General features: G+C 61.5%; 45 protein-coding genes and 8 pseudogenes (1 of these 53 cut by a window edge). 14 read left to right on the top strand and 39 right to left on the bottom strand.

Annotation, left to right across the window (positions count from 1 at the left end):
• The 7 genes from LDZ23_RS32635 to LDZ23_RS32605 form a co-directional block, all read right to left on the bottom strand.
• Positions 1 to 891, bottom strand: partial view of a dicarboxylate/amino acid:cation symporter gene (locus LDZ23_RS32635; protein WP_244808522.1) — the 5' portion only. Its footprint begins 423 nt before the window's first position; the window shows 891 of its 1,314 coding nt (coding positions 1–891); its start codon is at positions 889 to 891; its stop codon lies beyond the left edge, outside the window.
• A 73-nt stretch (positions 892 to 964) separates the two neighbouring features.
• Positions 965 to 1,348 carry a VOC family protein gene (locus tag LDZ23_RS32630; protein WP_244808521.1) on the bottom strand — a complete coding sequence of 128 codons (384 nt, stop codon included), beginning with the start codon at positions 1,346 to 1,348 and terminating at the stop codon, positions 965 to 967.
• Between the two features lies 1 nt (position 1,349).
• Positions 1,350 to 2,672, bottom strand: coding sequence for an MFS transporter (locus LDZ23_RS32625; protein ID WP_244808520.1), 1,323 nt, complete (start codon positions 2,670 to 2,672; stop codon positions 1,350 to 1,352).
• Between the two features lie 57 nt (positions 2,673 to 2,729).
• Positions 2,730 to 3,740 (bottom strand): SMP-30/gluconolactonase/LRE family protein, encoded by a 1,011-nt coding sequence (locus LDZ23_RS32620; RefSeq protein WP_244808519.1) that lies wholly within the window; start codon positions 3,738 to 3,740, stop codon positions 2,730 to 2,732.
• A gap of 12 nt (positions 3,741 to 3,752) precedes the next feature.
• Entirely contained in the window at positions 3,753 to 4,718 is a 966-nt protein-coding gene (locus tag LDZ23_RS32615) for a hydroxymethylglutaryl-CoA lyase (protein WP_244808518.1), read from the bottom strand.
• Positions 4,719 to 4,730: 12 nt separating this feature from the next.
• A complete protein-coding gene (locus LDZ23_RS32610; protein WP_244808517.1) occupies positions 4,731 to 5,921 on the bottom strand; it encodes a CaiB/BaiF CoA transferase family protein in 1,191 nt (396 codons plus the stop codon).
• Between the two features lie 123 nt (positions 5,922 to 6,044).
• Positions 6,045 to 6,950 carry a LysR family transcriptional regulator gene (locus tag LDZ23_RS32605; RefSeq protein WP_244808516.1) on the bottom strand — a complete coding sequence of 302 codons (906 nt, stop codon included), beginning with the start codon at positions 6,948 to 6,950 and terminating at the stop codon, positions 6,045 to 6,047.
• Between the two features lie 624 nt (positions 6,951 to 7,574).
• Here LDZ23_RS32605 and LDZ23_RS32600 point away from each other — a divergent pair.
• From LDZ23_RS32600 to LDZ23_RS32590, 3 genes are all read left to right on the top strand, one after another.
• Positions 7,575 to 8,063, top strand: coding sequence for a hypothetical protein (locus tag LDZ23_RS32600; RefSeq protein WP_244808515.1), 489 nt, complete (start codon positions 7,575 to 7,577; stop codon positions 8,061 to 8,063).
• Positions 8,064 to 8,409: 346 nt separating this feature from the next.
• Entirely contained in the window at positions 8,410 to 8,817 is a 408-nt protein-coding gene (locus LDZ23_RS32595) for a hypothetical protein (RefSeq protein WP_244808514.1), read from the top strand.
• A gap of 293 nt (positions 8,818 to 9,110) precedes the next feature.
• Positions 9,111 to 10,346: a hypothetical protein gene (locus LDZ23_RS32590; protein ID WP_342346286.1), complete on the top strand. Its 1,236-nt coding sequence runs from the start codon at positions 9,111 to 9,113 to the stop codon at positions 10,344 to 10,346.
• Between the two features lie 144 nt (positions 10,347 to 10,490).
• Here LDZ23_RS32590 and LDZ23_RS32585 read toward each other — a convergent pair whose 3' ends face one another.
• The 3 genes from LDZ23_RS32585 to LDZ23_RS32575 all read right to left on the bottom strand — a co-directional run bounded on the left by LDZ23_RS32585 (position 10,491) and on the right by LDZ23_RS32575 (position 12,730).
• Positions 10,491 to 10,799, bottom strand: coding sequence for a hypothetical protein (locus LDZ23_RS32585; protein ID WP_244808512.1), 309 nt, complete (start codon positions 10,797 to 10,799; stop codon positions 10,491 to 10,493).
• A gap of 173 nt (positions 10,800 to 10,972) precedes the next feature.
• Positions 10,973 to 12,199: a hypothetical protein gene (locus LDZ23_RS32580; protein WP_244808876.1), complete on the bottom strand. Its 1,227-nt coding sequence runs from the start codon at positions 12,197 to 12,199 to the stop codon at positions 10,973 to 10,975.
• A gap of 90 nt (positions 12,200 to 12,289) precedes the next feature.
• A complete protein-coding gene (locus LDZ23_RS32575; protein WP_244808511.1) occupies positions 12,290 to 12,730 on the bottom strand; it encodes an SET domain-containing protein in 441 nt (146 codons plus the stop codon).
• Between the two features lie 101 nt (positions 12,731 to 12,831).
• Here LDZ23_RS32575 and LDZ23_RS32570 point away from each other — a divergent pair, with 101 nt between their 5' ends.
• Positions 12,832 to 13,035 (top strand): hypothetical protein, encoded by a 204-nt coding sequence (locus LDZ23_RS32570; protein ID WP_244808510.1) that lies wholly within the window; start codon positions 12,832 to 12,834, stop codon positions 13,033 to 13,035.
• A 189-nt stretch (positions 13,036 to 13,224) separates the two neighbouring features.
• On the opposite strand, the gene LDZ23_RS32565 is transcribed toward LDZ23_RS32570, so the two are convergent.
• From LDZ23_RS32565 to LDZ23_RS32535, 7 genes and pseudogenes are all read right to left on the bottom strand, one after another.
• Positions 13,225 to 13,494: a GNAT family N-acetyltransferase gene (locus LDZ23_RS32565; RefSeq protein ID WP_244808509.1), complete on the bottom strand. Its 270-nt coding sequence runs from the start codon at positions 13,492 to 13,494 to the stop codon at positions 13,225 to 13,227.
• A 229-nt stretch (positions 13,495 to 13,723) separates the two neighbouring features.
• Positions 13,724 to 14,605 carry a bestrophin family protein gene (locus LDZ23_RS32560; protein ID WP_244808508.1) on the bottom strand — a complete coding sequence of 294 codons (882 nt, stop codon included), beginning with the start codon at positions 14,603 to 14,605 and terminating at the stop codon, positions 13,724 to 13,726.
• 1 nt (position 14,606) lies between these two features.
• Positions 14,607 to 15,290 (bottom strand): carbonic anhydrase, encoded by a 684-nt coding sequence (locus tag LDZ23_RS32555; RefSeq protein WP_244808507.1) that lies wholly within the window; start codon positions 15,288 to 15,290, stop codon positions 14,607 to 14,609.
• Between the two features lie 690 nt (positions 15,291 to 15,980).
• Positions 15,981 to 16,199 carry a hypothetical protein gene (locus LDZ23_RS32550; RefSeq protein ID WP_244808506.1) on the bottom strand — a complete coding sequence of 73 codons (219 nt, stop codon included), beginning with the start codon at positions 16,197 to 16,199 and terminating at the stop codon, positions 15,981 to 15,983.
• Positions 16,200 to 16,288: 89 nt separating this feature from the next.
• Positions 16,289 to 16,585 carry an ArsR/SmtB family transcription factor gene (locus LDZ23_RS32545; RefSeq protein WP_061121040.1) on the bottom strand — a complete coding sequence of 99 codons (297 nt, stop codon included), beginning with the start codon at positions 16,583 to 16,585 and terminating at the stop codon, positions 16,289 to 16,291.
• A 3-nt stretch (positions 16,586 to 16,588) separates the two neighbouring features.
• A pseudogene (gene ilvB, locus LDZ23_RS32540) lies at positions 16,589 to 18,439 on the bottom strand (biosynthetic-type acetolactate synthase large subunit).
• A gap of 11 nt (positions 18,440 to 18,450) precedes the next feature.
• Positions 18,451 to 21,222 carry a 2-oxoglutarate dehydrogenase E1 component gene (locus tag LDZ23_RS32535; protein ID WP_244808505.1) on the bottom strand — a complete coding sequence of 924 codons (2,772 nt, stop codon included), beginning with the start codon at positions 21,220 to 21,222 and terminating at the stop codon, positions 18,451 to 18,453.
• Between the two features lie 301 nt (positions 21,223 to 21,523).
• Here LDZ23_RS32535 and LDZ23_RS32530 point away from each other — a divergent pair, with 301 nt between their 5' ends.
• The gene (locus tag LDZ23_RS32530) at positions 21,524 to 22,558 is read left to right on the top strand and encodes a GlxA family transcriptional regulator (protein ID WP_244808504.1); all 1,035 of its coding nucleotides are present in this window, start codon (positions 21,524 to 21,526) and stop codon (positions 22,556 to 22,558) included.
• A 12-nt stretch (positions 22,559 to 22,570) separates the two neighbouring features.
• Positions 22,571 to 23,092 (top strand): G/U mismatch-specific DNA glycosylase, encoded by a 522-nt coding sequence (mug, locus tag LDZ23_RS32525; RefSeq protein ID WP_244808503.1) that lies wholly within the window; start codon positions 22,571 to 22,573, stop codon positions 23,090 to 23,092.
• Between the two features lie 19 nt (positions 23,093 to 23,111).
• On the opposite strand, the gene LDZ23_RS32520 is transcribed toward mug, so the two are convergent.
• The gene (locus tag LDZ23_RS32520; protein ID WP_425306911.1) at positions 23,112 to 24,026 is read right to left on the bottom strand and encodes a LysR substrate-binding domain-containing protein; all 915 of its coding nucleotides are present in this window, start codon (positions 24,024 to 24,026) and stop codon (positions 23,112 to 23,114) included.
• Between the two features lie 275 nt (positions 24,027 to 24,301).
• On the opposite strand from LDZ23_RS32520, the gene LDZ23_RS32515 reads away from it, so the two are divergent.
• From LDZ23_RS32515 to LDZ23_RS32500, 4 genes and pseudogenes are all read left to right on the top strand, one after another.
• Entirely contained in the window at positions 24,302 to 24,976 is a 675-nt protein-coding gene (locus LDZ23_RS32515) for an antibiotic biosynthesis monooxygenase family protein (protein WP_244808501.1), read from the top strand.
• 130 nt (positions 24,977 to 25,106) lie between these two features.
• Complete coding sequence (locus tag LDZ23_RS32510) at positions 25,107 to 26,747, top strand: MFS transporter (RefSeq protein WP_425306910.1); 1,641 nt, start codon at positions 25,107 to 25,109, stop codon at positions 26,745 to 26,747.
• A gap of 67 nt (positions 26,748 to 26,814) precedes the next feature.
• Positions 26,815 to 27,837: an HlyD family secretion protein gene (locus LDZ23_RS32505; protein ID WP_425306909.1), complete on the top strand. Its 1,023-nt coding sequence runs from the start codon at positions 26,815 to 26,817 to the stop codon at positions 27,835 to 27,837.
• Positions 27,834 to 29,371, top strand: a pseudogene (locus LDZ23_RS32500) (efflux transporter outer membrane subunit). The gene LDZ23_RS32505 and the pseudogene LDZ23_RS32500 overlap by 4 nt, the downstream one beginning before the upstream one ends.
• Positions 29,372 to 29,509: 138 nt before the next feature.
• Here the strand turns inward: LDZ23_RS32500 and LDZ23_RS32495 are convergent.
• From LDZ23_RS32495 to LDZ23_RS32420, 16 genes and pseudogenes are all read right to left on the bottom strand, one after another.
• Entirely contained in the window at positions 29,510 to 29,680 is a 171-nt protein-coding gene (locus tag LDZ23_RS32495) for an immunoglobulin domain-containing protein (RefSeq protein WP_244808499.1), read from the bottom strand.
• 566 nt (positions 29,681 to 30,246) lie between these two features.
• Positions 30,247 to 30,645 (bottom strand): nuclear transport factor 2-like protein, encoded by a 399-nt coding sequence (locus LDZ23_RS32490; RefSeq protein ID WP_244808498.1) that lies wholly within the window; start codon positions 30,643 to 30,645, stop codon positions 30,247 to 30,249.
• A gap of 217 nt (positions 30,646 to 30,862) precedes the next feature.
• Positions 30,863 to 31,303 (bottom strand): ester cyclase, encoded by a 441-nt coding sequence (locus LDZ23_RS32485; protein ID WP_244808497.1) that lies wholly within the window; start codon positions 31,301 to 31,303, stop codon positions 30,863 to 30,865.
• A 584-nt stretch (positions 31,304 to 31,887) separates the two neighbouring features.
• Positions 31,888 to 33,120, bottom strand: coding sequence for an MFS transporter (locus tag LDZ23_RS32480; RefSeq protein ID WP_244808496.1), 1,233 nt, complete (start codon positions 33,118 to 33,120; stop codon positions 31,888 to 31,890).
• Positions 33,117 to 34,310 (bottom strand): YbfB/YjiJ family MFS transporter, encoded by a 1,194-nt coding sequence (locus LDZ23_RS32475; protein WP_244808495.1) that lies wholly within the window; start codon positions 34,308 to 34,310, stop codon positions 33,117 to 33,119. Before LDZ23_RS32475 ends, LDZ23_RS32480 begins: the two co-directional genes overlap by 4 nt.
• Before the next feature lie 107 nt (positions 34,311 to 34,417).
• Positions 34,418 to 35,341 carry a LysR family transcriptional regulator gene (locus LDZ23_RS32470; protein WP_244808494.1) on the bottom strand — a complete coding sequence of 308 codons (924 nt, stop codon included), beginning with the start codon at positions 35,339 to 35,341 and terminating at the stop codon, positions 34,418 to 34,420.
• Positions 35,342 to 35,442: 101 nt separating this feature from the next.
• Positions 35,443 to 36,345, bottom strand: coding sequence for a lipid A hydroxylase LpxO (gene lpxO, locus LDZ23_RS32465; RefSeq protein ID WP_244808493.1), 903 nt, complete (start codon positions 36,343 to 36,345; stop codon positions 35,443 to 35,445).
• 1,421 nt (positions 36,346 to 37,766) lie between these two features.
• Positions 37,767 to 37,974 (bottom strand): annotated as a pseudogene (locus tag LDZ23_RS32460) (alcohol dehydrogenase catalytic domain-containing protein); the annotation flags it as partial.
• A 618-nt stretch (positions 37,975 to 38,592) separates the two neighbouring features.
• Positions 38,593 to 38,850 carry a DUF4242 domain-containing protein gene (locus tag LDZ23_RS32455; RefSeq protein WP_244808492.1) on the bottom strand — a complete coding sequence of 86 codons (258 nt, stop codon included), beginning with the start codon at positions 38,848 to 38,850 and terminating at the stop codon, positions 38,593 to 38,595.
• 56 nt (positions 38,851 to 38,906) lie between these two features.
• The gene (locus LDZ23_RS32450) at positions 38,907 to 42,518 is read right to left on the bottom strand and encodes an AAA family ATPase (protein ID WP_244808491.1); all 3,612 of its coding nucleotides are present in this window, start codon (positions 42,516 to 42,518) and stop codon (positions 38,907 to 38,909) included.
• A gap of 551 nt (positions 42,519 to 43,069) precedes the next feature.
• Entirely contained in the window at positions 43,070 to 43,678 is a 609-nt protein-coding gene (locus tag LDZ23_RS32445; protein WP_244808490.1) for a lipopolysaccharide biosynthesis protein, read from the bottom strand.
• A gap of 164 nt (positions 43,679 to 43,842) precedes the next feature.
• Positions 43,843 to 44,232 (bottom strand): RidA family protein, encoded by a 390-nt coding sequence (locus tag LDZ23_RS32440; protein ID WP_244808489.1) that lies wholly within the window; start codon positions 44,230 to 44,232, stop codon positions 43,843 to 43,845.
• Between the two features lie 438 nt (positions 44,233 to 44,670).
• Entirely contained in the window at positions 44,671 to 45,090 is a 420-nt protein-coding gene (locus tag LDZ23_RS32435; protein WP_244808488.1) for a (2Fe-2S)-binding protein, read from the bottom strand.
• A 65-nt stretch (positions 45,091 to 45,155) separates the two neighbouring features.
• Positions 45,156 to 46,016 carry an FAD binding domain-containing protein gene (locus tag LDZ23_RS32430; protein ID WP_244808487.1) on the bottom strand — a complete coding sequence of 287 codons (861 nt, stop codon included), beginning with the start codon at positions 46,014 to 46,016 and terminating at the stop codon, positions 45,156 to 45,158.
• Positions 46,013 to 48,400, bottom strand: coding sequence for a xanthine dehydrogenase family protein molybdopterin-binding subunit (locus LDZ23_RS32425; protein WP_244808486.1), 2,388 nt, complete (start codon positions 48,398 to 48,400; stop codon positions 46,013 to 46,015). Before LDZ23_RS32425 ends, LDZ23_RS32430 begins: the two co-directional genes overlap by 4 nt.
• A gap of 50 nt (positions 48,401 to 48,450) precedes the next feature.
• The gene (locus LDZ23_RS32420; RefSeq protein ID WP_425306908.1) at positions 48,451 to 49,788 is read right to left on the bottom strand and encodes an MFS transporter; all 1,338 of its coding nucleotides are present in this window, start codon (positions 49,786 to 49,788) and stop codon (positions 48,451 to 48,453) included.
• Between the two features lie 351 nt (positions 49,789 to 50,139).
• Between LDZ23_RS32420 and LDZ23_RS32415 the strand changes: the two genes are divergently transcribed.
• The 3 genes from LDZ23_RS32415 (at position 50,140) to LDZ23_RS32405 (ending at position 52,780) form a co-directional block, all read left to right on the top strand.
• Entirely contained in the window at positions 50,140 to 50,904 is a 765-nt protein-coding gene (locus LDZ23_RS32415) for an enoyl-CoA hydratase/isomerase family protein (RefSeq protein WP_244808484.1), read from the top strand.
• 51 nt (positions 50,905 to 50,955) lie between these two features.
• Positions 50,956 to 51,867 (top strand): SMP-30/gluconolactonase/LRE family protein, encoded by a 912-nt coding sequence (locus LDZ23_RS32410; RefSeq protein WP_244808483.1) that lies wholly within the window; start codon positions 50,956 to 50,958, stop codon positions 51,865 to 51,867.
• Between the two features lie 127 nt (positions 51,868 to 51,994).
• Complete coding sequence (locus LDZ23_RS32405) at positions 51,995 to 52,780, top strand: TetR/AcrR family transcriptional regulator (protein WP_244808482.1); 786 nt, start codon at positions 51,995 to 51,997, stop codon at positions 52,778 to 52,780.
• A 334-nt stretch (positions 52,781 to 53,114) separates the two neighbouring features.
• Here the strand turns inward: LDZ23_RS32405 and LDZ23_RS32400 are convergent.
• The 3 genes and pseudogenes from LDZ23_RS32400 to LDZ23_RS32390 all read right to left on the bottom strand — a co-directional run.
• Positions 53,115 to 53,330 (bottom strand): annotated as a pseudogene (locus LDZ23_RS32400) (IS3 family transposase); the annotation flags it as partial.
• Positions 53,331 to 53,342: 12 nt separating this feature from the next.
• Positions 53,343 to 54,392 carry an IS110 family RNA-guided transposase gene (locus LDZ23_RS32395; RefSeq protein WP_244808481.1) on the bottom strand — a complete coding sequence of 350 codons (1,050 nt, stop codon included), beginning with the start codon at positions 54,390 to 54,392 and terminating at the stop codon, positions 53,343 to 53,345.
• A 213-nt stretch (positions 54,393 to 54,605) separates the two neighbouring features.
• Positions 54,606 to 55,570: pseudogene (locus LDZ23_RS32390) on the bottom strand (IS3 family transposase); the annotation flags it as partial.
• A 71-nt stretch (positions 55,571 to 55,641) separates the two neighbouring features.
• Here LDZ23_RS32390 and LDZ23_RS32385 point away from each other — a divergent pair.
• Positions 55,642 to 55,764 (top strand): annotated as a pseudogene (locus LDZ23_RS32385) (IS3 family transposase); the annotation flags it as partial.
• Positions 55,765 to 55,794: 30 nt separating this feature from the next.
• Here the strand turns inward: LDZ23_RS32385 and LDZ23_RS32380 are convergent.
• Both LDZ23_RS32380 and LDZ23_RS32375 read right to left on the bottom strand, forming a co-directional pair.
• Positions 55,795 to 55,998: pseudogene (locus tag LDZ23_RS32380) on the bottom strand (transposase); the annotation flags it as partial.
• 110 nt (positions 55,999 to 56,108) lie between these two features.
• A pseudogene (locus LDZ23_RS32375) lies at positions 56,109 to 56,576 on the bottom strand (transposase); the annotation flags it as partial.
• Positions 56,577 to 57,671: the final 1,095 nt, after the last annotated feature.

Raw genomic sequence — 57,671 nt, 5'->3', positions numbered from 1 at the left:
TTCGAGTTTCGCCATGAGCCGAGGCAGCGCCGACTCTGAAGAGGACGTGCCGAGCACGAGCAGCAGCTCCTCGCGGATGTAGCGCAGAAAGGCGATCAGACTGAATCCTGCGAGTCTGCAGACCGTGCCGAGAACGACGAACACGAACACGAGCCCGGTCAGATAGTAAGTCAGCAGAAGTTGTCCGTACGAGCTGAGCGAAACGACGCCGTACTTGCCGATGGTGAACGCGATCGCACCGAACGCGCCGATCGGTGACGCGTACATCACGATGCGCACCATGTTGAAAAAGGTGTTCGCGCCTGCATCAATCACGAAGAGCAGAGGCTTGCCGCGTTCGCCGAGCATCTGAAGCGCGAAGGCGAAGATGATCGAAATGAACAGTACTTGCAGAATGTCGCCCTCGGCCAACGCGCCAAACACCGTCGCTGGAATGATGTGCGACAGGAATCCAACGACGCTCTGGTCGTGCGCGGCCTTGGTGTACGCTGCGATGGACGAGACGTCGAGCGTACGCGGATCGATATGCATGCCGCCGCCGGGCTTCATCAGATTCACCGCAACGAGACCGATGGCGAGCGCGAGCGTGGTCATCGCTTCGAAGTAGATGAGCGACTTGATGCCGACACGTCCCACCGACTTGATGTCGTTCATGCTCGCAATGCCGTGCACCACCGTACAGAAGATCAGCGGCGCGATCATCAGCTTGATGAGCTTCAGAAAATTGTCTCCCAGCGGCTTCATCGCTTCGCCGACAGACGGATAGAAGTGCCCGAGAAGGATGCCGAGCACGACCGCCAGTAATACCTGGATATACAGGTGCTGGAACCACCGCTTGCGCGGCCGGGAAATGGGTTGCGCCTCGACGGGCGCTTCCGTTGCGATGTTCATGATGTGTCTCCTGCTATGTCGTTGAGGAGCGGGTCGGCCTATCTGCCGTTCACCGCTCGATGTTGACCGTCTGTTACACGAGTTCGGATATTTCGATGAGGTTTAAATCGGGATCCCGCACGTAGACAGAGCGAATTCTTTGAGTGGCGCCTGTGCGTTGCACCGGGCCTTCGATGATCGGCCAGTTGCATTGCTCCAGATGAGCGACGACATCGTCGAGCGGAACCGCCGCGATGAAACACAAGTCCAGCGCGCCCGCGACCGGAAGATGCGCTTTCGGCTCGAACTCGGCCCCGCGAACATGCACGTTGATCTTCTGATCGCCGAAGCGGAACGCGATGCGCCCCTCGCCGAAAGTCTCGAGCCGCATCTGCATGACTTCGGTGTAGAAGCGCTTGGTAGCGTCGATATCAACACAGGTAAGGACGAGGTGGTCGAGATGGTCGATGAGGTTCACGTTAGACTCCCTTGCCGGGTTCGAATGTCGAAACGTCGGAGCTTTCTTGTCGTCGTGTACCCCGCATCCCGCGCGTGACAAAGAGCAGAATGACGAGCGCCGCGACACCAAACGCCGAGATTAGTCGCAGGCCGCCGTCGAAACTGCCGGTGGCATCCTTGACGAGGCCGACGGCATAAGGATTGACGAAGCCAGAGAGATTGCCGAGTGAGTTGATGAGCGCGATGCCGGCCGCAGCGGCAGCCGGTCCTAGCAATCGGGGCGCGACTACCCAGAACACCGGCAACGCCGAGAACACGCCGAAACTTGCCAGGCACAGCAGCGCGAGTTTGAGCACGGGCGCGTTGGCGATCGTCGAGCCGGCCAGTCCGATTGCAGCGAGCGCCAGCGGAACGAGTAGATGGAAACGCCGCTCATCGGTGTGATCGGAGTGACGGCCCCATAGAATCATGCCCGCCGCGCCCGCGACAAACGGCAGCGCGCTGACAAAACCCACTTGCTGGAGGGTCAAATCGAATGCGCGTACGATCTGCGGCAGAAAGAAGCTCAATCCGTAATTGAAGCCGGTGACGCCGAAGTAGGCGAGCGCGGTCAGCAGGATAACCGGACTCTTCAGCAGATTGAGCATGCCGCGCTCGACGGCCGTCGCGCGGTTTGCGCGTTCGGCGGCCAGCGTCGATTCGAGCCATGCGCGTTCGTCGTCGTCGAGCCATTCGGCGTCCTTCGGCGAATCACGCAACACGCGCAGGACGACGAACGCGAGCACGAGCGATGGCACCGCCTCGAGCAGAAACATGATCTGCCAGCCAGCAAGGCCGAGCCATCCGTGCAGGCTCATCAGATAGCCGGAGAGCGGCGAGCCTATCACGCTCGCGAGCGGCATCGCGGCCATGAAGCCGCCTATCACGCGCGCGCGGTGCGTCGCCGGAACCCACAGTGTCAGGAAGAACACGACGCCGGGAAAGAAGCCGGCTTCGGCCGCCCCGAGCAGTACACGCACTGCGTAGAACGACGACTCGCCTTGAACGAATGCGGTCGCCGCTGAGCAGAGGCCCCAGGTTAGCATGATGCGGGCGATCCAGCGCCGCGCGCCGACACGTTCCAGCAGGATGTTCGACGGAACTTCGAAGATGAAGTAGCTGACGAAGAAGAGTCCCGCGGCGAGCCCGAAAGCCGATGCGGAAAGACCGAGGTCGCGGTTCATCGTGAGCGCGGCGAAGCCGACGTTCACGCGATCCAGAAAAGCGACCACGAAGCAGATGGTCAGAAGCGGCGCGAAGCGGCGCAGTATTTTGCGCATCGTTCGCGATTCGATGTCGTTCATGCTCGTCTCCTGCATAGGTCGATGATGGGATCGGTGTGGCTCTGCGGCCTCATCCGATCAGCTGATACGGCGGCTTCGATGCGGCAACGCCAACCCAGCGATCGGGCTTTGGAACGAACGGATGCAGTCGTCGAGCAGACAGCCGAGGTACGCCGTGCGCATGTCGCGCTCGCCGAACGCAATGCTCGACACATTGCCGAGCCGCGAGCGTCCCGGCGTCTGCATGTCGGCGTGTTGCAGCGTGCCCATGCGTATGCCGCGTGCGATGCGGTCGGCGTGGTCGGCGTCGGTATCGGCGAGGATCACCTGCACCTCGCCGTCGGGGCGCACGAGCAGCACGCGATTGCTCGCAATGCAGGTCAGCCACAGCCCGCCGTGCGCGTCGAAGGCAAGGCCGTCGGGGAGATCGGCGCCATCGAACTGCGCGACGGTTTCGCGCGGACCGAGCACGGGCGCTTCCTGCTTGCCGAGCAGCGGGAAGCGGCTCACGCGCTGCGCGTAGGTTTCGTTCACATACAGCCAGTGGCGGTCGGGCGAGATCGCGACCTCGTTGGTGTAGCCGAGCCCGTCGGCGAGAATGCGCGCGCCGTTCTGATCGACAACACCGATGAAACCGTCCGTCACCGAGTGGTTCCACGCCTCGCTGCGCGGAATCTTGCGCGTGCTGACGGTGAACCACAGCACGCCGTGCTCATCGACGAAGAGGAAGTTGCTGGGAGGAAGCGCGATGCCGTCTACGGCATCGAGCACGGTTTCGAGCTTGCCCTGCCTGTCGATGGAAAAGAGGCCGCCGTACGCGTGGCCGAGATCCGCGAAGAGCACGCGGCCATTCGGCGCGAGCGCGATGCCGTTCGGCACATAAGCGCGCTTCGAATCGCGCGGCTCGATCAGCCGGTGCGTGAGCGCGCCATCGGACGCGATGACCGAATAGCCGCCTTCGCCGTGCGCGGCGATCACCGTGCCGTCGTCGAGCGCAAGCACGCATTCGGGTCGTACTAGGCCGCGCGCGACGAGCTTCAGATCGCTGAACGACACGTGGAAATCGCGCGAAAGAGGATAGCTTTGCATGCCGTCGCTCCCTCAGTCCGCTTGCGCGAAGGCGCGTTGGGCCGGCCGACCGTCACGGGCGGCGCACGGCATCGCGTGCAGATCGAGACGACGCCCAGCCTTGAGCAATTGACTCGGCACGTCGTGCCCGATCAAACCCGGCAGCAGTGCCGACGCGGACAGCAGCGCGGACAGATCGACGCCCGTGTCGTAGCCGTCGAGTTCGAGCATGTGAACGAGTTCTTCGGTGCAGACGTTTCCGGTCGCGCCCGGCGCATACGGACAGCCGCCCAGCCCGCCGAGCGATGCATCGAAACGGTCGATGCCCGCATCGAGCGCGGCGAGCGTGTTCGCCAGGGCCATGCCGCGCGTGTTGTGGAAATGCAGGGTCAGTGCAAGCGCGGGAAAGCGCTCGCATGCGGCCGCGCACAACGCGCCGACCTGCGACGGAAACGCCATGCCGGTCGTGTCGCATAGCGTGACGCCATGCACGCCGAGATCGGCGAATCGCTGCATCCACCCGAGTACATCCTCCTGGGCGATGTCGCCTTCCATCGGGCAGCCCATCGCGGTCGAGAGCGACACGTTGATCGCCACGTTCGTCTGCTTCACGACGCCGATCACATCGCGCAATTGCGCGAACGACTGCTCGCGGCTCATGCGCAGATTCGTGCGATTGTGGCTTTCGCTTACCGACATCACCAGATTCACTTCATCGACGCCGCACGACAGCGCGCGTTCTGCGCCACGAATATTCGGCACGAGGACGGTGTAGACGATGCCTTCGCGCCGCGCGATGCCGTGCATCACCGCCTCGGCATCGCGCAGCGCGGGAATCGCTTTCGGCGAGGTGAACGAGGTGACTTCGATCTTCGCGTAGCCGCACGCGCTCAAGTCGTCGATGAGAGCGATTTTCGCGTCGGTATCGACGAATTGCGCTTCGTTTTGGAAGCCGTCGCGGGTCGCGACTTCCTGGATATGCACACGCTGGCCAGTCATGGAGCGCTCCCCTCAGATGATGCCGCGCGCACGCCATGCGTCGCGGGTCGTTTGGTCGATGCCGATGCGTTCGAGCACCGCGTCCGTGTGCTGGCCGAGCGTCGGCGCCTGGCTGTTGACCGTGCCGGGCGTCGCGCTCAGCTTCGGAACGATGCCCGGCACTTGCACCGGCGTGCCGTCGTGCAGATGTGCATCGAGGATCATGTTGCGCGCGCGATAGTGCGGGTCGCTCGCGATATCGGCGACGTCATAGATCCTGCCCGCCGGAATGCGCGCTTCGTTGAGCGCGGCGAGCACGTCGTCGAGCGGCTGGCGATTCGCCCATTCGGCGATGGCGGAGTCGATACGCTCGACCTGCTTCACGCGGCCGTCGTTCTGTGCGAGGGCGGGATCATCGGCGAGATCGCGGCGGCCGATCAGATCCATGAGGCGGCGGAAGATGCTGTCGCCATTGCCCGCGATCAGCGCGTATTTGCCGTCAGAGCAGCGATACGCGTTCGACGGCGCGATGCCCGGCAGGCTGCTGCCCGCCGGCTGACGCACCGTGCCGAACACGGAGAACTCGGGCAACAGGCTTTCCATCATGTTGAAGACCGATTCGTACAGCGCGACATCGATCATCTGTCCTTCACCGCCGTTCTGATCGCGATGACGTAGCGCGAGCAGAATGCCGATCACGCCATGCAGCGCGGAAAGCGAATCGCCGATGGACACGCCCACGCGCACCGGCGTGCGGCCGGGCTCGCCGCTTAAATGCCGCAAGCCGCCCATTGCTTCGGCGACGACACCGAAGCCGGGCCGGTCGCGATACGGCCCAGTCTGGCCGTAGCCCGAGACGCGCAACATAACGAGACCGGGATTGAGCGTGTGCAGTTCGTCCCAGCCGAGGCCCCACGCTTCGAGCGTGCCGGGGCGGAAGTTTTCGATCAGCACATCGCTCTGTGCGATGAGCTTTTGCGCGACGTCTTGTCCTTCGGGCGAGCGAAGATCGAGCGTCAGCGATTCCTTGTTGCGGGACTGCGCCGCCCACCAGACCGACGTGCCTTCATGAAGCAGGCGCCATTTGCGCAGTGGGTCGCCCGTGCCGGGCGGTTCAATCTTGATGACCTGCGCGCCGAATTCGGCGAGCATCTTTCCAGCGAAGGGACCGGCGATGAGCTGTCCCATTTCGAGCACGCGTATGCCTGCGAGCGGCTTCGTCACAGCTGTCTCCTATGAAGCGTCGTCATTTGATTGCGATGCTTCACTGTGAAACAAACCGGCCGCGTTGAAAATCAATGAATCTTCAACAACCCTTTCCATTTTGGAAAGGCACTCGGAGCATTGTCACGCGTGCGTCTGCGCGGACATGAAGTCGAACAGACGGGCGGCTTCGGGCGAAAGCGCATCGCGCGAGCGGGTGCCGATCCAGAGCGTGCGGTCCGCCCAGTCGTCGAGGAGACGAACGGGGCGAAGGCCGGCCGCGAGAATCTCGGTGCGCACCGCCGCTTCCGGCAACACGCCGATGCCGAGTCCTTGCTCGATCATTCGGCAGATGCCATCGAAACTGCTGACCTGAATTCGAACCTTGAGCGTGCGTTCGGCGCTGAACGCGGCATCCAGCAGCCGCGCGAGGAGCGAGCTGCCTTCGTTGAGACCGACGTACTCGTAATCGAGCGTGTCGACGAATGCAACGTGTTCGCGCGATCCGAGCGGATGTTCGTTCGGCACCAGCAGCACGAGCCGGTCTTGCCGATAGACGGCCTTGGCGATGTTCGGCGCGGGCACGTTGTCCGCGAAGATGCCGATGTCCGCATCGCCGGTCGTGACGGCTGCAACGATATCACCGCTCAGACGCTCTTCCAGCGATATCTTGACGCTCGGGTTATCGGCGAGAAAGATGCGCACATCACGCGGAAGGAACTGCACGATCGCCGATGTGTTCGCCCACATGCGCACATGACCGCGCACGCCGACGGCGTAGTCGCTCATCTCATTGGCCATGCGGTTCACGCGTTCGACCACCTGACGCGCATGCGCCAGAAGACCCTTGCCGGCCGCGGTCATTTCGACGCCGCGCGGCTGGCGCAGCAGCAACGTGCAGCCGGTGCTGCGCTCCAGATCGGCGATGCGCTTGCTCACCGCCGACAGCGTCATGCTGGTGCGGTCGGCGGCGCGCGTCAGACTGCCCGTTTCCGCGACGACGATGAAAAGGCGCAGCGAATGCAGATCGTAATGAAAGTAGCTGGTCATGTGTGGCTTCACGTGAATCGTGCCGTGTCGCCACTGTAACGGAAACGCCTTTAGCTATGGCGCGGTGCTGCTGAGCGCCGGCTCGACACGAGGAGCAGCTGACTTCCGACGATCGCGCACAGCGCGCTCTCAGGACGTCCTCAGCTACGTGCCATTAGACCGAACAGTAGCGGTGCAATCGCAGTGGCCGTTCTCGTTCGTATATCTGCCGTTGATCACTTGATGAGTTGAGAGTCTGCTCCGGGTCGCGAGTTCGCATTGGCGGACGGCGTGGCAGGTCATTCGCGACAGGCTAACGTGCGAACGGCCGGAAAGCGGCGTTCAGCCGCCTGCCAAATTTTGATGCTCGAATGACCGCAAAGGCCGAAAAGGGAGCAGTGCCGCGATCTACGATGGCATCCGTCGGTGCAAACGTCTTGATGCCCAATTGCATGATGCGAAAGTACCGCATTCATAGCGATTGCAGCGATGCGATGGGGCAACGCAGCTTCGCACGAGCGGCCGTATGCGCATGCGACGCTTGTAAGCGTCGCACGAGTTGCGAGACACTGGGGAACTTTCTGCCGCATCCCGTCAATCGCGTCCCTGAACTGGTACCGCTTGCCCGCTAAATAAAATTGACATATGGACATCCTGGACTCCCTTCGGCAAGCGCCCAGCGCCGAGTTGTATCGCCTCTATCTGACCATCGGAAAGATGCTCGATGACCCCCGACGGATCCTAGAAGTCCGACAACGACTGCACATTGGCATGACCGTCAAATACATCGGTGACAATCCGTTGGGCCCGCCTTCGAATGGCACTATCACCGAGCTGCGACATACACAAGCAGTTGTACAAGACAACGTTACGCGACGCCGATGGGCAGTTTTGTATGCGGCGATTCTCCTCGATGCCACCGCAGCGCCAATTCAGCAGGAACCGCCGCAAGCGCGACCGCGCCCCGAAGAGTTCTTTATCGGCGACACCGTGGGATTCACCGACAAGCATCTGAACGAGCGTATCGGTATCGTCGTCAGACTGAACTCGAAAACGGCGTCGATCGCCGTGGCAGACATCGAAGGACACTGGCGCGTTTCGTACGGTCTTCTACGGAAAATCGTCGATATCTGATGAAGTCCTGTCATACCGGCTGCACTGACGGATACCCTATTTTACGCAGGGTCCGTTCAAAGCGGTCTTCGACCCGGCCCGCCGTGCTGCTAAGAAACTTTGCGGCGACCAGGAGACTGTCACGAGAAAGTGACGCATTGTTCAGATTCCCTCAGGTTCGCCGACGCACAGATGGTCGGGCCGTCCCGCGCGTGAACGAGGCCAGAGGCACAAAAACGCGCCCCTTAGCCTGCTATCATTTCGCGGCATCCGTTTAGCAGACACCTCCAGTTCTTTTCCGATGTCATCTCGCCGCCCTTTCTCAGAAGCAGCGCGGTCACTACGGCGCAAACCGCTCAGCAAAGAAATGCTGCTGCCCCTGCCGTCGTCAGCGTCGCAGACTGTCGCCTTGTCGAATCACTTGACGTTTGCCGCTTGTCGGGACGGCGCTGGATCGGCGTATCTTTTCAACGAGCTTATTCAACTGGTCTACGTCACGTTCTTTGTGCAAGATGCAGGCTATGGGGACACGGACGTAGTTATTTATGCACGCGCTGAAGCTGCTTTGGAACGCGCCTTGCAACGCGCCGAAGTCGAGCGCCGATGGGCGTTCGAGGCGGCGGACCTGCCGTTGTTCGAAGCGGTGTTGCAGCAGGCAGACCGACAACTAGCGAGCGCGCCAAGATATGTTCACGTTGCTGCACGGGACAGGCTGAAACGATTCGCCACTAGCGGGCACGCCTCGCCGCTCCCGTACACGGCGGCACGCCACTAATCGCAATCGGCCATAGCGCGAAAGTGCCCACTAGCACCACACTGTCGTGTGCGTGGCGATAGTCGCTCAGTTCGAATGACGGCCGATATAATGGACCGCAGAAATTTTACGCATTGCACCGGAGTTCTCCTATGAGCCAAACCCGCGGACCGAATGCGGGATATCGGGGCAAGCCAAGCAGTCGGCGTCAACCTCAACACTTGACGAATCGGAAGCGCCCGCCGCGAGTTCAGCCTCCTTCCAGAGAGACTAATGGCGGGGCGACGCCGGCGTCGATTATTAAGACGCGTTCGTTGAAATTCCTGGTCGATGCGGTCGGCGCGGAAAACATCGCGCTGGGGCTCGATTCCAGCATGACCCGGATCGCCGAACTGATGCGCGGAGAGCGATTCACGCCCGAGACCGCCTTCCATATGGAAACGACGCTTGGGCTGCCTTCCGGCTTTTTTGACCAACTCTATCCGGTCCTTTCGCCGGAGACGATTGCGCGCCTGAAGGCGCCGCTCGAGTTCGTCCATGCCGACGAGACCGTCAATGCCGACGAGACCGTCAATGAAGGTGGCATCGAGCAAGCACCCCTTCTTCCGAGTGCGCAGGAGCCATCGCTGCTTGTGAGCAGTTTGTCCAAGGATACGACCATGCCGTCTAAAAGTTCAAAAGAAGCGTCGGGTGCGACCAAGACCCGCCCCCAAAAGGCGTCTGCGCAGGCAAGTGGTCAAGCTGCAAGAGCAGCAGAATCGTCGAAACCGCACCAATCGCATCAAGCGGCCGGGCGGAAACAGGCGCGTCCGAACGGCGGTGCGACCGTAGAGCGCATCAGGCAGGCCAACCTTCACGTTCTCACCACACGCAACGGTTCGAAGGTCAAGCTCGGTGCAGTCTTGGGTCTGAGCGGATCAAATATGGCGCACCGACTCCACGGTAAAAAGCGCATGGATGATGCTGAAGCCGAGCGCTTCACCGCGGGTCTGGGTCTGCCCGCGGGGTGGCTCGACACACCCCGCGGTGAAGCCGACATTCCCGAGTCAGTTGCGCAGCTGCTCGCGCCCACATCACGCGTGCGCGCGCCTGGCCAAGCACCGGCGCCCACCGCTGTGGCGGTATCTGAAGACACAGAAGTCGCGGCGGCGCCGACCAGCGAGATAGAACGAGCGCTGCCTCGCGCTTCGAGCAACGCGCACATTGAGCCATTGCCAGCCGATGCGGCAGGCGACGGCGACCACGTTGCGAGCCCTCACCACGAGAACGTCAGCAGTGCCGTCGCAACGCGCCTCGACGGTCCCGTGCAACGCATCGAAAGCCACACGCCAGCAGCTGTTTCTGCACCTGCGCTGTCGCAGCCTGCGGTGGCAATATCACCGCCTACAGACACGGCACCCTCCTCCACTTTAGGGACCACCTTGGACGGCCTGGACGGGATTGCACCTATCGCAGAGGCGCTCCTGAAGACGCTCGCCGGCAAGGCCCGCACCGGTCGCCTGGATGAACTGAAGGCATTGGAGTTATTGCGCCAGGCCGTTTTGCTCTAGCGGCGACGTCACGGCCTGTGAGCACAGGGCTCCAGGGCGATCGAATTCGCGCTGCGCGCGGGTGCCTTCGTGCGCGAATGCCGACTTGTCTGGGACGACGCGTAAGAATCGCGCCTGTCATAGTCCGCTTGCCGCGCTGAGTGTCTACGCCACGCGGCGCTCGTCGCTCGTGCCGACGTCCACCTGTCCTTGTGCGATTTTCTCGACGTCAAGCTCAAGCGCGGACAGTCGGGCAAGTTGGACAGGAAGCAACATGTAGCCAATGCGAAGCTCATGCAGGCGCACTTTCCAATACCGAACGCTTATCGGCAACGGCACGGATGTTGCCCGTACTGCGGTCACCACTTTCTGTATATGAGCGAGTTCACTGTCCGCTTCCAGGGAGGTCCGCTTCGGCACGGCGGGTGAAGCGGCGGGGACCTGATGATTTCGGCTTGCTACGATTGACTTCATACGCTGTGCATCTCCTGATCGTTGAGACCAGCGTATCGAGGCTCACGGGAAGTCAAGGAAGCATGCGGGGGTGTATGAGACCGCGGCTCTGGAGGGTCGCTCCTTGCCGCGCTTCCGCAAAGGCGCAAGCGGCGCCGACGCGCGACTTGAGCCCAACCCTTTTTCCTTCCGGTCTAGCGCCTGTCGGCTTCCAATCGCGTGCGCAACGCACGCCCAACAAGCGAGTCCGCATTGCCAATCAGGCGTCGCACGCAATCGTCCACCGCTGCCTTCGAAATATGACTCGCAGTTGCCGCTGCGACGAGGGCATCATAGGCATCAGTGACGTCAGCCATCGACACTTCATAGCCGTAGCCGGCCTCCATCCATTGCAATGCGCACAGCGCACAGTCCATCGCGAACCGGGACTGCTTCGTCTCGAAGTCTCGCGCGGCGCGTATGAGCGTCTTGGGATCGGTAGGGCTCTGTCTGGACAGCGCGATGGCCTGATCGAACAGGCCGGCGTCTTTGGCGGCGGCAAACCATTTGCCTTCCGACCCGGGCTCGCTTCGAACCAGGTCAGACAGGATCGTTTCCGCGGTTTTCTCGGGGTATTGCTTGATGAGGGCCCGGAACGTTGCGAGGTACGTGCCTGCACGATTAGCGGCGATCGCATAGCGCTCATAGGCCTCCTCAGTCATGCCGGAGTCGAGGAGGATCGTCTCGCAGGCGCGCGCGATCGCGCCTTCGGGCGCATTCAGGCCTCGGCTCGCTTCAGCAAGGCGGAGCGCGTCGCCCGGGCGCCCAAGGCAAACCAGCGCGTCGACGGCCCAACGTCGATACCACCAGGAACTCAGCCGATCGCGGTGCACAAGCTTAACGATTTCCTCGAAGCGGCCGGCCGCGTAGAGCGCGCTCAAGCACGGCACGACGCCAACGAAGTAGTTGAATCCTTTAGCCTCCAGCACGTGTGTGACGAGCGGCAACAACCGGTCGGCCCAGTCAGATGCCAACGCGGGCGTCACGCACAAGGTTCCCCAATGTTCGCCCAGGCTCTCGATGTAGGGCATCTGATCGTCCTGCAACGCGTCGAATAGTCGTTCCAGCCAACGCTGCCGTGCTGCAGCAGTCACGTCGGCGGAGGCGATCAGTGGGACAAGCGCCTCGATTGCACGATTGACCGCGCTGCCAAGGGCGCCCGAGGAACTATCGACGTGCTCGAGTGCGGGCGACAGTTTTTCAAGAAGAAGAACAGCCCCGTCGGCCGCGAGCGGGCGATCGGTGCGCGCGACCGAACGGATCTCGGAGACCGCCTCCTTCAGGCGTTGGATCGGCAGCGACGATCGCCACCCGAATGCGTTGCGTCGAAAGCGTGAAGCAAATGTCCATTTCGGTGAGGCATGACAAGCACGTTCCGTCAGCAGAGTGCAGCGTCAAAATCGTCGCGGCCGAGCCTGTGCGGAAGTTGACGTGCGAGAGCCAGAAGCAGGTGTGTCGTTTCGTGGGCGCTTTCAGGACGCGGCCAGCATCGTTCCTCGACAGGTGTCGGCACCGCACCGGCACGCATAGAGTTTTTTGAGCGCAGCCGTTTTTCGCCCTTCCACGATTAGTCCATAGTCGATGAACAACTCTTCGCCGGGCTTGATGTCGCGCAGCGCGAGGAAGAACACCCGGCTGCCGTCTTGTTCGGCCTCACAGTTGGGCGCGCAGCTGTGATTGACCCATCGCGCCGAGTTGCCGCCCTGCGCACCATCGATCACGCGCCCGTCGTCCAGATCGAAGTAAAACGTGTGGCCGTCTTCGGCCGCCGAACGCGCATACTGGCGCTGCGCTTGTGCCCACGACACCCGCTTGCCCTTGTATTCCAGAATTTGCTCGTTGGCACGGATCTGGGTCAGCGCGAATACGCCGCGTCCGTGGACCGGTGAAGAACGTACAACGATGCGGCGCATTATTTTGCCCTTCCCTATTGCTGTGAGCCGGTGAGCGACACGATGTGCCGCCGCCGCATCTTGGCATGATACGATCGCCGCACGCGCGCGTTGATATCCTTATGCCTTCTTCCACCGGTCGCAGCCGCATCAAACGCAAACCGCCCCGCGGCACCCTCGTGCGGTACGAGGATCGCATCGTTGAGGTGCTGGGCGAGGCGCGTGGCCGATGGATCATGATCCGCTCGATTCACGCGGAAGGCACGGAACGTCGCACGGCCGTCAAGCTCAACAGCCTACGGCCGCTCGGAGCACAACTCTTCTAAGTCGGCGGCATGAAAGGCGCCGCCCTCGCTCACGCCTGGTTGACGGCGTCCTTGGACGCCTCGCCCGCGGTGACAACAGAATCGCCGGCAGGCGCTACTCGAGACACAGTAGTCCCGAGGCAAGTGCTATTTGCGGGCCTCACCCGTGCAATGTTTTCTTCAACAACGCCATAGCGCGATGACCATCTGTCACCGAAGACGGCGCTGGTGGCGGAAGCCGTTTTTCTCGCAGAAGGCGATAGTCCGACGATTCGCCCTATCTGCTTCGATGACCACGATCGCATAGCCGAGGGTAACGGCATCTGATTCCAGTCTTGACAAGAGGACGCGTCCGATGCCGCCTTCTCGAACACGGCTGTAAAGGCAACTTATCTCGACGACGCTGTGATTCCTTCGGCGTAATGCACCACAACCGAGCGCGCCATTGGCCATCCGTTGTAAAAACGGAGGGATGGTCATTCGACACTATTCCGGCGCACATGCCAGCGTCACTCTCGCTCGCGCGTCGAGACCGGCAAGGCGAACGGCGGTAATTCATCATGCTATCGCCCGGCTCCATGCAAAGCTGAACCAATCCCTCACAATTCGTGAACCGCATTTTTTGCGACCATCTCGTCGCGGAAGCGAACGACGGGCGCTTTCTTGGCTCCCTGACTGATGTCTCCGCGATTGCCTTGGTGAGCGACACCTACCACACAACGTTATTCTCGATTGGAACAGGCTTGATCGAATGTCTTTCGTCCAGTCCATCGAGTAGATCAATTTCAATCGCCCTCGCAAGCGTGGTTATAGGAACGTCATTCTCAGTGTTGGCAAAGGGCTCTTGCATGTCGCTACCTATTTTGAGAAGCGCAAGGAATAAGAAGCCAGCCGCAGTTGACCCAAATACTGTGTACCAGCCAAGAGACTCAACTAGTCCCAACGGCAGAAGAATACAAAAAACATGCGTGAAGAAGATCGGATAGGTCGAGTATTGCTTTGGAAACGGCGTGTTCTTGATCCGCTCCATTCCTCCTTGAGCATTCGATATGTCTGCCATGGTCCGCTCGATAGCGACGAGTCTCACACTATCTGCGTTGCATTGTCGAGCCACGATTTCCGCGGTCCGCCGTAATATCGCATTTGGGACATTCGCTACGCGACGCAAGTTCACAATCTCTTCTTGCGGGAGACGTAGGGACAGCTCTTCCCATGGCGACTCACGACGGAGGTGCAACCGCAGCGAATGGACGTATGCGACATGACGAAGCACGAGTTCTCGCTGCAAGGAGATCGATTCGCTAGCGGCCAGCATAACGACTTCCCGCGCGAAGGTTCGCGAGGCGTTCACTAACGATCCCCAGAGTGTTCGTGCCTCCCACCATCGCGCATATGCAGCCGTGTTCCTAAAACTCAGATATATCGCGACAACGGTCGCCATTAGTGACATCGGCAGCGCTGGGAAGTTTACCTTCGCGTGTGAACACAGGTACGCGACAGTCACCGCTATGTCCCACGCGAACAACAAGGCTAGCGGTCGCCCAACGTAAAGAAGTATTTGTCCAGCACGTACGCGCCCCGGGATTGTCATTTTAAAGCCCCTCTGCGCTACGAGCTCTGGCTAGGCAAAGCGGTTCGAACGTTCTCTGCGCCTCGTTAAGCATTGAAACAGTGCCGTGCTCAATGTCATACAACCAGCCATGAACCGTCAGTGCCCCTTGCGCAAGTCGAGCAGCAACCGACGGATGGGAACGCAAGTGCATTAACTGCAGCCTGATGTTTTCCTCAACCAGTGCCTGGACAAGGGCTTTCCCCCTCCCAAGCTCGCGTGTAAGTACGACGCTGCGCGCGGCCTCGGCATTGCGCAGCCACGCTTGCACGGTCGGCATCGACTCAGCTACCGCTTGCTCAGCGGCTAGTCCCTTCATTGCGCCACACTCGGAGTGGCCGCAGATAATGATTTGCCTGACGCGTAGTGCAACAACCGCATATTCAATCACGGCAGACACACCGCCCATCATTTCGCCAAAGCCAGGGACGATATTGCCGATATTTCGACAGACGAACAGTTCCCCGGGCTCGGTCTGTGTAATCAGCTCCGGGACAACCCTGGAATCTGCGCACGCGATGAACAACGTATGTGGGGACTGCCCCTCGGCAAGCCTTCTGTATAGTTCTAGGTTGCGCGGAAAAACGTCGTGACCAAAGGTGGCCGCACCTCGCACCAACTTTTGCAGATCGGCAGACGCCGGGACAACAGAGAGTTCGTTAAGCATTTTATGGGATCCTTAGGGTTGACGTCGATGAACGACGAATGTCGCGAGCCCGGCCACATCTTTGCGGTTCTTAGACATAAGCGCTCGTAGTCTGTTAGAGACACCACTCGAGATGCCCAACCAGATGCTGAGGTCATCTACAGAGCCCATCGTATAGCCCAACAATTAGGTTTGAGTGAGTTGCAACGGCGTGCGTCGCTTCGGTAGCCTCGTCTGATCGAACCGTGGAATGAGCTTCTGCGCTACGTCCGGATGGCCACCGCAGCGAAGATTCCGGCTTGGGGGGTTAATTGACCGGACGATGGCAGTTAGCTGATAGAAACCTTCCGTGTGCGAGGACGGCCCAGGGTCGGGTCGCCCTGGTCCCCTCTTCAAATCCTCGATCGAAAGCGGGGTGCATGGCTGACTTTGCGCATCCCTGGAACATCGCAGCGTTACAGCAAATAGCAAGCGGTATGTTGACGAAAAAGATACTCCGCCAACCTTATCGCGCCGCGCAAGAGTGTCTTTCGAATGAACGGGCGGTTTCAGACCGGGTACTCGACGTCATCACTCAGGTTGTCAACATTGCTGCCCGTGGCGTCAGGATAGCCTGCGGCAATCAAGGTTAGAGAACAGGTCCAGGAGGGCGGTATGCAGCGCGCGACCGTCACCTCCTTAGCGACCCAAAAACAGTCGCCCGCACCGTGTTCACGATGGAACGCGGCACCACCGGCATGCAAGGCTGCCTTCGCCCAGCATGGCGATGAAGACCGTAATCGCGTCCATTCGGTTCATACCGCCGAGCGCGTCGATTGATAGAGGAAACGCCCAATTTCCCGATTGAATAGCACGGATGAAAACGCCGGAAGACGCGGTGGTCGCGTTGATGTTGCCGTCCGGCGTGAAGGGGTCGCGCAGATGGCGCATGAGGCATGCGTAGAAGGCGTTCAGCCGCGCGCAACAGATTGGCGTCGCCGTCAATGCCGCGGTCCACGTCTACAAACCCTCGGTACGAGTCAAAACCCCTCAGCAATGTGCTTAATGAAGGCGTCAATCACTGCTTCGTTGCGCGAAAACAGCGCAAAGGAACCGACTCTCGTCGAGACGAGGAGACCCGCCTCGACCATTAACGCGAGATGCGCCGAGACGGTAGATTGCGACCGCCCGCTGCGCGCCTGAATAGTATTCGACGGCACGCCGTGCGGGAAGCGCGCGGCATTCGGCGCGAAGCTATGCTCCGGTGTTTTCAGCCACGCCAGAATGTCTCGCCGCAACGGGTTCGCGAGCGCCTTGTGGATCAGATCCGCGTTCATGATTCAGAACATGTCTGTCATGCGTTTGCTGTCCGTGCCGTCAAATGGCACCTCTCGTGCAGCCCGCGGTTCGATGAACGGCCCTGTAACCATGTGCGCATAACTTTGCCCGGGACCGACCATCGGGAACACGTCGGCGTTCGGATCAATCATCACTTCAAGAAACGCGGGTCCATCAAACCGTACGAATGCGTTGAGCTTTTCTTCAAGTTCATCCAGTGTCTCCACTCGACTCGCGAACTCGAATCCATCGGCGCGCGCCGACAGCACAAAGTCCTTGCGATGAAGCGTCTTGTCGCTGACGAACATACGGCCGTCGTAAAAAAGACGCTGCCACTGCCGAATCATTCCATCGCCGCGATTGTTGAGCAGCAGCACCTTGACCGGCACGCCGTAGGTGCTTGCCGTTTCCAGTTCGCCTGCATTCATGCGAATGCTGCCGTCGCCATCGATGTCGATCACGAGCGCGTCAGGTTTCGCGAACTGTGCGCCAATCGCGGCAGGCAGGCCAAAGCCCATCGTTCCCATGCTGCCTGACGTCAGGAAGCTGCGCGGCTCGGCAAACTTGAAGAACTGCGCGGCTCACATCTGATGCTGGCCCACGCCCGTCGTGATGATCGCTCGTCCAAGCGTGATGTCGCTGAGCATCTCGATGACTCGTTGCGGCTGGATCGCCCGACTGCGCCGGTCGTAGTTCATCCCGTGGCTGCGCTTGAGCGCCATCACATGCGCGCTCCAGTCCGGTGACGGGCACGCCGCCGGCGCGCACGCTATCAATGCGCGCAACGCATCCTTTGCATCCCCGACGTGACTCCATTCCGCGCGCTTGACCTTGTCAATCTCCGCTTCGTCGATGTCGATATGCGCCACATGACGCGCTTTGGGCGCGAACGCGTCGGGCTGTCCGCCCGCCACCCGATCATCGAAACGTGCACCGACGGCGATGAGAAAATCGCAGTCTTCCACCGCATAGTTGGCGCATGCGGCCCCGTGCATGCCTAGCATGCCGAGCGCAAGTTCATGTTGGGGCGGCATCGCGCCGAGACCCATCAGAGTCGTCACAACGGGTATGCGAAAGCGCTCGCTGAACTGACGCAATTCTGCCGTCGCACCGGAGCCAATCACGCCGCCGCCTACGTACAACAACGGCCGCTTGCTTTGTGCGAGCATGGCGAAAAACGCCGAGCATTTCGCACCTTCGAGGCGCGCACCCCTAGCGACCTGACGCAGCCGATCCGAATAACCGCGAAAATGCAGCGTTCCGTGCCCGCGATAGGGTCCCTTCCAGTTCTGGATGTCCTTTGGCACGTCCACTACGACGGGACCCGGACGTCCCGTGCGCGCAATCTCGAATGCAGTGCGCAGCGTCTGCTCGAGTTTGTCCGGATCGGTGACGAGAAAGACTTGTTTCGCGCAGGCCGACATGATGTTGAAGACCGGCGCTTCCTGAAACGCATCAGTACCGATCGCGGCGCGAGGGACCTGTCCGCAGATAAGAACAACCGGGACCGAGTCGCCGTTGCAGTCCGCGATCGGTGTCACCGCGTTCGTCGCGCCCGGACCCGACGTGACCATGAACACGCCGACTTTCCCGCTTGCGCGGGCGTAGCCGGCAGCCATGAAGCCGGCGGACTGCTCGTTCGCGGGCACGACGAAGTTGATCTGCCGCGTCGGTTCGTGCTTATGCATTTCATTGAAGCGAAACACGGCGTCGTATGTCGGCAAGATCGCGCCGCCGCTGTAGCCGAACAGCGTATCGACGCCCTCTTCTGCGAGCACGCGCAGTATGACATCGGCGCCGGAGATGAGATGATCCGTCTGCGCTGGTTTGAAAAGCGTTGGGTTCTGAGTCATGTCGGGTTCTCTCACTTAGCGAACGCACGCGCGATGACGTCCGCATGCCGCGCCGCATGGATCGCGTGATATCCCGGCGCGGTTGACGCCGACGCGGACGGTCCCACATACGACAGCGTCGCACGCGTAGGCAAGAGCTCGCGTAACTGCGGCTCGACGAAACTCCACGCGCCCTGATTGCGCGCCTCTTCCTGACACCAGGCGACGCGCTTCAGATTCGGGTAGTGGGCCAACTCGGCGGCCAACTGTTGCGCTGGAAATGGATACAGCTGCTCGATACGAATGATCGGCGTAGCGTCGATAGCGTGTTTCCGGCAATAGTCCAGCAGATCGAAATAGACCTTTCCTGTAGCGACGATCAAGCTCTCCGAACGTTCCACGCGCTCGCCTTCGGCCAGGATCTCGTGGAACGCGCCGCCTGACAGCTCCGCCATCGTGCTGATTGCCTCCGGATGCCTAAGCAGCGACTTGGGCGTCATCACGATGAGCGGCCGCATGTCGGAAGACGCTGCCTGCGTATGCAGGAGATAAAACAGTTGTGCGGGCGTTGTTGGCTGGGTCACGCGCATGTTGTCCTGCGCGCTCAGTTGCAGATAGCGCTCCAGCCGCGCCGAGGCGTGCTCAGGACCTTGCCCCTCCTGGCCGTGCGGCAGGAACAAGGTCAACCCGCTTTGCTGTCCCCACTTTGCGCGGGCTGCAGCGATGAACTGATCGATGACCACCTGTGCGCCGTTCGCGAAATCACCGAACTGCGCCTCCCAGATCACGAGCGCATTGCGATTCACCGTCGAGTAGCCGTATTCAAACGCGAGCACGGCTGCTTCAGAGAGAATCGAATTCGTCACGGTAAAGCGCCCCTGCTTCTCCCCGACATGCTCCAGCGGAACGAATACACCGTCTGAACGTGTCGTGCGCGTCTGGTTGTGCAGCATGGCGTGGCGATGATTGAACGTGCCTCGTGCGCTGTCCTGCCCGCTCAGGCGTACATCGATGCCTTGCGCGAGCAGTGACGCGAACGCAAGGTGCTCCGCCATGCCCCAGTCGAGCGGCTTCTTTCCGCTCGCCATGTCGCGGCGCGCGGCGATCGTTTTGTTGACAAGAGGATGAAGTGCGTAGCCATCGGGCACGCTCGAGATCCGTCGCGCGAGCATGCCCAGTCGCTCCGGCGATGGGGCATCGAGATGAACTTGAGAGAGCGCCGGCGCAGACTTCGTATCGGCGGGGGCTCCACTGAACGATTTGCGACAAGCATCGACCAGCGCCTCGACCTGTTCCAACGTCATCAGGCCCTGTTTAACGAGCTTTTGCGCGTAGACCGTCCGCGCGCCCGGATGCGCCGCAATCGCGCGATACATCAGCGGCTGCGTGATAGCCGGGGTATCCTGCTCCTGATGTCCGTGTTTGCGAAAGCACACGAGATCGATGACCACGCTGCGCCCAAACGCGGTGCGATAATCGAGCGCGAGATGCACCGCCAGGGCTACGGCTTCCGGATCGTCGCCGTTGACGTGCAGTACGGGCGCCTCGATCATCTTGACAATATCGGTCGCATAAAACGATGAGCGCATGTCGCGAGGGTCCGACGTCGTGAAACCGATCTGATTGTTCACGACCACGTGAACGGTGCCACCCGTCCCATGTCCGCGTGTACGAGAGAGGCTCAGCGTTTCCATCACGATGCCTTGCCCCGACATCGCGGCATCGCCGTGAATCTCGACGGGCAGCACGGTCGCTCGGTCATCGGGCGCCAAGGCGTCCGCTTTCGCGCGCGCCATGCCCTGCACGACTGGATTGACCACTTCGAGATGGGACGGATTGAAGGCGAGCGTCACTTCCACAGGACCATCATCGGTCTGTGTGATCGAGCTATAGCCCTTGTGATATTTGACATCGCCCTCGGGCAGCGCCTCGGCATTCTTGCCTTCGAATTCATCGAAGAGCGCATGCAGTGGCTTACCCGCGACGTTGACGAGCACATTCAGACGCCCCCGGTGCGCCATGCCCATCACGATGGAACGCACGGCTTTGGAGGCGCCGTAGCGCACGAGTTCATCCAGCAGGACGATCAGCGATTCACCGCCTTCGAGCGAAAACCGCTTCTGTCCAACATAGCGGCTATGAAGATGCTTTTCGAGCCCTTCCGCCGCCGTGAGCCGTTCGAGAAAGCGGCGCTTGCGCTCAACCGAGAACGAACGCTTCGCTCGAGAGGATTCGAAGCGCAGCTCCCACCAGTGTCGTTCGTTGGCATCGGCGAGATGCATAAATTCAGCACCGAGGGTGCCGGTGTAAGTTTCTTCGAGCGCCGTCATGATCTCTTGTAGCGTCGCATCTCCATCGAAGAGATACGTGTCGGCGGTGCTAAAGCGCGTCGACAGGTCGCTTGATGTCAAACCGTAATACGCCGTCGTAAGTTCCGGCAGCAGGCGCCGCGTCGTCCATTGCAGCGGGTCGAGACTGGCGCTGCGCGTACCGATCGTACGAAACGCCGCAATCAGCGACTGAACCGCCACCTGCTTTCTCGCGAGCGCGAGACCGCCTTCCATCGAAGATGAAGCGCTGCGTGGACGTCGTGCGAGTTCGATGAAGTTGGACACGACCGGCAAATGCGGTTCGTCATCGCGATCGCTGCCGTCGATCGCGGGCGTTTCGCGCAATGCATTGAAATACGCGCGCCATTCTTCGGTAACCGACGCCGGATCGGCAAGATACGACTCATACTGCTCTTCCACATACGGAGCATTGGCTCCGAACAGGAACGTGCTTTGGAGTTTCTCGATCAACATGATGACCTTCCTTTGCCCTGCCCGTCCCTTTCCGGGATGGGCGATGTACTAGTGCGCGGAGTGCCGCGTGCCTGAACCCAAGTCTAGCCAGCCGCATTTGCGCCAGCGGGGGTATTTGACTCGTTCTCAGGCCAGTTGATGTCTGATTCGAGCCACCGTGGTCGGCCGCACTAGCACAGCCTGCTTGTTACATGGCGGTAAAAGTCATTTGCCGGCCGAGGTGTCATTCTCGTGATGCGCTGGCGATAGACTAGGGTCACCGTTGCGCAAGGCAACGCATCTACTTGATGAGGGTTTCGACATGAAGGTCGCCATTGTTCTGTTCGACGGTGTGCAGGCACTCGATGTCGCTGGCCCGCTCGATGTCTTCGCCGAAGCTAACACTCATTTGCCCGCTCATCGGCAATACGAGGTTTCGCTCGTCGGACGGGAAGCCGGCATCGTGACCTGCTCAAACGGCATGCAGATCATCGTGCCGAACGGCTATTGCGAATCCGATACGCAATACGATCTGCTGCTCGTGGCCGGCGGGCCGCAATTGCCCGACTGGGAACCGCCTGTCGAGTTTCTTGCGTGGCTTCGCAAGCAAGCGCGCGGCGCGGCGCGATTTGGCTCGGTCTGTAACGGTGCGTTCGTACTCGGACACGCCGGTCTGCTCGACGGTCAACTCGTGACGACGCATTGGTCGGATGCAGGACGGCTCGCAAAGAAATTCCCGCACGCGCGGGTGAAGCCGGACAAGATTTTCGTTCGTAACGGACGTCTGTTCACGTCTGCTGGCGTGTCGGCCGGCATCGATTTGAGTCTTTCGCTCGTCGCCGAAGACTGGGGCCACGAGCAGGCAGTGCGGGTTGCCAAGCGTCTGGTGGTCTATATTCAGCGCGAAGGCGGCCAGTCGCAATACAGCCCTTACGTGAGCGCGGACAAGGAAGAAGCGCCAATTATCGGCAAGGTGCATCGGTACGTGACGGAGCATCTGGCCGATGCGCTGTCGATCGAGCAACTGGCCAGCGCAGTTTCCGTGAGTCGCCGAACGTTCTCGCGCATGTTCGCCAAGCACGCGAAGGTGACACCATCCGCGTTCGTCGAACAGGTTCGCGTCGATACCGCGAGGCAGCTTCTGGAAGCCAGCGATGCTCCGCTCAAGACCATCGCATTCAAGTGCGGCTTTCATAGCGCGACGCACATGCGCATGACCTTCGTGCGGCGGCTTAACGTCACACCCAAACAGTACCGCGCGCGATTCCGTGGAACACCGGATGTCATCGCGATGCAGGCCGTGCGTGAGACCGTCGCAGAAGTCCCGATGCTCGAAGAATTCGCGGAAGCTGCGTGATCGGAGCCATTCGTGAAAGAGACCGTCTTGTCGCAATCACTCCCGGATATTCTCGCGCCCGGTCTCTCGGTCGTCTTCTGCGGAATCAACCCGGGCCTGGGCGCGGCGGCCGCCGGCCATCACTTCGAAGGCAGAAACAATCGATTCTGGCGCGCCGTTCATCTTGCTGGCTTCACGCCGACACAGCTTCGTCCCGAAGACGATCGCACGTTCCTCGATTTCGGTTATGGGCTGACCACGGCGGTTGCGCGTCCGACGGCACGCGCGGATGAGCTGAGCCCCGCGGAGATACGGGCGGCGACGTCGGGAATCGAGCAGAAGATGTCAGCAATCGCGCCGCGTTATATTGCCTTTCTTGGCAAGACGGCCTTGTCCGCGATGACAGGCGAGCGTGATATCTCATGGGGAAAGCAGGCGATGCGTTTCGGCGGCGCAGATACTTGGGTGTTGCCCAATCCCAGCGGGCTTAACCGGTCATTCACGCTGGAAGCCCTCGTGAACGCTTATCGCGAATTGCGCATTGCGGTGGCCTAAACGGAAATTCATCCCGGGTCTATTTTCTCCGGATCGATCGCACGTCGTGTCCGCACTGCAGTTCCGTGTGGCCGCGTAAGGTTTCGGTAACGAACTCAAGAAACGCACGGATCTTTCCGCTCGTACCGCGACGCTCCACATGCAGGAGATTGACTGGAACCGCGTCTGGCTCGAACGCCGAGAGAATGGGCCGCAAGGTGCCGCCCTTCACCTCGGGCGTCGCCTGGTAGGAAAGCAACTGCGTGATGCCAACGCCGTCCTTCGCCGCCGCGATAGCCGCGGGCGCAAGGTCGACGATCATGCGTGGCTGCAAGCGCACCGGCAAACGTACGCCACCCTCAACGAAGACCCACTCGAGTGCGTTCGTCACGCCCGTGAAGGACACGCAGTCGTGCCCGGTCAGTTCGCGTGGATGCCCCGGCTCGCCGCGCGCTTTGAGATAACACGGCGCGGCATATGTTCTGCGTCGAACAAAACCAAGCGGCACCGCGAATGTCGTCGAATCGCCCAAATGACCGATGCGAATCGCGATATCGACGCCTTCATCAAGCAATCGCGTGGTGCGGTCCACATAGACGGCATTGATGCTTACGTCCGGATAGCGCAACGCGAAGGCGTTGACGAGTGGTGCGACGAATCGCTGGCCGAACAGCGCCGGTGCGGATACAGTGAGCGTGCCCACCGGTTTTCGGTGATATGCGCCGATATTCGCCTCAGCATCGGCGAGGCAATCGAGAACCTTGCGACAGGCATCAAGAAAGGCTACGCCGGCATCGGTCGGGCGCACAGAACGCGTCGTACGAGCGAGCAGCTGCGCGCCCATGCGCGCTTCGAGCGCGTTGAGCGCGCGCGACACCGCGGCGGTCGACAACCCGAGCCTCTGCGAAGCGCTGGTCAAACCACCGCTGTCCACGATGGCGACGAATACTTCCATCTCCCGCAATCTGTCCATTCCCAATCCAACTCACGACTCGTCTGCGTTGCAATCTTATCGACCCCGGCCCAGAGAAGTTCATCTGCTCGGTGAACTGGCCTAAGTCGCACACACATTGGCCCATAAGTCACGCATGGCCAGCGCTTGCTATCCATTGGCCCGATTCGAGCCTCCATCGTTCTATGGTAAAGCGACGCCGTCTTCGACAATGACGCGACGCCCGCAAGTTATCGGGCGATGTCGCTTCGTATGGCCAACCCTTTAGAGAGTCCCGCATGTTCTCAGCAATGTTAGAAGTCAATCCGGTTCCCGATCAATTTGATGTCTATCTCGGCATGGCAAAGATGCTGCGCCCCGAGCTCGAACAGATCGAAGGATTTGTGGACAACACGCGTTATACGAGCCTGACCCGCAAAGGATGGCTGCTTTCACTGTCGAGCTGGCGCGACGAAAAGGCGCTCGTGCGGTGGCGCACGACAAGCAAGCATCACAAGATTCAGCAGGCCGCGCGTGACCGCGTGTTCGCAGACTATCGCCTGCGCATCGGACAGTTGGTATCCGACACGCATGTGCCCGAAGGCCAGGCGCTAACGGAACAACGCCTCGACGTCACCCAAGCCGGCGCAGGCAAAGCCGTAACCTTGCTCAATGCGATGCGCGCGCCCGATTGGATCGCGCAGGCGAGCGCGCAAAGCGTTGCGGAATCGCTAGGGCTCGATACGCAAGCGCAGGGCCTCGTCGCGTGGGATGCGTTCAATGCGCTGCTATCGCCCGGAGATGCGATCGTCGTCGCGACTTGGCGCGATCAGGCAGCCGCCGACGCATTCGAGCGCGATGCTGCCCAACTTAATGATGTACGCCTCCGCCATATTCGCGTGATCCGTGAGTACGGGATGTTCGATCGGCGTGAAGCGCCGCAGTATTTCCCTGATGTGGAACGCAAAAGCTAATGCCGTAGCGAGATATCCACACTGGCAGAAATCACGCACGAAATGGCCCAATAACCGACCTCTTTTCGCTTCAGCAAGCGAGGCTCTCTTTCTAGAATTCCCCTAAGCCGATACACGATCGAGAGCCTCTATGAATAGCGCCAATTCACCGACGGACATGACCCCAGACCCGGTCATCGAGGATGCGCCCGCGCTTCTCGCCGCGAGCAAGGCGCCTTCGTCGGCGCCGGTGCAGTCCGCGTTGTCGCTCCGTCTTGCCATCGGTCTGATCGGCATGCTCTTCGCCTCGCTGCTTGCGATACTCAACGAACAGGTCACCGCCTTCGCACTAGCCGATATTCAAGGCGCGCTTTCGATCGGTCACGATGACGGCACTTGGCTGACCACTTCGTTCGAAGCAGCCAATGTCACCACGATGGTGTTCGCGCCGCGGTTCGGCATCACATTCACGCTCAAGAGATTCACGATCGCCGCCGTTCTTGCCACGATGTTCTTCGGCTTCCTTTGTCCCTTCTCACCCAACCTTGCGTCGCTCTACACGTTGCGGGTGTTGCAGGGTATTGCGGGTGGCTGTCTTCCGCCGATGCTGATCATCGTGGCGCTGCGCTATCTTCCGCCAAAGATCAAGTTATACGGGCTCGCGGGCTACGCGATGACCGCGACTTTCGGACCCGCGCTCGGCACGCCGCTCGCCGCCTTATGGACCGAGTTCTTCAACTGGAAGATGGCGTTCTGGCAGATCGTGCCGCTCGGCCTCGCGACCTGCGTGGCGATCCAGTGGGGCCTGCCCTCTGATCCGCTCAAGCTCGAACGTCTTCGCTCTTTCAACTGGTGCGGCTTCATGACCGGCGGCCCGGCGGTCGCAATGCTCGTCATCGGCCTGTTGCAAGGCGAACGGCTTGACTGGCTAAACTCGGATTTCATCCGCGTGATGTTCGTCGGCGGTTCTGCATTGCTCGCCATATTTCTCGTCAATGAATGGTTTCATCCGGCGCCGTTTTTCAAGCTCCAATTGCTGTCGCGAAGAAACTTCTCTCATGGCCTCGCGACACTATCAGGCGCGGTTATCCTGTTAGTGGGCGTTGCCGCAATACCTGGCCAGTTCCTCGCGCGAATCCACGCATACAGGCCGCTGCAAACGACGCCCCTTTCACTGCTAGTCGCCGTTCCGCTTTTGCTCACGCTGCCGCTGACGGCCGCCCTCCTAAACGTGAAGCGCGTCGATTCACGCTGGATCATGGCGCTCGGCCTGTCGTTGATGATCGCGACCTGCGCGATGGGCAGCTTCATGACCTCCGAGTGGATCCGCGACAACTTCTATTGGCTCCAGTCTTTGCAGATCGTCGCGCAACCTATGGTGATTCTCGCGATTCTGATGGGCGTGACGACAGGCTTACCGCCGACCGAAGGCCCGTTTGCCTCGGCGATGTTTAACTCGCTCAAGACATTCAGCGCGGCTGTCGCGAGCGCGCTCATCGAAGGGCTTGGCACCGCGCGCGAGCGCTTCCATTCGAACATGCTCGTCGATCAACTCGGCAATCGCGCGCTCGTCACCGATCGGAGCGTCGAGACCGCGCATGGCGTGGCCCAGCTTGCGCATCGGGTTCATGAACAGGCGCTCGTGCTGATGTCCGCCGACCTTTACCGCGTGATGGCGTGCATTGCCTTCACGTTGCTTCTCCTCATTCCGGTGTTGGCCGTGCGCATATCTCCGCCATGGGCCGCGACGCCGCGCCCTTCATCCCAGTCTTCGCCGCAGTCCTCGCGTTAAGGGGAGTTATTCCATGTCATCCTTCAAGCTCTCCCGTTCAAAGCTAATCCGTGTCGTGGTGCCCGTGATGGCAGTCGCCATTGGCGCCTGGGCATGCGTCAGGCTTCTTTCCGATTCCCATACCGAATCGACGAACGACGCGTATGTTCAGGCCGATTTCACGCTCGTCGCACCGCGGGTCGCCGGACAGATCTCCGACGTGCTCGTCGACGACAACCAGTCGGTCAAATCCGGCCAACTGCTTGTGCGCATTGATGACCGCGACTATCGGGCCGCGTTGATGAGCGCCGATGCTGACGTCGCTGCAGCGCGTGCGGCCGTCGCCAATTTCGATGCCGAGATTGCGCGGCATCCTTCGCTCGTCGATCAGGCACGGGCGACGCTGAGATCCGACGATGCCGCGATCGACTTCGCGCGCGCGAGTGCCGCGCGGTATCAGAACCTGTCGGATGCGGGCGCGGGCACGGCGCAGGAACAGCAGCACGCGTGGAGCACGCTTGCACAGCAGCTCGCGCAGCAGGCTCACGACCGTGCCGCCTTGGCGACCACTCAGCAGAATCTCGATGTGCTGCGCACGCAGCGCGACAAGGCCGCCGGCGCGCTGGCCCGCGCCGAAGCAGTGCGCGAGCAGGCGAAGCTGAACCTGTCGTACACAGAGATTAGAGCCCCCGTCGATGGCAAGGTTGGGCGCCGCTCAGCGCGTGTCGGCGCGTTCGTGGCGCCAGGCGCGCCGGTGCTCGCCATCGTCCCGCTTTTGGATGCGTACGTGGTCGCCAACTTCCAGGAGAATCAGATCACGCGGATGCGCCCCGGTGAAAGCGTGCGCATTAAGGTGGACAGCATCCCGGGCGTAGCCATCAAAGGTCACGTCGATAGCCTTGCCCCCGCGACCGGTGTGAGCTTCGCGCCTATCGCGCCGGACAACGCGACCGGCAATTTCACCAAGATCGTGCAGCGCGTTCCCGTGAAGATCACGATCGATCGCGGACAGGAAGCCGCAGCCGCGTTGAGCGTCGGGCTTTCGGTCGAGGCGGAAGTCGCGCTCGGACAAGGCGGCCAGGCGCTTGGGCAGAGAGGCGATGCAAAATGAACACGAACGGACCAACGGTGCGCGGAATCGCACTCGCCATCCTCTCGGCTCTCGCGATGGTCGGCTGCACGGTCGGACCGGACTTCGTGCCGCCGAAGTCCGTCACGCCCGATGTCTTCGAGCGGACGCAAACGGCGCAAGCGCCGAGCAAGCCGGTCGAAGCGGACTTCAACCCCGACTGGTGGACGCTTTTCGACGATCCTGTGTTGAATACCTTGGAACAGCGTCTCGCCGGTGCTAACCTCGACGTCGCCGCCGCGTCGGCGCGCTTGCGACAGAGCCGCGCCGAACAGCGCGTAGCCGGCGCGGCCGCGCTGCCGACGCTCGGCGGCGCGGCGTCGTACAACCGCGAGCGCGGCAGCGAGAACGGCATTCTTTCGCTGCTCGGCGTGACGCCATCGCAGAGCCAGCCACAATCCGCATCCGGCAGCGCGCCGCTCGGTGTATCGGCGATGCCGGGGTCCAAGGGCTCTCCCGCGTACGACCTGTATCAGGCGGGCTTCGATGCATCGTGGGAACTCGATATCTGGGGCCGCGTGCGCCGCAGTGTCGAAGCGACGGGCGCCTTGTCCGACGCTTCTTTTGAGGACCGCAATGCGATACTGCTGTCGGCACGCGCCGAACTCGCGCGCGATTATATCGCGTTGCGCGACACGCAGTCATTGCTGGAAATCGCAAAGCAGAATCTTGACATCGCGCGCGACTCCGTGAAACTCACTCGCATACGCGTGCGAGAAGGCGTCACGACCGACCTCGACGTCGCCAATGCGTCCGCGCAGATGGAAACCATCGAGAGTCTGATTCCGACGCTTGAATCCCAGCGCGATACGACCGTCAACGCGATCGGCGTGTTGCTTGGCGAGGAGCCGGGCGCGCTGCGCGAGATGCTTGCGGCGTCGCGTGAGGTGCCCACGCTGTGGAACGGATCCCGATCGGCTTTCCGTCGGAGCTTGCCGAGCGCCGGCCGGACATCAAGCGCGCGGAGGCTCAACTGCATGCGGCGACGGCGTCGATTGGCATGGCGAAGGCTGATTTTTATCCGCGGATATCGCTCAACGGCAGCGCTGGCTTTCAAAGTCTGCAACTTTCGAGTCTCGCCAGTTGGGCTTCCGGGCAGTTCGTGGTCGGTCCGTCGATAACCATTCCGATCTTCGAAGGAGGCCGGCTCAAGGGGACCATGCAATTGCGGGAAGCGCAACAGCAGGAAGCGGCGATCATGTACAAACGCACCGTGCTCGAAGCATGGCGCGAGGTGGACGATGCGCTTCTCGTCTACGACGCGGAGCAACGCCGGCACGAACGGCTCGCGTCGGTCGTCACGCTTAATCAGCGCGCGCTTGGCATCGCGCAGCAGCGCTACAAGGCCGGCGCACTCGACTATCTCGATGTGCTCAACGTGCAGAAGCAGTTGCTCGACGCCCAGAGCAAGCTCGAGCAGAGCAAGGCGACGGCGGCGGAAAATCTCATCACGCTGTGCAAGGCGCTTGGCGGCGGATGGGAATCCACCTACGCTCGCGGAGTTGCTGCGCGCTGATCGTCCCGTTCTTTGCGGAATGAAGCCGGGGGCTGACGCTCTTCGCAACGTTGTCGAAGCGAAGCGCGGTCCCGATGGCTTCCTTCTCGGAGACGTTGTAGAGCGGCGCACGGCAACGATATTGTGAGTGTCGCGGAGTTAGAACAACCCAATCCCGAGCGGAAGGGCATCGAAAATGCGCAATTTGTCGCCGCCGAGATTTTTTGCTCGCTGGTGCGAGATTGACCGCAATTGACGAACAACCGTCGCCAACCAAGTGTCGAACGCAAGCGCATCGTTGGCGTCCGGCACCATGTCTCCCCAGCGCACGCGCCTTCCCTGCCTTTCAGCCGTGAACTAACGGCGTGTTGCCGAGATAGTAGCCAGAATACATAACGCACAGTCATCAAAGGTGTGACCCTGCGCCAGGTGCACCGCTTACCGCGCCAGCCCTGTCTTGCGCGAGCCTGCCGACGTTATATGCGGTCTCACTATTTAAAGTGCGGGTGACGCCCTCAACATTCGTCGCAACGGCCCAATCATAGTGATACCAGACGGCTACTGCGAAAGCTGCTAGAGCCGCCTGCCGACGTGTACCGGCTGGTGTCTGAATCGCAGGAACGCGTTTGACTGCAAGTGTCTGATCGAGGGGAGCAGTTCGACCTAACTTCGAATCACCAGTACGAACGTGCTCCGCGTCGCGTTTCCGCAGTGGTGCGAGACAGCAACCTCTTGGGGCGTTCGATCTCCGAATGATCGACTCGAATATCTCACATAGACGACGCGCCATTGAAGCGGTCCAGCAGGAGCAAAATTTAGCACTTCGGCTTCTCAAGCCCGGAGATTCTCCTCGAGTAAGTCTTCTTCATATCGAATTGACGCATCACGCATCTCTCTCAAAAAATGCGTCGTTGCTCGGTCCGCTGAACCCATTGACTCCGCCAAGCCGGCGCTTCAAAGGGATCAGAAAAATATTGTGTTTCGTGGAGAACCTTGCCGTTGCAGAACTCCATAATGCTTACCGTGTAAGCCGCTTGCCCGTTATAAGTGATGGAGTATTCCGTGATCCATAGACTGCCCTCGCCTAGGATTCGCCTGACATCGAAACCTGCGGGCTTCCCTGGATGATGACTGCGCAGTGCCTGCAAATTCTTTCGCCCGAGGATTCGTTCACCTGACTGGGGATAGTCACAGATGGCATCGTCGTCGTAGATGTCATGTTCTGTATCGAGATCGCCGGCCGCCGACGCTTGCCAGTGCAGATTCAGGGCTTCACGAGTTTTCTCTTCGTCCATGCAGTGCCTCCGGTATCAGTTAGGTTCATCGAGCCCTGATTCGCGGATAAATCCAGTGTCGCCCGACCCTTGACAGCTTTGCGATTCAAGGCAATTGCTCAATGCCCGCTCGCCGATTCATTCGAAAGCAATGGCCACCGCTTTGCGCGGCGCGAACTCGAACGGCTCGATGCTCGGCTAGTCGGCCGAGGCCTCGAAGACGTCCGGCGTTCGGGGCTCAGCGCCTGGCACTGCGCGGCATCTGGCCGAGCTGGTGAAATACACTCAGCCAGTCCTCGAGATGCCATGTCTTCGCGATGCGGCCGTCGCGCACCTGATGAAACGAATGGATCGCGAAGCGCACCGGCTTGCTGGTCGCGGCGATGCCCATAAGCGGGCCGGACTGCGTCCCGCTCACTTCGGCGCGCACGCCCACCCGGTCGTCCTGCACCAGCATGTCCAGGATCTCAATGCGCAGGTCCGGCAGCGCGGTAGCCATGTCGGCGAAGATAGCGATCATCTGATCGGGGCCCGGCTTCCGGCCGGGCGGCTCGGGAACGTATTCCCAGTCGGGGGTGACGGCCTCGCGCAGCAACGCGATGTCGTGCGCGGCGAACGCGCGGTAAATGCGCTCTACCGCCTCGCGTTCGGTGTTCCCTGCATTCAGTGTCGCCGGCATGGTGCCTCCCGGGGGGACCAGTAGGAGTACTTTAGCGCAATGTGCTCGTGCTGTCCTTTAGCGTTCTCTGCGCGATGTCGTGCCACGCGACATAGCGTGCGAGGCCGTCTTGAAGGGCGAGGGGCTTCGCGATGTCCACGTGAGCTGCCGTAAGCGTCGGACCGCTGCGTGAAAGCCGCATTGGGGTTCGATATGAGCCTTGCGCCGTTTCTCGTCGAACTCACCAACCACCCACACAGTGACCAAAATCGCCGCCGGTTTTGAACGCACCGTACGCCGATAGCGGGGCTGAGCGCCAGCCTTCCGAGCAAGTGCCGATGCGACCCGTTCCGAGCCGTCCACAAAGTTTTAGTGCATATTTATCAAGTCGCTTGGGTCGATAGGAGGCGATAAGGGACGTCGGGCGAACCCATCGCATAACGTCGGACCGATTCGCTCCGCCGCGGCCCTCAAAGAAGCAGCAACTGTATGAAGCGCTAACCTACCCGCCATCGAGAGAACTGGCGGGACGGGGCGGAAGCGGGGAAAGAGCCCGCTGCTTGAGTTGGAATTCTTGGAGTCCGAACTCAACCGCGCTGCACGATTCAGCGGGTGCGCGCCCAATACGCGAGGCCCGCGCAAATGATCAGCAGGCTTCCCGTCGCGAAGAACACCGAATGCAACCCGAACCACACGCCAATCTGGCCGCCAATCAGTGGCCCTGTGACCTGCCCGCTAAATTGTGCCGATTGCAGATATCCGAGCAATTGTCCGCTTCGGTTCTCATCGACGGCGCTGCGCGCGAGTTTCGAGATAGACGGCAGCAGACCTGCGAGCGTCATGCCCATCAACACCCTCAGCGCGGCGAGCTGCCACAACTGATGCACGAACGCTTGCGGGATCATCGCGATGCCAGTCAGCACGAGACATCCGACGATCACGTTCCAGCTTCCGATGCGATCCGCGAGCGCGCCGAGCCGCGCCGCCGTCAGCATGCTGCCAAGCGCGGAACACGCCATCACGACGCCCGCGATGCGCGCCACATGGTCTGCCGTCACGCCCAGACCGCCGATATACACGGTGATGATCGGCTCAATCGACATGTTCGCGAGCAGCACCATCATCGCGGTGGCGAGCAGCGCGGCCACAACGACGTAATTCGTGCGATGCGCCGACTTTGAAGCAGGATCCGCCGCCTGTTTCTTCGCATCGGCGGGACGGAAGTCTTCCTTCACGAGGACGATCGTGAGTAGCGCGGCCCCCGCGATCATTCCCGCGCCCGCGAAAAACGTCCCGCGTATGCCGATCAATCCCGGCAGCATGCCGCCGATGAGCGGCCCGGCGAGATTGCCCGCGAGCGCGCCCGTCGACAGGATGCCGAGCGCCCACCCTGCCCGCTCGCGCGGCGCCTGCGTGCCGATCATCACCGTCGACGCCGACGCGTAGCCGCCGATCAGACCGGCAAGCAGACGCAGCGCGACGAGTTGATGCACCGAATGCGCGACTCCTATCAACGACATCACGATGGCCATGCCGACCGCCGCGCGCACAAGCATCGGCTTGCGGCCGTAGCGATCGGCGAGACGTCCCCAGAGCGGCGCTGTGACGGCGGTGCCAAGAAACGTCGCGCTGAACGCGACGCCCGACCATTCGATCACCGCCGACTGCGAACTCACGCCGAGTTGCCGCACGTAGAGCGGCAGAAACGGCAGCAACATGCTGAGGCTCACGAGCGTCGTGAACGAACCGAACACGCAGACTGCGAGATTGCGTCGCCAGTACTGGCCATTGCGTTCTGCATAGCCGAGGGCGCCCGAGGGTTGAACGACCTGGCTCATTTTGACCTCAACGCAGCGAAAAGATCCACGGCTAGGGCAATCGCGAGCGCCGCCGCGCCGATCACGAAAAGCAGGCGATAATCGCCGCCACTGCTCGAAAACAGAAAGGAAAGACCGTATGCCGCGAGCGCCTGAAGGACGGCAAAGCCCGTCGTCGCGGTGCGCCACGCGCCCCTCTGCGCGGCCGCATGATGCGCGAGCAGCTCATTCACGCGCCCTAGCACGAGCGGCACGATGCCCGGCGTGAATGCACCGACCAGCACGCTCGACACCATCAGCAGGCTCGAACTCGACGACACCGCGGGCAACACGACCGCAACCAACTGGAGCAGATACGCGACCCGAAGCGCCGGCCCGAACCCCGCGCGATCCGCGAGATGACCGGCAAGCAGCGGCCCGGCGATCGCACCGAGCCCGTACAGGACCCAGAACTCCGCGCCTGCATCGACACCTTTGCCGAGACCGCGCGCGACGAAATCGACGAGAAAGATCATGTGCGGCACGAGACCGACTGCATTCAGCGCGTACTCGACGAACAGCGCGCGCAATGCGGGCGGCGGCGCCTTGACGCTCGCTTCGTGCGCGGCGGGCGCCGGTGCATCCTGCGAGGGCCATCCATTCCACGCGACGATGGTCAGCAGCAACGAAACCACCGCGAGGCCCAGCCACGTCTGCGTCAGACCTTGTCGCAGCAATAACGGCACGATCGTCCCCGACGCCGCGATGCCCAGCCCGATGCCCGTGAAAATCGCCCCGCTCGCAACGCCGCGACGCGAGGGCGCGACGTGCGCGATGATCGTCGGCGCGGCGAGCACCATCAGCGCGCCACCAGAGACGCCCGACAGAAACCGCCACACGAAGAACCACAGAAACGACACCGGAAACCCGCACGCGACAAACGCAATGGTCGCGATGACCATCATCGCGCGCAGGACCCTAGCGGCACGCGCATGCCGCGCGAAGAAGCCCGCGGCCAGCGCGCCCGCAAGATAACCGCCGAGATTAGCCGCGCCGAGATAAGCGGCCGTCGACGCGGGAAACCAGTGCGCGCCGATGATCGCTGGCAAGAGCGGCGTATAGGCAAAACGCGCAAGCCCGATGCCGACGAGACTCGCGCTCGCCCCCGCGAGCATGCCGCGCCAGACTTGGAACGGCTCGCGTTCCGATGGGTTCAACACTGCGTAACGCATACCGCCTCCATCTTTGCGGGAGACGCGGCGTGCGCGCCTCGATGAAGGCAAGTCTATATTCGATCGCATTGAGAGAGAATCGATGCTGATCGGAAGACAATCTTCCGCTATTCGATTGAGTCGAGTTGCAGTTCCCTGAACCGACGCCGCAGGCGCGGCATAGCGAAATCGACGAACGCGCGTACTTTGGGCACCGATAGCCGTCCGTGCGGCGTCAGCAGATGCGCCGGCAACGGCCCATGCTCGCTGTCGGACAGCACGATTTGCAACGTCCTGTCCTTCACTTCCTTGGCGACGTGATAGGAAAAGAGCCGTGTGAGGCCGTTACCATCGACAGCGGACGCAACCGCCGCGCGCACGGTGTTGACGATGAAACGCGGCGCGAACTGCACGACTTGCGGAATCGTCGAGCCGCCTGCGGTGGGGAAGCTCCATGAATCGAGACCGAAGTGCGTCATCGAAATGATCTGATGCTGCCCGAGCTCCGCGGGCTTTTCGATGCGCGGATGCTTCGCGAGATAGCCCGGTGACGCAACCACGACGCGCCGCACTTCACCGACGGGAATCGCGACGAGCGTCGAGTCCGACAGATGCGCGATGCGCAAGGCGACATCGATTCCTTCATCGATCAGGCTCACGGGCCGGTCGAGCAGTTGCAAACGCACCGACACGGCGGGAAAGCGCGCGATGAAGTCGTCGAGCAGCGGACGCAGCATATCTTCGCCCGCGGCGACGGGCGCAGTAATCGTAAGCAGCCCGCGCGGCGCGGCGCGTTCGTGCGCGATCAGCAAATCGGCTTCTTCGAGATCGGTGAGGATGCGGCGGCACGCAACGGCATAACGTTCGCCGGCTTCAGACAGCTTGATAGTTCGAGTTGTACGATGAAGCAGCGCCGTGCCCGTATGCGCCTCGAGAAAGGCGATCGCCCGGCTCACGGCTGCAGGCGAGCGGCCAAGACGCCGCCCCGCGCCTGCCAGGCTGCCTTCGTCGAGCGTGGCGATGAACACTTTCATCGCGTCTATTCGGTCCATGTCGGCTCGGTGCTTCAATTGATCGTGAAAGTCCCGTTCATCTAGGGGTGTTCGCCGCGTACGGCACCGCCAGGTCTGGGCTGGCTTGACTTTGGCTGGCCTCAGTAGCGCCAGAAAATCGCAACCGCTATTCCGCCGAACAGCAGCCACTTCACGATGTAGTAGACGATCCGGTTCCACGCCTTCAGACGCTTGCCGACGAGCCGGATCGAATACAAATATTTGAACGCGCGATTCAGGCCGCCGGTACGGTCACCCATCTCGTTCGGCGAGGTCGCCGCGCGCATCAGGAAGCCGCCTACCGCGTGGTTGAACGCCTGCGCCCATCGGTATTTCATCGGCCGCTCGATGTCACAGAATAGGATGATGCGGTCCTTGTCCGTTTTGTTTTCGGCCCAGTGCAGATAGGTTTCGTCGAAAACGACTTCCTCGCCGTCGCGCCATGAATAGCGCTGGCCGTCGACGATGATCGCGCAGTTGTCGTCGTTCGGCGTCACGAGTCCCAGGTGATAGCGCAGCGATCCCGCGTATGGATCGCGGTGCAGCGTGAGCACGCCGCCGGGCGGCAGCATGGCGAACATCGCCGCCTTTACCGTCGGAACCTTTTGCAGGATTGAGACAGTGTTCGGACACTGTGCGACGGCGGACGGATGAGGGCGGTCATACCATTTCACGTAAAAGCGCCGCCAGCCGCGCCGAAAGAATGAGTTGAAGCCGATGTCGTTGTACACGCCTGCCGCCTGAATCTTGCTGGCTTCGTGAAGTGCGATGGCCTCGGCGCGGATGGTTTCCCAGTGCGCCTTGATCTGCGCGAGTTCGGGAAAGAAGGAAGGCTCGAGAAAAGGTGTCGACGGCACGCGCGAGAACATGTACACGAAACCGTTTAGCGGCGACATGAAAGTCGAATGGTCGGAAAGCTGGCGGAAGAACCCGTGCCGAACCTTGCCGCGCCAGTGGGTGTACGCAGCGCAAGCGATAAAAATCGACAACATCACCCAGCGCATGGTTTCTCCCTTCGCAGCTAGTCTCTCGCTTAGCACAGCGTTTCAAAATTATACAAACCACTAACTGAAGTCTGCTTGGATGGCGGCAGCGGCAACAACCAATGGGACGCGATCCGCGATCCCAGAGGCCGATCTCGCACTCTTAGGAATGGTGGCGCGGCCGGCCACGGCAACAATTGACGCTGGTGAGATTCAGCCGTCGCGGAATGACGCCGTTTTTATAACTAGATCATCTTGATACACCGATTCCTAACCACAACCCGCTTTTTACGAATCGCGAAGCGCCCCTTCTCGCTCATTGAGTCGCCGCATCCCCTAGCTCCTGCCTGGAACGCGCAAGCGATCTGCCTCTCTGAGCGACGAAAAGAAGTCAGCAGGCAGCGCGTCGTCGACTGTTCCGCGAATCGGCCTTTGCGGACGTTCGGCGTTCCGCGGCTGTCCGGCCGCTGCATGTCGCTTTGCCGTCGTTGCACTTGAAAGTCGGCCTCCGCGAACTCCGAATGAGTCTTCACGACCCCTGGCCGACGGTCGGGCGGCGGTCAGGCTAACGGCCGCTAATAGACCATGATCGACCATTAGCTTGGCGCTAGCCTCGCGAACCAGACGATGGCAGCCGGGGCTGATTCAACGACGCCTGATTTTCTTGGTCAGCGCCGCAGTCCGCCGCACCAACCGCTCGCCCGCCGAGCTCGCGTACGGGCGGTGTTTGCCGTGAATGCGCTCGACGGTCACTCGTGCCTTTGGGTAGCTAGCGGGGGCAGGCTCAACCGCATCTGCGCCTGCCGATAAGCTGAGACGAACTCCGGATCGCCATCTCGCACCCGAGCTAGCCAGTAACCAAGATCCTGCTGGCATTCCTCGCTATCGATGTCCATGAAGCACCGCGACTGCGGAGGCATCCGCGTCGCCGCCCAGTAGAATGCGAAGATGGTTGCCTGGTCAGCAGGCGCGAGCCTCAATCTCGCCTTGTCCCCCTGCGACAACCAATCCTTTATGGCGGAGGACAGTGTCCCCTCACTCTCGTCCGGAGCATAAGCAAACACATGTTCGCCTCCTCCCCTAGCACTGCGCAAATCACTCGTTGCGACCGCAACAACAAAAGCAATCGTCCGTGAGTTCGGCTGTTTGCTCAGCGGCGCGGCCGATGCTCCGACCAGCCAGATGGAGAGAACGAGAATGAATGACGCAGCGGCATATCTGATCAAGGCCTTGCTCGCGTGTGGGTGGATATGAGGCAACGGCCGAATCAAGACTGGAACTCGGCGTCTCACAGGTTCGGCTCACAGGGCTTATCTCGGAAACGTCATCGGCACAGACAAGCCCCTGCCGTCCAAGCCGTGAGAGAAGGTTAGCGCCGCCTTCAAAAAACAGGCAATACGGGCTAATATCGACAGGCCCAGGCCGGTGCCGCTCGCCAGGTCGATGCACCCGACTCCGACAAGATGCCCGCCTTGAACCCCGAGACATGGGCGGTGACCGCCGACACGCGCCCGACGATTTCCGGGCCGGCACGCGGGGAAACAGCGTACCGGCCCATTCGCGGCGTACCCTATGGATGTCGGAATGGGAGACGCCACAGAAGGCGATGTCGATTTCTAGCTCGTGCGCGCCGGGTGCGCGGCCCAGCAATTTTCCTTGCGACTCATGCTGGAAACCACATGATGCCGCTCCAGCAAGGCCTAGTACTCGTTACTTGCATAACGGCTGGCCCTATCCGAATGCAAAACCAGCCCCCGACGCTGGCTGACGTTGCTGCAGCGCCCTGTTCAACGCCGACATGCCATTGACATACCGACCACCCTGCACAAGTGTTCCATCGGCCGGATCTGGGACCGATGACAAGGCCGTTGCCGCTCCAGTTTTGAACAGGTATGTCGTCCGTCGGCTTCAAAGCCGTTGCTGCCGCTTGAATGGCAGCCGTTTTCGATAGGAGAACGGCTCCTTGTGGCCGTTCGCTGCATTCCCAGATCTGGCGCATTGCAACAGTGGCGCGGGCTTCAGCACCCAACCCGTTGCGGTCTATCAGCCCGACGCCGGATAAGGGCCGCCTTCGAGGAGCAACGGTCGTGGACATACCCGCGAGGAACTGGCGACATGGCGTAGAGTTCTCGCAGTCGTAACGGATTGACGTACTGCCGCACAGTCGTCAACGCGTCGATCGCTGTCGCAACGCTGCCCGAAGGCGTGATCAGCAGTTCCATCATTGCATCGCCTCAGCCCTAAGATCACGGACCTGTCCCGCGATATCTAGCTGAACATTTCCGGCCTCAAGTCGCTTACCTCGATGATTACATCAGCCGGCAGATTTGCCCGGCGTGCTGCGGCGCGGATAGCCTCGGCATCGGGTGCCTCATACAGGCAATAAGTCTTCTTCTTATCCGCGCTGAGAAACGAAAAGAGCCACTCGACGCCTTCCTCGTCGTTGATTTGCTTCACAGTGGCTGCGCTGTCGCTCGTCACCTCAAGTTGTTCCGCAAAATTGCGTTCAATCATGAACCGTGGCATGGCATCCTCCTCAATATAGACAGCACATCGCACGTTGAACCGCGCGATATCTCGCGCTAGTTTCTGATCCCTGCGCCGGTCTGCGCCCCGCCAATACGCTCGACAAGGGCGAACATTCTGAGTTTCTTGGCTTCGGCTGCCGCGAGCGCAAGCAGGTCTTGGGCTCGCGCCCTGTCTTCGATACGATTGCGCGCCGTCAGCATGAGGGCGTATTCGTGCCTGCTATGCGCGAGCCAGGGCCACGCACGCAAGCGTTCGTCCATGTGCAGCGCATATTCGAAATGCTGTTCGGCGCTCGACCAGTCGCCCAGCGCGTGGGCCAGCATGCCGAGAAACCGCGCCGCCGAACCGCAGCAAAGCGTAAAGACCGGAACCGTGACGGCCTGGTCGCGGAATGGCAGCAGAAGGGCGTAGATCCGTTCTGCATGCCCGACATCCCGCAGCCGTGCGGCCACTTCCGCCAGATACGCGAGCGTGACCAGCCGCTTGCTGTCCATGGGGACACAATATGCCCGTTCCGAAACCCGGTCGAGATTGTCGCGTGCCTGCGCCGCGAAGCCAAGATCGCTGCATATCAACATAAAACCTGGCCGCCACGTCGCATCTTCGGAATGCGCATCGTCGATAAAGCGCTTGAAGATCGGCGCTACCTCCGCGAGCCGGCCTTGTTCGCGGCGTATCGTGAACATCTGCATGCCGTAGACGCCCGTTGCGAGATTCGCATCGGCGCTCTGTGCCATCTGCAGAGCGTCGCGCGTCTTTCGTTCCGCCTCGGCGAAATCGCCGACAAGAATAGCCCGCATCGCCTGCGCCCCGGTCACGCACCACTTGTCGACTAAGTGCTGCCCGCTGGCGGCGATTTCCCGATATCGCTCCAGCGCGCTATCGAATTGCTCCACCTCGCCGATCTCCAGATACCCGGCAAGACATCGAGCGCATGCATGGCCGATGGTGTGCGCATCTCCCAGCGTTTCCGCGATGTGCCTCAGTTCCAGCAACACGTTCGCGCGCTGCACGAAGCTGTCGGCGGACAACGGCAGAGCACCGACATGCATCAACTCGCACGCCAACGCATCGAAAAGGCTCGGCAGATCGTTCAGTCGTCGGGCGACCGCGACGGCCTGCAGTGCAAATTCGCTGCTATGTTCGCGTGCGCCTGTCATATGAATGGTGCGCACGAGCCGACTCAACAGGCGGCATCGCTCGACCGATTCCTCGGTGCCGGCCACCGCGAGCGCCTCCTCCAGCAACGCAAGCGATGCATTCCCGGAGCCTTCGAGGAACGTCTCAGCGGTGTCGAATTCCAATGCCGCCTGCACGAGATACGACGTCAGCTTATGTTCGCGGGCAATTCGAGCCGCTTCGCGGAAGGTCGCAATCGCCTCGCGTTGTGCCAGCCGGAGTTCTGCCCTGCCTCTTGTCAACAGCAACGGCAGGATGCGGGTCCCTCGGTCAGGTCTGTCGCAAGAGCATCGCTCGACGAGTTCGAGTCCGCGCTGCGCATGGGCGATGGCCTCGTCGTAGGCCGCGCCCGCCAGCGCACGCTCGCCGGCACGCTGCCAGTAGCCGATCGCACGCTCCGGCAGATCACCCGCGGCGAAGTTCTGCGCGATCAGCTCTGGCTGCCGCTCGGCGATGTCCGGATAGTGTTCCTCGAGCGCGGCGGCGATGCGCGCGTGATAGTGTCGCCGGCGCGCGAGCAGCAGCGACTGATATGCGATCTCCTGGATCAACGCGTGTCGAAACATATAGGCGTCGCCGTCAGCGCGTTTGCCCGCGGCCGGAACGATGATTTCGGCGGCGATCAGGCGATCAAGTTCTTCCCGCAGTTCGTTCTCCGACGTACACGAGATCAGGCCCAGCAGCTTTGCGTCGAACTCCCGGCCCACTGTGGCCGCGATCTGCGCGGACTCCTTGACGGCGGGATCGAGCCGGTCGAGCCGCGACAGCAGCGAGCCCTGCAGCGTGTCCGGAATCGCGATCGCCTGCGCCGCGCCTCTTAACTCGTAGCTCATTCCGGTATCCCGCAACAGATCGCTCTGGAGAACGGCCTTGGTCAGCTCCTCCACGAAGAGCGGCACGCCGTCCGTCTTGGAGACGATCTGATCGAGCACGAGTGCGGGAAAGCGCTTGCCGTCCGTCAGCCGCTCGATCATCGCAACGCAGTCGCGGCGCGACAACCGGTCGAGATTGAGCTGTACGAGATGCGGGAACGTCCATCCCGATTCGAACTCCGGCCGTGCCGTGAGCAGGACGAGAAGTCTCGCGGAAGTCAGCCGTTCCACCACCAGTCGAACGAATTCGAGTGACGACGGGTCGATCCAGTGCGCATCTTCGATGACGAAGAGCACCGGCTGAACGCGCGTCGACGCTTCGAGCATGGAAACGAGCACGTCCAGCGTCCGGCGCTTGAAGGACGGCGAAGAGGTGTCGACGGCCGGATCGCACGTGGCCGCGGGTACGCGTAGCAAGTTCGCTAGAACGAGCAGTGCCTCGCTCGCGTCGACTCCGAGGCTTGCGATTCCGGCCGTAAGCCGATCACTATCGGTGCCCCCCGACCCATCCGCCACATCCGGGCCGACGCCGAACGCGCGCTGCAGCCAGCGTAGCACCGGCCAGAACGGACTGTTCCGATAGTATGCAGAGCAGTGAAGCGAGACGATCGCATGCGACTCGTCACCGATGCTGTCGCACAGCGCCCGAAGCACCCGGGATTTCCCGATTCCCGGCTCGCCAGTCAGCAGCACGCAGCGCATTTCGCCTTCGACGCTCTGCCTCCAGCGCTGCCGGATCATGTCGAGTTCGGCAGCCCGGCCGATGAGTGGCGTGATGCCGTGGACCGCCCTGATTGCGAAGCGATCGATTGCGTCGGCCTGCGCAAGAATGCGCTGGACCCGGACCGCCCCGGTAATTCCCTTCAATTCCCGGTAGCCCAGGTCTTCGAGCTTGAACGATCCTTCTATCAGGTGTTGCGCAGTCGGCCCCACGACGATTGCATCGGGCGGAGCGATGGCCTGCAGCCTCGCGGCGATGATCGGCGCTTCTCCGACGATCGCCTGCTGATCCTGCGACGATCCCGCGCCCACCGCACCCGCGACGACGAGCCCCGCCTCGATTCCGATCCGCACCCGCAGGCGAACGCCGCACTCGGTCTCGATGCGATCGTTCACCTCGCTCAGCGCCGCGATGGCGGCGAGCGCGGCGAGCACCGCGCGCACGGCATCGTCTTCGTGCGCATTCGGGTAGCCGAAATAAACGAGCAGGCCATCGCCGATGAACAGCGCGATCCGGCCTTCATGGGCTTCGATCGCGTGCGCACAGGCCTGATGGTAGCCGCCCAGAAGGCGTCGCAGATCCTCGGGATCGAAGCGCTCGGCGAGCGACGTCGAGTCGACGAGATCGACAAACATCACGGTGACCTGCCGTCGCTCGGCCTCGATGGTCTTAGGTTCTGCCAAGCCGGATGAGTCGTCGCACGCCCTCGCCTGCCCAAGACTCGCGAGCCCTTTTGCGAGCCGCTTGCGATCGCCGAGCGTGAGGCCGAGTTCCTTCAGGTCGCACTCGGAAAGATCCCCGAGCACATCCCAGTCGATCCCTTGTGAGATGAACTTCGCCGCATGAGCGCCAAGGCCAATTTGCGCCAACCATGTCGCCAGATCGTCGATCATCGCTGAAGCCCTGCTGTCCGTCCACCTTCATCATCCGCGCGGCAGTGCGCCTTGTCACGTGCTCCGGCGGCCGCCTCGGGAAAGCCTGCAGAGGCACATGGCGATGGGACTCTTTAAGCATCTGAATAACTTCAGCGCCGGCGAGCTGGTGAGACGTTGAGATCTCAGGTTTAATACACCGGTACTACGTGAACGGTTTAATTCAGAAGTAGACGTTCATGCCCGCGGCGATCAGTGTGCGAAGGTCCAGTGTCGCATTCGAGCCGACGCTTGACCTCTGCGCTGCAGTTTGATTGAACGACGAATGCCGACTTAGAGCGCCACTCGTTCAGAGTTCGGCAGAGCGTCGGTCCCGTTCACGTATCGCGTGATGGGTGTTTCTTGCATCTCGCCAATCGCGCCGCGCACCGACCAGGAAGCTCGGACGCCGTGAGGTCTTCTTCGGCGAACATTGCGGTATTCGCGATCGTTCAGGCGCGGCGAACCGGCTCTGATAGTGAGGCGACCCAGTATCACGACGAATCAGCGCGGATGCGCCCAAATGAACTCCCTTACCGCGGTCCACGCAGGCTGGGCGTTCTCGCGTCATTTTGCATGATGCCATACGCCCCTTCGCCACCGGGCGGATCATCGTAGAGTTCATAGATCTGCAGCGACTCGATATCGTACTTCGGCGCGATCGCCATGAGCGCGCCGAGCATGTTGTCTGCGAGATACGCGCCCGCCTCTTTCTGTGTACCGGGAAAGTCTGGCCGCATTCCGACCTCCGTCATCAAGATTGGCTTGCCGAACGATTGCAACACGCCGATTACGTTGTAACAACGTGTTCCGCCGCACGCATGCTCAATGCTGCCCTGCTCCGAGTACCAATGCCACGATGTGATGTCCCAGCTGACGATCGGATGCCCGGTCGTCCCGTCGGGCTGAGTCCCGCTTGCGAGCATCTGATCAAAAGCGTAATGCATCCATGTATTGCCGCCGATGATGATCTTGCCAGTCGAGTCGATTGACTTGATGCCTGCAATAAGCCCGCGAATAATGCCGCGCGCAATCTTGAACTTTTCGTTGTCATACTGCGTGTTCAACACGCCATCGACCCAGCCAATCAGACATTGCGGCGCGAGCTCGTTGGTCACCTCATAGTACACATAGCGCTGCACCCGGACGATCTCCTGCGCAAGCTTGTATGAGGCGGTATAAGGGGTGGTCGTCCTTTTCGTGCAGGAAATGGCGGTTAGCTCTGAAAAATCTCGAAAGATCAATAACTTGCAATTGCAGCGCCTACGCGAAATCCCGAGAGTGTCAAAGCCTTGCTGCAGGCGGCTCAGCGCCCTTGAACCGCCATTTTTTGCACGGAAAGTACACTTACCCCAAGTTCGGTCACGCCTATCGCAGTCCACGCGCATGTGCCGCGTGGAAAAGCCCTGTTCTTCACGTCGCGGAACATGGGCATATGCGTGCTCAACTGCACATGGTACGTCGTAAGATCGACGACATCTTCAAAAGTGCACCCAGCTGCTTTTAGAACCACGCGCAAATTTTCCCAGCACGCGAGGAACTGCGTCTCGGGATCGGCGATGACCTCGAGGTCAACGGTACGCCCGACCTGCCCACCGCAGAAAACTATGGAATCAGCCTTCACAGCCGGTACATAACCGGCGCGCTCTACGATAAGTTGCATCGTCGGCGGGATGATCAATTCAGGGACTGTCATGTGTCTTACCCCTTACAGGATTGGAGCGGTCATTCACAGCAGCCCAGATTATGACCGTGTGTGCCCGAGTGAAGGCAGTCACATCGGCAATCCTCTCGCCAAAAAAGCTCCATTGAGGAGTGCAGGCGGGCCCTTGGTTATTCAAAATGGACAACGACCTCGACCGGCATCTTCTGGCCGTCTACAGATGGATGTAGCGCGAGCGCTAACGCGCCGCGAACGACGCGTGTGAAGCTTTAGGGCAAGCCGTGGCGACGCATCACGCGGCGCTCGCAGGCGGCGAGATCTCGCTGAAGCACGCCAGATCCGCATTAGCTTTAGAGCTTCCGCGGATGCGAACGCCGCAACGACCGATGCGTCATTGCGGAACCGACGCCCGCAGATCGCGAGCCTGCCGGCCTGCTCCACCGCCGAAAAAAATAAGCCGTGACGGCGGAATCATTCTTCATCGCTCCCTGCGGATAGACAGCCGCCATGTGCCGCACGGTATATTGCATTGACGATGCTATCGTAGCCAGTGCATCGACACAGGTTGCCGCTGATGGCGCGCCGTATTGCTTCGTGACTCGGCAACGGATTGCGCTTCAACAGATCCGCGGCCGCGACGATCATGCCGCTCGTGCAAAAACCGCACTGGAATCCGTTCTCCGCGATAAACGCTTCCTTCAGCGTCTCGATTCCTTCGATGCCCTCGATCGTTCGCACATCGTTGCCCGAAATCGACGCCGCCAGGACGAGGCAAGACTTCCTTACCTCCCCATCGACCAGCACGGTGCACGCCCCGCAATCGCCGGTCAGACAGCCGACGCGGGTTCCTTTTGCGTCCAGCGCATCGCGGATCAGTTCGACGAGCAACAACCGCGAGTCCACGTCCGCGAAACGCGACTCGCCGTTGAGCGTCAGCCGCACCTGAATCGTTCCTGTCATGTCTTCGCTCCCGCGAGTAGCGTGCGCAAATGCCGCCTCACGACACCCGGCACGATGGCGCGGCGGTAATGACCATCCGCGAGTTCATCGCTCCAGCCTTCGCCGACGAGATCGAGCGCTGTGCTCGCCGCCTGCTCGATGAAGGCATCGGGCGCGAGCAACGACCTCTCCTCGATCATGAAGCAGTGGTACGCCGGCCGGCGCCCTGCCGCCCCGACCGCGAGCCGCACGCTCATTTGCGCGCCACGATGCAACGAGCACGCGACAGTCACGATGGGCCACGAACTCGCGCTTGCCTTGTACTTCTGGTACTGGCAGGCGATGAGCGTCGCGTCGCGCGGGACGAGAATGCCCGTGAGGAATTCGTCGGCGCGCCGCGCGGTACGAAACGCGTCGGCGAAAAAATCGCGCGCCAGCATGCAACGCTTGCCGTGGGACGAGCGCAACTCGAACACGGCCTCCAGCGCGGCAAGACAGCCCGGCGCATCGGACGATGGATTCGCGAAGCTCGCGGCCCCGCCGAGCGTTCCCTGATTGAGGATCGATGCGCCACCCGTGACTTGCGCGGCCATCGCGGCGAGCAGCGGCGCATGGCTTCCGACGATCGGCGAGGCGAGCAGTTGCGCGTAGGTTGTCATCGCGCCGATACGCAGGTGCGTGCCGTCGAGCACGATCGAATCCAGACCGAGCGCGCTCAGACTGATGAGATGCGCAGGCCGCACGAGATTCGCCGACATCGACGGAACCAGCATCGTGCCGCCGCCGAGCACGGACGCGTCCTCGCCGAAGCGAGCCAGCAAGTCCGCTGCTTCGTCGAGTTCCTTTGGCTGATGAAAATCGAAGCGATGCCCTATCATGCGAATCGCTCCTGCAAGGAAGCAATCACGCGCGCGGGCGTCGCCGGCACGTGCGCGAGGCACGCGTCGTCACCCAGCGCATTCGCCACGGCATTGCTGACGGCCGCAAGCGCGCCGCCGAGCCCCGATTCGCCCGCGCCCTTCATCCCGAGCGGATGAAACGGATTGAGCGTCACGCGATGCCCGACGCGGATCGGCGGAAGATCGTTTGCACGCGGCAGCAGATAGCTCTTGAAGCGATCGGTGATCGTGCGATTCTGCTCGTCCATCCTGATGAGTTCCCACAGCGCCACGCCGATGCCCATCACGATCGCGCCCCTCAACTGCGCTTCCACGAGCGCGGGGTTGACCATCGCGCCGCAGTCGTGCACCACGGCATAGTCGAGCAGTGTGCTGTTGCCGGTGGCCATGTCGAGTTCGAGCGCCACGGCATGCACCGAATACGAGAACGTCGGATACGTGGCGATGCGGCCCTGCGCGTCCGGCTCCACGCGCACGTTCTTCGGCGCGAAGCTGCGCGTCACTTCGAGCGGAAGCGTCACGCCCGCAGCCACGGTGAACGGACGCAAGTGGGCGCCGAGTGCGAGCTCGGCCACGGCGATCTGCGCGCCGTTCGACTGGCGGCGCGCGTGCCCGTCGCGCAGCACGATGTCGTCGGCCACTCCGCCGAGCATGTTGGCGGCGCACTGCGCTAGCCGGTCACGCAGTTCGCGCGCGGCGAGGTACGCCGCCGTGCCGCCGTACATGAGCGCACGGCTGCTGGCGTTGCCGGTGCCGAGCGGCGTCACGTCGGTATCGCCTTCGATGATGCTAACCTGGTCGGCGCGCAAGCCGAGCTCGCCCGCGACCATCTGCGCGATGCCGGTGTCGCTGCCGCTGCCGGGGGACGTCACGCCTGTCAGCACCTGCACGTCGCCCGACGGCATCATGCGGACCGTGGATGTCTCGTAGCCGTTTGGGAAATTGCCCGGCCGCGCGCCGCCCTCCGGCGTGAGTTCGAACGCAACGCCGATCCCGATGCGGCACTCCGAATCGCGCGCGGCGCGCGCCCGCGCCTGCCATCGCGGGTAGTCGAACATCGTGAGCAACTGCTCGAGACCGCCCGGATAGTCACCGCTGTCCACGTTCAGGCCGGATGGCAGGAGGCGCGGCAAGGCTCCGCGCGCGACGAGGTTGCGGCGGCGCAGTTCGACCGGATCCATGCCGGTCTGTTGCGCGAGCAGATCGATCGCGCGTTCGAGCACGAGATTGCCGATCTCCTTGCCGTAACCGCGTATGGCCTGCCACGGCGGCTGGTTGGTCATGGCCAGCGAGCACTCGACATCGCAATGCTCGATCGTATAGACGGTCGGAAACACGGCCGGCGTCACGAGCGCCATCGCCCAGCTATGACCGGCGCCGATGATCCCGACATCCACGAGGATGCGATCACGCCAGCCGATCAGCCTGCCGTTCTCATCCGCGGCAATCTCGAAGCTGTGATGCTGCGAACGCGCGCCCGCGAGCAGCGTTTCGCGCCGCTCCTCGATCCATGCCACCGGACGCTTCGTGAGCCGGCTGAAGAGCGCGACCAGCACTTCTTCCGGATGCCCCGCCATCTTGAGCCCGAACGTGCCGCCGATACGCGGCGCGATCACGCGCACCTGCGACTCCTTCACGCGCAGCGCCGCAGCGATCAGCCAGCGGCTCGTATGGGGATTCTGGAACGTGCCGGTGAGCGCGTAACGCTCGCCGCGCGCATCCCACTCGGCGACATAGCAGAGCGTTTCGATCGGCGCACTCGTCGACGAGCCGATTGTCAGTTCGCCTCGCGCGACGTGTGCCGCCCGCGCGAACGCGGCATCCGCGTCACCTGAGCGGATGCGGTCGTGCACGAGTAAGTTCGTGTCCCAGCCGGGCTGGACGATCGGCGCACCGTCGCGCAATGCGTCACGCGCGCTTACGGTAGGCGCGCGCACTTCGTATTCGATGCGGATCTTCGCGAGCGCCGCCTGAGCATCGTGAACCGAAGTCGCGACGAGCGCCGCCACGGGTTGACCGAAGTACGTCGCCTCGCCGAGCGCGAGGCAGCGGCTCTGTAGCGGGCCGCGCGCGCCTTTCGCGGGCAGGTCCATCGCCGGCGGCATCGCATCGCTGAAGCGGGCCGCTTCCTCGCCCGTCAGGCCGGCGACGACGCCGGGCATCGCCAGCGCGTCGGACAGGTCGATCGACACGATCCTTGCGCACGCGTGCGCGCTGCGCAGGATCGCGAGATGGAGGGCGCCGCGAGGAATGAGATCGGCGCTGTAGTCGACACGTCCCGAGACGAAGCGCGCACCATCCAGCCGCGCCACGCTCTCTCCGAGCAGGCTCCCCGGCGACGCATCCTTGAAGGTCTGTTCCATGTTTTCCGCGTGCGTGCCTGTTTGCGCAGGCCTCGACGTTCGTTGATTGATCATGCATTCGCCTGGCGGCCGGTGCGCATACACAGCAAGGCGCATGCACCCAGTGCAAGCAGCGTGGTCATCAGGTAAAGCGCACTGTTCAATGTGCCGCTCAGGGTCTTGAGCCAGCCCATTACGAACGGACTGGCAAAGCCGCCTAGCAGGCCGAGGCTGTTGACGAATGCGATTGCGGCCGCAGCCACGGATGAGCCCGCGAAGTAGTCCGACGCGAGCGACCACAGCAGCGGAAGCGTGACGAACACCGTGGTCGATGCGATCGTCAGCAACACGATGGTCGCAGTCAGATCATGCGCCATAAGCGGCAGCAGCGAAAGCGCGATTGCCCCTGTGAAGGCGGCCAGCGCGCCATGCCAGCGACGCTCGAGCAGCCGGTCCGAGTTGCGGCAGATCAGCACCATGCCGACGGCCGCGATACCGTAGGGAATCGCCGACAGCCACCCGACGCGCTCCACGGTCGTCGCGCCCGCGCTCCTGAGGACCGTCGGCAACCAGAAGCTCAGCGCATACGTGCCGCAGATGAACGTGAAATACGCGAAGCTCATCACGTACACCTTCGGATCGGCGATCACCTGCCGCAACTGCCCGGCATGCTTTGCCTCCGTGTCGCTGCCTTCGGCACGCAACGCATGACGCAACGCTTCGCGCTCCGGCTCGGTCAGCCATTTCGCACGCCCGATGTCGTCCGACAGCGTGAACCACGTCACGATGCCGAGCAGCACCGCAGGAGCCGCTTCGACGATATAAAGCCACTGCCAGCCCGCGAGACCCGCGACGCCGCCGAGCCGCGACATCGCCCAGCCCGACACCGGCCCGCCGATCACCCCCGCGATCGGAAAGCCTGTCATGAAGAGACCGAGAATCTGGCCGCGCCGATGACGTGGAAACCACTGGCTCAGGTAGTACACGACGCCCGGAAAGAAGCCCGCCTCGAACACGCCGAGCAGAAAGCGCAGCCCGTAGAACGCCGCCGGGCTCGATACCGTCGCCATCGCGCAGCCGGTGATGCCCCACAGAACCATGATGCGCGTGATGGTCTTGCGTGCGCCGATGCGCTGCAAAAGCAGATTGCTCGGCACCTCGAACAGAAAATAGCCGATGAAGAAAATGCCCGCGCCCAGACCGTACACCGCATCGCTAAAGCCGAGTGCGTCCTGCATCTGAAGCTTGGCGAAGCCCACGTTGATGCGGTCCAGATACGCGACCACATAGCAGACGATCAGCAGCGGCACGAGCCGCATCGCGACCTTGAAATACAGCGCACGTTGCGTGTCCATTTGAGGGGTCGCCGGGGATGGCGAGTGTGTATCGAGAGCGATTTTGCGCGACATGATGACCCTCTCAATGTGGGTGGACGGAACGGCATACGAACGACGGAAAGCGTCTCATGAAGCTGTCTCCTTGAACCTGCGGCCATGCTGATGCGCCGCGGCATCTGCTCTTTGTGAGGGCGCACCCGAAGGCGGCGAATCGCTCGCATCGAAAACTGATCGATCGAACAGTCAGCACAGTAACGGAGGAGCGAGCGCCCGGTCAACCGGAAGCAGGGCCGGAATTTCCCTTGTTGACTGATCGATCAGTCAGGCCTAGTATCGGTGCTTGATTACCTTGCGTGGATGCATGCCAACGCCTTCGTCGGCGTGCGCCGGCGCGATTTTTAACGTTCAGCAGAGGACAGAGCCGTGAGCAACTTCGACGATTACGCAGACAACTTCGAGACCATCCGCATGACGCGCAACGACGGCGTACTGGAGATGCACTTCCACACGCACGGCGGGCCGCTCGTGTGGAATCTGACGGCACACCGCGAGTTCGAGCAGGCGTTTCTCGACGTCGGCCGCGACCGGGAAAACGACGTCGTGATCATGACCGGCACGGGCGATGCGTTCAGCGGGCCGTCCATCGCGCCGGGCATGCACCAGAACCGCAATTCGATGACACCCACGATCTACGATCCGATCTACTGGGAAGCGAAGCATCTGCTCATCAACCTGCTCAATATCGAAGCGCCGGTGATCAGCATCATCAACGGGCCAGCCGTGCGGCACGCGGAGCTTCCGCTGCTGGGCGACATCGTGCTGGCATCGGACACGGCGACGATCCAGGACACCGCGCATTTCCAGGGCGGCATGGTGCCGGGCGACGGCATGCATCTGATCATGCCGCTGCTCATGGGCCGCGCGCGCGGTCACTACTTCCTGCTGACGGGCCAGAGCATCTCGGCCAGCGAAGCGCTGGAGATGGGCCTCGTCAACGAAGTGCTGCCGCCGGCAGAACTGCTGCCGCGGGCCCGCGAACTCGCCCGGTCGATGCTCAAACAACCGCGTCTCGTGAGACGCTATACGCGCACCTGCCTGAATCAGGAACTGAAATCTCGCCTGCACGATGTCCTGGGTTACGGACTCGCGCTCGAAGGCATCGCCCGCATGAAGGAGCCGGCCGTCTGAGCGGACGGACCGGATTCGTCGATATATCAACGTCAGGATCAAGGAGGCAACATGACTGTCAGCAGCATTACGAGACCGATCGAAATGGTGGGTTCGGTCATCGACGTGATCGATTCCACGCCCGATGTGCTGGGCGAATCAATCATCTGGGATGAGAAGACACAACTGCTCTGGTGGGTGGATGGCATCGGGCAGGCGATCCATCGCCTCGACATGTCGAGCGGCGCGAAGAAAAGCTGGCCGATGCAGGAAGAAATCGGCAGCATCGGCCTGCGCGCCAAGGGCGGCCTGATCGTGGGCATGCGCTCAGGGTTCTACTTTTTCTCGCCCGAGACCGGCGAACTGACCGAAGTGGCGCGTCCCGACGCCGAGCGGCCGAAGAACCGCTTCAACGACGGCAAATGCGATCGTCACGGCCGCTACTGGTCTGGCACGGTCGAAGCAGCCGCCTATACCCCGCGCGGACGTCTGTTCCGTCTCGACCCCGATCTGAAGCCGCATCTCATCATGGAGGGCATCACCTGCATCAACGGCATCAGCTTCAGCCCCGATAACCGGCTCATGTACATGACCGATTCGTTCAGCTGCCAGATCGACGTGTTCGACTACGATTCGGTCGATGGCGCCATCTACAACCGCCGCAAGTTCGCGGAAGTGCCGCTCGGGCGCGGCATCTGCGACGGCTCGACCGTCGATGCCGACGGCTGCTTCTGGAGCGCGAACATGGACGGCTGGTGCGTTACGCGCTATGACCCGCGCGGGAAAATCGACATGGTTGTCAATCTGCCGGTGCGACGCGTGAGCAGCCTGTGCTTCGGCGGTCCGGACCTCGATACCCTGTTCATAACGACGGCGCGCCGGCGGATGAGCGAGAAGGAACTCGCGCAGCAGCCGCTCGCGGGCAACGTGCTTGCCGTGCGGCCTGGCGTCAAGGGTTTGCCGGAGCCGGAGTTTCTCGGATAAGGGCGTGCGTGGCCCGGTCATTTCGTCCCAGGTTGCGATGCGGTCCGGATCTTCAGGCTCGCGTCGCGCGAGGATCGCGATATACTGACTGATCGATCGAATAGTCGGGCCATGGAGTTTGCCGGAGATGAAAACACAACAGGAAAAGAAGGCGTCCGCACACGCCGGCAACGGTGCTCAGGAATCTGAGCGCGCGCCGGGTACGCGCCTATCCGCGATTCTGAATGCGGCCGAGCGCGTGTTCGGCGAGCATGGCTACGCCGGAGCGAGCATGCGAAACATCGCGGATGAAGCGGGCGTCGCGCAGGCGCTTGTGCACTACCACTACGCGACCAAGGACAAGCTCTACGAGGCCGTATTCGAGCGGCGCTCCTTAGCGATCAATCAACACCGTGGCAAGCTGCTCGACGACCTGTTTGCGAGCGAACGGAAGGCCACCGTCGAAGACGTGCTGACGATTGCCTTCACGCCGCTATCGGAGATTTTTCATGGCGAGGATGCCGTGAATCTGGCGCTCTACGTGCAACTGGTGGCGTCCGTGAGTCTAGGCAGCGACGAGCGCTCCCGGCGCATTCGCGAAACCTACTATGACCCGATTGCTGAGCGAATCATCGATGCCCTACATACGGTCGTGCCTGGCATCGCACACGAGCAGGCGGTGTGGGCGTATCTTTTCTCTGTCGGAGCGCGGCAGCAGGCCCATGCACTCAATGGCCGGGCGACGCGACTAGGCGCACAGGACCGCGCAAAGAAGTCGACAGCGCATTATTCGGACCTCGTTCGCTTCGCGGCTGCGGGCATTCGTGCGTTGGTTCGCAACGAGACAGACGTCACAGCGTTATCGAAGGGTCCCGACGACCGTGTCGCCAAACCGCCAAGCAACCGAAAACCTTCGCCATCGCGTACCCACTGAGTTGCGCAATGGGCCGTTTAACGATGCGCCCTGGTCACGCGGCCGCCGGACGTTGACTCTAATTGGAGAAGCCGATCCATCCGCAGATCGGTATGGGCGCCCTCTCACAGTTCGTCGAGGGGTTGCCACGAGCGCCTGCACTGAGCCCGGCATGACACCCGCCCTTCCGCCCACAGACTATCGGGACTGGACTGCCCCAGCACGCCCAGCGCACGAGCGTTTGTCCCGACACCTGCCGACGGTTGGAATTGAGTCGTCAAGTTCGCCCGATTGGCACTCAACACATTTGCGCTTCTGAGCTTCCCTCGGTTTTTCGCCTTCCACAGGTCCCGAGTTATGCAGCGGCATCCTTGGTCTGCTGAGCTTTGCTCCAGTCCTGCAGAAACTGAACCGGCGATACGAAGCCGAGCGACGAATGACGACGGCTGCGGTTATAAAACACTTCCAGGTATTCAAACAAGTCTGCCATCGCTTCCTGATGTGTCCGATAGCGAATCGCATGGACGCGCTTGTTTTTCAGGCTGTTAAAAAAGCTTTCCGTCGGCGCGTTGACGCTCCTATGTCAAGAAGTGCGAGCCGAATCGGCCAAGTCGGCCAGAATGAGCGGGTACAGCTGCCTGACGATATAGCGCTTCAGGCAGCGATGAATTTCCTTGTTCGACATGCCTTCCCTGGTTCGTCGCTCGACGTACGCCCGGGTTCTGGGGTCACTGCGCATTCGCACCATGGCAATGGTCCACAGGGCGTTGTTTGCGGCGCGGTCACCTCCACGGTTCAGGCGATGTCGGACCGTTTTGCCAGAGGATGCTTGCAATGGGCTGGTGCCACAAAGCGCGGCGAGAGCAGCATCGCTTTTTAAGCGTTCCGGATTGTCGCCTGCAACGGCTACAAGCACTGCCGCCGTTTGAGGTCCAACCCCGAATTGTTCTCGAAGCCGTCTGGCATGCTTGAGGGTCAGGCTTTCGAGCATCGCATCGAGCGTCGCGAGTTCTTCCGCGAGCGCGAGGTAGCGCTTTGCCAACAAGCGCAGCGTGGTGGCCAGAGTCTGCAACATCGGCGTGTTACCCAACGAGCGCAGCCGTGCGCAGTTGGCAACGCATTCAGCGGTCTTTGTCCTCAGCAGACGTTCGCGGATGTCCTGCGGCGCGCTTACCAGCAAGGCCCGTAACTGATTGATCGCCTGCGTCCTGGCTTTGACGGCGCTGCGACGAGCAACGGAAACAGCTCGCATCGCTTCGGCCGCCCCGGACTGCTCTTTGGGAATCGCAGTAGCCTTTCCGGCGAGGACCGCACGCGCAGCGTTTTCCGCATCGGTCGGATCGGACTTTCCGCGCGATCGACGCGCAGCCCGATCAGGACGATTGACCTCCAGTACCTCGATCTCGTGATCGCGCAACACGCGGGCAAGGCCTGCGCCATAGGTGCCGGTTCCTTCAACACCAGCCCGGCGCAGGTGGCCAAGAGAATTCGCCCAGGTCAGCAGCTTGAGATATCCCGCCGTCTCGGCCGGCACCGAGAGGGTTCCGAGGAGCTTTCCTGTTTCGTTGATTGCTGCCCCGACATGCGTATCGAGATGCGTGTCGACGCCCAAGATGACTTCGTGTTGTTCCATGCGTGTTTCCGTCGTGGTGGACGCATCGCCAACCCCATTCGCTGGACAGGACACTCACGGTGCAGGACAAAGCTCCTATCAGGTCACAAACGCTGGGCCCGGCAACGCTCGGGGAACGCCGGAGTCCGATCGACAGGTCAACGCCAAGGCAGCTCGGCCAATCCCAGCACGGGTCAGATCGGTCCGACGTTCGAGGCGTATTTTGAACTGAGTGTCCCAGCAATTTCCCTTGCGACTCATCGAGCAGCGCATGCCATATTCCGTCAGCTTGCGCTGGAAGTCGTGGCTTGCGTACTGGCTACCCCTGTCGGAATGATGCAGCGCGCCGGGCTCAGGCCGACGTCGGAACCACGCCATCGTCAGCGCGTCAATCACGATGTCCGCCGTCATGCGGGGCTTGATCGACCAGCCGACAATTTCCCGGTTGAACAGGTCCAGCACGATCGCCAGATACAGCCAGCCCTCGTCGGTCCAGATGTACGTGATGTCTGAAGTGAACACCTGATTCGGCGCCGTCGGCCTAAAGTTGCGCTCCAGCAGATTCTCAGCGACCGGCAGCTTGTGCTTCGAGTCCGTCGTTACCTTGTAGCGCTTCTTGTGCCGCGCCCGGATACCGTTCTCCCGCATAAGCCGCTCAACCCGTTCCTTGCTGGCCGGAAAGCCGCGCGCGCGAATCTCCTCGGTCATCCGCGGCGATCCGTAGGCGCCCTTGACCTCGGCGTGGATCGTGCGAATCAGCGCCAGTAACTGTTCGTTGCTCAGGCGTTTGCGCTCGGGTGCGCCGCCGCGCTTCCATGCTCGATAGCCGTTCAGACTGACCGACAGGACCTCGCACAGTGCCGACAGCGGAAAGTGCCGGCACTGCGTATCAATCCAGGCGTACTTCACAGGAGGTCCTTCGCGAAGAACGCCGCCGCTTTTTTTGCGATTTCAAGTTCCATCTGCAGGCGCTTGTTTTCGGCTCGCAAGCGCGACAGTTCCATCTGTTCTGGCGTCACAGCCTTTGTCCCGGCGCCGTTCAGCTTGCCTGCCTCTGCAGCTTTCACCCAGTTGCGCAGGGTCTGCGGTGACATCTTCAATTCACGAGACACGGCACGGATGCTTTGTCCATCCTTGACCCGTTGCACGGCGGCCGCCCTGAACTCCGCCGTATAGGCTTGGTTTGGTACCTTGAACATTGTTCTTTTCCTTCCTTCAGATCGAGTTTACACACGACCCGCTGGAAGTCGAAATTTCGGGGGAAGCTCAGCGCGCTCAGGCCCGTCTGGATATCGTCGACTGGATTGAGGGCTACTACAATCGAGAACGCCTGCACACCTCTATCGATTTCTGCACTCCAGTCGACTACGAGGCTAGGTTGATCGCTGCATGATTTGCTGTACGTGGAAACGAGGCAGGGTCACCACAAATACTCGACCGGATTGAGGTCTGGGGCATAGCCGGGCAGCAGAGCCATCTGTATTGCTCCATGCGTGCTGTCGAGATATTCGCGCACCACGCCGCTTCTGTGCTGTGCAGCGCCATCCCACACGATCAACAACTTGCGCTTGAACTGCGTGCGCAACGCCTTGAGAAATTCCACAATCTGCGCGCTCTTGATTGCGCCAAACTTTCGGCCATCGAGCCGCCGAAGTAGCTTGCCTTCGTCGGCGACCACCCTGCGTGCGTCACGCGTGGCGCGCAGATAGGTGCCGATGAACGCATGCATCGCGCCGCGAGCCATCCGGTGACCTGCTGCGGCGACCATTCCAGTTGCAGCTTTGCCGCCACGATTTTTGCCAGCGCCGGTGTCGCGACCAGTTTGCACGCCTTCGGGCGCAGCGCCCGCTGCCAGGCAAGCTCATCAGCGGAGTCGGCCCGATAGACTTTCTCGCCGCTGTTGCGCTTGATCTCGCGGCAGATCGTAGACGGCGCTCGCGACAGGCGCCGTGCGATCGATTGGATCGAGTCATCCGCTGCGAGACCTCTTGAGATTTCTTCGCGCTCGGCAAGCGTGAGCGACCGCTTCGATCGCCGTCGCGGTGGAGGCTGGATTCCTCCAGTTTGCGCCAGTATTCCCGCTACGGATGAATGATTACGATCGAATAGCTGCGCAATATGCTGCAGCGACTCGCCCGCACGCCAGCGCTCCCACATCAGCGCCTTCTGACTCTCACTGAAATAGATTCGGCGTCTCAGTTTCATCGCAACACTCCCGCCGCTTACATAGCGTTATTGTGTTGCATCGACCGGTTGAATCCGCCAACGAACAACGGCCCTTTCTCGACGACATCTTCCTGCGCAATACCCAAGCCACCGGCGACGATCAAGAGCGATTGATACCGCGCGGAGCGATCCCGATGGACGCCCGCCAATGTTTCAATCGAGTTCCCTATCCAGCGTTGAAGGTCATCATAGAGGCGTCGAGATGATTCGCATGTCGGTTCATGGTCCAGCTTCGCGTCATGCTTCTATTTGTGGCGCTGACGCTTGGCGTTATATCCGCATCGATCGAGCTGCATGGCGCTTCGGTCCGGCCGATGATGAGGTGGTATGACCGATCCCTTTCGGGCCTCCGCCGATGAAAGGCCGGGGTGGCGGGCGGGAACCGGCGTTGTGTACTACGCTGCTCATGCTATCCCCGCGCGCCTGCCGCGTTGGCCACAACGGGCTCGGCACCGCGCAAAGTTGCACACCCATAGGGCTGCCTCCTGTCTGCGAACGACGAAGCAGCCAGTGTTTCCAAGGTCCGTCCGCAATGCGCCTCGCCGGTCTACTTCGGAGGCCTCCATGGTCATGAGCGCCAGCGAGGCGTTTGCCACCCGCGCGCATCGAAGGCGACGAGTTGGCGTAGCTCTTGCCAATCTATTAGGTCTATACGCCGCGCCAGAGTTCGTAAAAGCAACGCGAATAAGCGTCTGTGATCATCCGACCTATAAGGCGGCATCAACGCGATCGGGAGTACAAAGTACGATAAATCAATCGCATGAGCAGGCCAAAATAAAGCATCTCCCGCGGTGTTCAAAGGTGTACAGTCGGAACATGCCTCGCGTTTTATGGAGGCGGCCTTCAGAGGTACTTATGCGACTGGAAAATAGGAATGCACTTCCCGCTGCGGCGAACGAAACTGCTTACAACCCGGACCGTCGGGCACGACACCTCGTTCTTCAAGCTGAGGACGCTGAGCGGGCAGACCAAAGGCGCATCAGCTATGCACTCATCGATTCGACTCTGAGCAAGTGGCGATATTCTGCTGACGGTATGAAAGGCTCATCTTGACGCACTTATCTAGAAGCGCTG

The sequence above is a fragment of the Caballeronia zhejiangensis genome, from assembly GCF_022879815.1.
Taxonomy (GTDB): Bacteria; Pseudomonadota; Gammaproteobacteria; order Burkholderiales; family Burkholderiaceae; genus Caballeronia; species Caballeronia zhejiangensis.
Note: the sequence above shows the minus strand (reverse complement) of the source record. Positions and strands in the feature narration are given on the sequence as shown.

Coding starts and splice junctions, on each gene's coding strand:
- LDZ23_RS32485 (WP_244808497.1), bottom strand. CDS start 31,303: ATGCCGGCGACACTGAATGCAGGGAACACCGAACGCGAGGCGGTAGAG.
- LDZ23_RS32405 (WP_244808482.1), top strand. CDS start 51,995: ATGAAAACACAACAGGAAAAGAAGGCGTCCGCACACGCCGGCAACGGT.
- LDZ23_RS32600 (WP_244808515.1), top strand. CDS start 7,575: ATGGACATCCTGGACTCCCTTCGGCAAGCGCCCAGCGCCGAGTTGTAT.
- LDZ23_RS32535 (WP_244808505.1), bottom strand. CDS start 21,222: ATGTTGATCGAGAAACTCCAAAGCACGTTCCTGTTCGGAGCCAATGCT.
- LDZ23_RS32510 (WP_425306910.1), top strand. CDS start 25,107: ATGAATAGCGCCAATTCACCGACGGACATGACCCCAGACCCGGTCATC.
- LDZ23_RS32560 (WP_244808508.1), bottom strand. CDS start 14,605: ATGACAATCCCGGGGCGCGTACGTGCTGGACAAATACTTCTTTACGTT.
- LDZ23_RS32565 (WP_244808509.1), bottom strand. CDS start 13,494: ATGACCATCCCTCCGTTTTTACAACGGATGGCCAATGGCGCGCTCGGT.
- LDZ23_RS32550 (WP_244808506.1), bottom strand. CDS start 16,199: ATGCGCCATCTGCGCGACCCCTTCACGCCGGACGGCAACATCAACGCG.
- LDZ23_RS32410 (WP_244808483.1), top strand. CDS start 50,956: ATGACTGTCAGCAGCATTACGAGACCGATCGAAATGGTGGGTTCGGTC.
- LDZ23_RS32450 (WP_244808491.1), bottom strand. CDS start 42,518: ATGATCGACGATCTGGCGACATGGTTGGCGCAAATTGGCCTTGGCGCT.
- LDZ23_RS32505 (WP_425306909.1), top strand. CDS start 26,815: ATGGCAGTCGCCATTGGCGCCTGGGCATGCGTCAGGCTTCTTTCCGAT.
- LDZ23_RS32605 (WP_244808516.1), bottom strand. CDS start 6,950: ATGACCAGCTACTTTCATTACGATCTGCATTCGCTGCGCCTTTTCATC.
- LDZ23_RS32515 (WP_244808501.1), top strand. CDS start 24,302: ATGTTCTCAGCAATGTTAGAAGTCAATCCGGTTCCCGATCAATTTGAT.
- LDZ23_RS32620 (WP_244808519.1), bottom strand. CDS start 3,740: ATGCAAAGCTATCCTCTTTCGCGCGATTTCCACGTGTCGTTCAGCGAT.
- LDZ23_RS32420 (WP_425306908.1), bottom strand. CDS start 49,788: ATGTCGCGCAAAATCGCTCTCGATACACACTCGCCATCCCCGGCGACC.
- LDZ23_RS32555 (WP_244808507.1), bottom strand. CDS start 15,290: ATGCTTAACGAACTCTCTGTTGTCCCGGCGTCTGCCGATCTGCAAAAG.
- LDZ23_RS32595 (WP_244808514.1), top strand. CDS start 8,410: ATGCTGCTGCCCCTGCCGTCGTCAGCGTCGCAGACTGTCGCCTTGTCG.
- LDZ23_RS32530 (WP_244808504.1), top strand. CDS start 21,524: ATGAAGGTCGCCATTGTTCTGTTCGACGGTGTGCAGGCACTCGATGTC.
- LDZ23_RS32395 (WP_244808481.1), bottom strand. CDS start 54,392: ATGGAACAACACGAAGTCATCTTGGGCGTCGACACGCATCTCGATACG.
- LDZ23_RS32470 (WP_244808494.1), bottom strand. CDS start 35,341: ATGGACCGAATAGACGCGATGAAAGTGTTCATCGCCACGCTCGACGAA.
- LDZ23_RS32625 (WP_244808520.1), bottom strand. CDS start 2,672: ATGAACGACATCGAATCGCGAACGATGCGCAAAATACTGCGCCGCTTC.
- LDZ23_RS32570 (WP_244808510.1), top strand. CDS start 12,832: ATGCCTTCTTCCACCGGTCGCAGCCGCATCAAACGCAAACCGCCCCGC.
- LDZ23_RS32585 (WP_244808512.1), bottom strand. CDS start 10,799: ATGAAGTCAATCGTAGCAAGCCGAAATCATCAGGTCCCCGCCGCTTCA.
- LDZ23_RS32520 (WP_425306911.1), bottom strand. CDS start 24,026: ATGGAAGTATTCGTCGCCATCGTGGACAGCGGTGGTTTGACCAGCGCT.
- lpxO (WP_244808493.1), bottom strand. CDS start 36,345: ATGCGCTGGGTGATGTTGTCGATTTTTATCGCTTGCGCTGCGTACACC.
- LDZ23_RS32475 (WP_244808495.1), bottom strand. CDS start 34,310: ATGCGTTACGCAGTGTTGAACCCATCGGAACGCGAGCCGTTCCAAGTC.
- LDZ23_RS32615 (WP_244808518.1), bottom strand. CDS start 4,718: ATGACTGGCCAGCGTGTGCATATCCAGGAAGTCGCGACCCGCGACGGC.
- LDZ23_RS32425 (WP_244808486.1), bottom strand. CDS start 48,400: ATGGAACAGACCTTCAAGGATGCGTCGCCGGGGAGCCTGCTCGGAGAG.
- LDZ23_RS32480 (WP_244808496.1), bottom strand. CDS start 33,120: ATGAGCCAGGTCGTTCAACCCTCGGGCGCCCTCGGCTATGCAGAACGC.
- LDZ23_RS32575 (WP_244808511.1), bottom strand. CDS start 12,730: ATGCGCCGCATCGTTGTACGTTCTTCACCGGTCCACGGACGCGGCGTA.
- LDZ23_RS32490 (WP_244808498.1), bottom strand. CDS start 30,645: ATGGACGAAGAGAAAACTCGTGAAGCCCTGAATCTGCACTGGCAAGCG.
- LDZ23_RS32440 (WP_244808489.1), bottom strand. CDS start 44,232: ATGACAGTCCCTGAATTGATCATCCCGCCGACGATGCAACTTATCGTA.
- LDZ23_RS32545 (WP_061121040.1), bottom strand. CDS start 16,585: ATGAACGCGGATCTGATCCACAAGGCGCTCGCGAACCCGTTGCGGCGA.
- LDZ23_RS32430 (WP_244808487.1), bottom strand. CDS start 46,016: ATGATAGGGCATCGCTTCGATTTTCATCAGCCAAAGGAACTCGACGAA.
- LDZ23_RS32455 (WP_244808492.1), bottom strand. CDS start 38,850: ATGCCACGGTTCATGATTGAACGCAATTTTGCGGAACAACTTGAGGTG.